This window comes from Geobacillus sp. G4 (genome assembly GCF_040327975.1).
Taxonomy (GTDB): Bacteria; Bacillota; Bacilli; order Bacillales; family Anoxybacillaceae; genus Geobacillus; species Geobacillus thermoleovorans.
In genome coordinates this window covers 230,687-288,357 of the sequence record NZ_JBEPJY010000001.1, presented here as the reverse complement: position 1 = coordinate 288,357, position 57,671 = coordinate 230,687, and the positions used below count along the sequence as shown (strand labels likewise).

Genomic DNA, 57,671 nt, shown 5'->3' with positions numbered 1-57,671 from the left:
CGTCTGCAAAGCATGCGGAACATACAAAGGAAGAGATGTCGTCAACAAATAATGGCCGACATCGAACGACAGGCTGTCCGAAAAGAGGACAGCCTTTTTGATTGTCTGCAAAAAATCAACGCTGTTCGTCTAGGCGGCAGTTTTTTTCGTCGTGAGGCAGGAAATTGAAGAGAACGCGCCCAATTCATTGATGTGATGAAGAAAGGAGAGACGTGCTGATGGAAGCAATGTTGGAGCATCATGACGGCATTGCACTGTTTACGATTTGCCGTCCAGAGAAACGGAATGCGATCAATTTTGCCGTGATGGGGGCGCTTGAGGAGGCGATGGAACAGACGGCGGCTGATCCACAGGTGAAAGTGTTCGCCATTACCGGCGCCGGCAGCGAGGCGTTTTGCTCCGGCGGCGATTTGAGCGAGTTTGGGCATTTGCGCGGCACGGAGGCAAGACAGATGCTCATGCGCATGGGAGAGCTGCTGTACAGGCTGCTGACGTTTCCGAAGCCGACGGCCGCCCTTGTCAACGGAACAGCGATGGGGGGCGGCTGCGAGCTGGCGACCGCTTGCGATTTTCGCTTTGCTAAAGAAGGAAGCCGGATCGGATTTGTGCAAGGCCGGCTTGGCATTACAACCGGCTGGGGAGGAGCGTCGATGCTGTTTGCCAAACTTCCGTACGGGCGGGCGCTTGACTTATTGCTGCGCGCCGAGCCGATGACGGCGGAGGCGATGGAAGCGTGCGGTTGGGTTGACGCCATCCTGCCAGCCGAACATTGGCGCGAACAATGGCGTGAACGGCTGGCGCCTTATGCGGAGCGATCGCTTTCCGTCTTGCAGGCATATAAGGCCGCAGCCGGCGAAAAATGGCGAACAGCTTGGTTTCGAGAGCGGTTTTTCGCCGAGATCGCCCGTTGCGCCGAGCTGTGGGGGTCGGCTGAACATGAACAGGCATTGCGTCCTTTTTTGTGTAAGAAGTAATTTTTTCCTTCTACCGTTTCTACTAGCCGCATACATATAATGACAAAGCGGCGATAAGGGGGGAAGGGGATGACGGGAGTACGTCAAGATGCATGGACGAAAGAAGAGGATGAGTTGTTGGCGAATGTTGTGCTTCAGTATATTCGCGAAGGCGGCACCCAGCTGGAGGCGTTTGCCGAAGTCGGGCGGCGCTTGTCGCGGACGGCGGCAGCGTGCGGATTTCGCTGGAATTCGTGCGTTCGCAAGCAGTACAAGGAGGAGATCGAGCAAGCCAAGCAAGAACGGAAGATGCGAAAAAAAGAAACCCCATCAACAAAGGAAAGCGAGGGGCAGGAGAAGGTGGAAGCGGCAGTCAAAAGCCATTTGTCATGGGCGGAAGTGCTGGCCTTTTTGCAAGCTGAGGAGCAAAAGGCGCGCGACGCTCGACGGACGGCCGATGAAAACCGGGCGCTCAAAAACGATATGGAGCAGCTGCAGCAAATGGTAACGAAGTTGCAAATGGAAAAAGAATCGCTGCAAAAACAACTAGCTGCGATCCAGGAGGAGTATAAAACGCTGCTTTCCATTATGGAGCGGGCGCGCAAAATGGTGACAGACAGCGGGAAACCGGCGCCGAATGCAGTGGCTGAAGGCGTCGACGAAGGGTAAAGGCTGGCTTTTCGCCGGCTTTTTTTCTTAACGGAAGAAGAAGATCTCTGCTAAAATAAGGCTAACGCCATGTTGCAAGAAAGCGGGGGAGAAGGATTGAACATTGGGATTGTCGGCGGCGGAGCAGTCGGATTGCTGCTCGCCGCTTATCTTGGGCGGCGCCATGGGGTGACGGTCTATACGAGGCGTCCGTCCCAAGCAAGGCAGCTTGCCGAGCATGGTGTGGCGCTAAAAAAAGATGGCGAGACATCGGTCGTGGCGGTGCGCGCGCAGCCGTTTGCTGGAGCGGAGCTGGACGAGCCGCTCGTGTTTGTGACCGTCAAACAGTACGATCTCGCTTCCGTCTGTGCGCAAATCGACGCGTTTCGCCGCGTTCGCACGCTCGTTTTTTTGCAAAACGGCATGGGGCATCTCGAGCAGTTGACGATGTTTGCCGACAAAAATGTCCTCGTCGGCGTTGTGGAGCATGGCGCAATGAAGCTAGATGACCGGACGGTGGCGCATACGGGCGCCGGAAAGCTGACACTTGCTTCCCGCTACGGTTCACTTGGCGACGCCCGGGAGCTTCGGGAAGGGGAGCGCGGCTTTCCGATCGAATGGGCCGATGATTGGGAGCGCATTCTTGTGGACAAGCTTGTCGTCAACGCCGTCATCAATCCGCTCACCGCTCTATTGCAAGTGAAAAACGGGGCGCTGCTAGAAACGGCTCCGTACCGCGATATGATGAGGCAGCTGTTTGATGAGGTGCGGAACGTGCTGCCTCTTGAAGACGCCAATCGGGCGTGGGAGCGCGTCGTCCGCATATGCCAAAAAACAGCGGACAACTATTCGTCGATGTATATGGACTTGGCGAACGGGCGCCGGACGGAGATTGACGCCATTTTGGGCTATGTGTTGAAACAAGGGGAGGCGCGCGGCGCTATGCTGCCGGTCGTCCGCTTTGTCTTTTGCGCGGTGAAAGGGAAGGAAGGGAGAGAGACGGATGGGTGATTGGCTCGCTTCAACGCTGGCGACGTTTGTGACCGCGCCGCTTCTGCTGTTTTTGCTCGTCTACTTCGGAGCACGCTTGGTCGGCAGGCGGAGGCGGGCAGCGTTTTACGCCGCGGTCAACGCTGCGACTGTTTTTTTCATCGCCGCTGTCTATTTTTTGCTGACAGTGCTGTTTGGGAAATCGTACTTCGTTCCTCTTCTTCTCTTTTTGTTTGGTCTGCACGCGGCGATCGCGCTTGGCTATTGGCGGAAAAAGGCGGACTTTCGGTTGCGGACGGTGTTCCGCGTCTTTTGGCGGGCGAGTTTTCTCATTTTTGCCTCCCTTTACGCCGGGCTGCTTGTATACGGAATGGCCATTCGCGTTGCGATGAGCCTTTAGTGTGGCCGAGCAAGCCTTTTTTCTCTTGGCAATAAACGTGCTATACTCATGAAAGAATACATAAGAAAGGGAGTTTTTAGCCATGGAAGTTCGCGAAATTCCGTTGCCAGCAGCGACGAAATTGGCGGCTGATTACATAACCGGCGCGTTTCCAGCAGAGAGCGGCTTCGCTTATGCCCAGGCGGACGATGAAGCGTTTTGTCGGCGGTTGGCCTATTTGCAAGGAAGAACCTATGACCGAGAAGGGCTTGCCGACTATTTGCGTGCTTATCACCGGCGCTTCTCGGCGAGTGTGGCTACGATGGCAAACATTGAGAAACTGCGCAATGAGCGAAGCGTCGTCATTGTCGGCGGGCAGCAAGCCGGGCTGTTGACTGGGCCGCTGTATACGATTTATAAGATCATCACCATCATCCAGCTTGCCAAAGAGCAGGAACGAAAATTGGGCGTGCCGGTCGTGCCGCTGTTTTGGATCGCCGGCGAAGATCATGACATCGCGGAAATCGATCATGTCTATGTCGTTGAGGAAGGAGAAGTAAAAAAAGCAGCGTACCCACACAAAACGAACGAAAAACGGATGGCCGCCGATGTGCTGCTGGACCGGATGGCTGCGAAAGAGTGGATCGAGCGCGTCGTCAAAACATATGGGGAAACGGACGTGACGAATGAGCTGCTCTTCTTTTTGTCATCGTGTCTTGATGAGGCGCGCACGTTTGTCGACTTTTTTGCCGCCATTGTGCTCCGGTTGTTCGCTGATCACGGTTTAGTTGTTTTGAACGCTGGCGATGCGGCGGTGCGGCCGCTTGAGCGCCGCTTTTTCGCTGCGCTCATTGAACGCCATCGCGATGTGACGGCCGCGGTGCTCGCTCAGCAAGAGGCGTTGCGCACGCTCGGATATGCGCCGCTGATTGAAATCGGTCGTGACGCGGCCAACTTGTTTTATTACGACGGCCGTGAACGTTCGCTTTTGCAGTATGATGAGGAACGCGGCCTGTTTCACAATAAAGCGGGAACTCTCGTTTGGACAAGAGAAGAGCTGCTTGAGCTTGCCGAAACGAATCCGGCCCGTTTAAGCAACAATGTCGTCACCCGTCCGCTCATGCAAGAGCATTTGCTGCCGACGCTCGCTTTCGTTGCCGGACCGGGGGAGATCGCTTATTGGGCGGAATTGAAAGAGGCGTTCCCGCTTTTCGACCTAGAAATGCCTCCAGTCGTGCCGCGTCTGCAGGCGACGATTGTCAGCCGTTCGCTGCAAACCGACCTGTCCGATATCGGTCTTGAGGTGGCTGATGTATTGACTGGGCGGCTCGATGAAGCAAAGCGGGAGTGGCGGGAGGCGACCGCTCAAGCGCCGCTTGCTTCGGCGTTTGCCAAAGCGAAGGCGGACATTGACGCGGCGCACCGGCCGCTTCGTGAGCTTGGGGTGGCGATTGACCGCGGATTGGAGGGATTGGTGGCGAAAAATGCCGCCATCCTTCAGGCGCAAATCGAGTTTCTTCAGCACGCGCTCGAGCGGGCGCTGTTGCGCAAACATGAGACGGAGTGGCGGAAATTTTGGCGCATCGAGACGTCGCTTCGGCCGAACGGCGCGCTCCAGGAGCGGGTTTGGAACGTGTTTTATTACATCAACCGCTACGGATTTGATTTTGTAGAAAAACTTTTGGCCATTCGCAGTCCTGGCAATGGAATGCATAAAATTGTATATATGTGAGGCTTTTTCAAAGAAAAAGTCGAAAAGAAACATCCTGCTTTGAGCAGGATTTTCTTTTTTGTGAAATGAATTGTAAAAAAACAACATTCATTAAATGGAAATAAAAGTAAAGGGGTGAAGCCGCCAGGATGGCTGTGATTGGCCCGTCCGACAAAAAGAAACAAAAAAGGACGTTTTTTTACAAAAAAAGCTAAAATTTTGTCCATCTCTGCGATATAATAAGGAGGCGGCCACTGGCCGATGTGAGTGTGGCTTTACGCAACGAAGGTGGTGGACATGTGTTTCAACATACAACAGTGTTGCTGAAAGAGGCAGTCGATGGGCTGAACATCCGCCCTGACGGCATTTACGTCGATTGTACGCTGGGCAGCGGCGGCCATAGCGAATATTTGCTCTCCCGTTTGTCGGAACATGGGAAGCTGTTTGCCTTTGACCAAGACGAAGCCGCCATCATGCATGCGCGCGAACGGCTCGCCCGCTACGGCCGGCAAGTGCAGTTTGTGCACCGGAACTTCCGGTTTTTGCAAGAGGAGCTTTCGGCGCTTGGCGTCAAGTCCGTCGACGGCGTCTTGTTTGATTTGGGTGTTTCTTCACCGCAGCTTGACGAACCCGAGCGCGGCTTCAGTTATCAGCACGATGCGCCGCTTGATATGCGGATGAACCGCAAGCAGCGGCTGACGGCGGCGGAGATTGTCAACTGCTGGCCATACGAGGAGCTCGTCCGCATCTTTTTCCGTTACGGCGAAGAGAGGTTTTCGAAGCAAGTGGCGCGCAAAATCGAGGAAGTGCGCCGCACGAGGCCGATTAAAACGACGGGGGAGCTCGTTGATGTGATCAAGGCGGCGATTCCCGCCCCGGCTCGCCGCAGCGGCGGACACCCGGCCAAACGCATTTTTCAGGCGCTCCGCATCGCGGTCAACGACGAACTTGAGGCGTTTCGCGAGGCGCTCGAGCAGGCGATCGAACTGCTTGCACCCGGTGGACGGGTGAGCGTCATTACGTTTCATTCGCTTGAAGATCGCATTTGCAAAGAAACGTTTAAAAAGGCGAGCGAAAGTCCGCCATTGCCTCCGGGGCTTCCGGTTCTCCCCGACGACTACCGCCCCGTGCTGAAAATCATTACAAAAAAACCGATCGTTCCTTCCGAGGAAGAGCTCGAACGAAACCACCGCGCCCGTTCGGCCAAACTCCGCATTGCCGAAAAGCTGTAGATGACGAAAATAGCGGGGAAACACAACCAATTTCAATGCGGGCGCCGCCCATTGCGGCGAAAAACGAATGCATGGAGAAACAGGAGGGGAAAAATGTGAACGATGCAGCAGTCAAAGTCGCGCGTGAACAACGACATCCGGCGGCACCGCCAAGCCCGAAGACGCGGCGGAAGCAGCGCTTTCGCCTGTCGCTGGCTGAAAAGATGCTATTTGTGTTGTTTTTCTTGTTTGTCTTCTATGCGGCGGTTCATATCGTCTCGAACCAAGTGCGCATTTACGAATTGAACAAAGGGGTGCAAAAGCTCGAGGCGTCGATTGACGAGCAGAAAAAGGAAAACAATGACCTATATGTCGAGGTGCAACGGCTGAGCGCGTACGAACGCATTTTGCAAAAGGCAAAAGAGCTCGGTTTGTCGCTCAACGAAAACCATGTGAAAGTTGTGCAGGAATGATCGGCGATGGAGGCAAGAAAGCATCGCAACACCCATCAGGGAGCGTTCATCCTGTTTTGCCTGTTCGGCTTTCTCTTTTCTCTGTTGTTCGCCCGCTTTGTGCAGCTTGAATGGACCGGCAAAGCGGACGGCCAAACGCTGGCTGTGATCGCGGAGCGGCAGCATCAACAAACGCGGACGATCAAGGCGAAGCGCGGAACGATTTTCGACCGCAACGGCGCCATTTTGGCTGAAGATGTACCGTCGTATACGGTTGTGGCCATTTTGGATCCGAAGATGACAACCGATCCAGATCATCCGCACCATGTGGTCGATCCGAAAAAAACAGCGGAACAACTCGCCCCGTTGCTTGGCATGGACGTCGAGGCGATGGAACGCATTTTGACCAAAAAAGCGAAGCAAGTCGAGTTTGGGGCCTACGGCCGCAACATCAGTTTTGAGCTGAAGCGAAAAATCGAAGCGCTCCATTTGCCAGGCATCGCTTTCATCCGCGACACGAGCCGGTTTTATCCGAACGGCATGTTTGCGTCGCACGTCATCGGCTATGCGCAAAAAAATGCAGCCAACGAAACGGTCGGCAAAATGGGAGTGGAAAAAGAGCTTGACCGGTATTTGCGTGAAGAAGACGGCTATGTGTCGTTTGCCGGCGACATAAACGGCTTCCGCCTCCCCGGGGGGAAAGAGCGCATTGTCAAGCCGGACAATGGGGCAAACGTCTATTTGACGATTGACGGAAAGATTCAATCGTTTTTGGAAGATGCGATGAACAGCGTCGAGAAGCAATACAAGCCGAAAAAAATGATCGCCATCGTCGCTGATCCAAAAACAGGGAAAATTTTGGCGATGGCGACGCGTCCGAGCTTTGACCCAAACAAGCGTGATATTACGAACTTTTTAAATGACGCCATTTCCTATCCGTATGAGCCGGGATCGACGATGAAAGTGTTCACGCTCGCGGCGGCCATCAACGAAGGAGTGTATAACGGCAACGAAACGTATCGCTCCGGTTCCTACAAAGTGGGGCCGAACACGATCCGCGACCATAACGATGTCGGCTGGGGGACGATCACGTTTAATGAAGGGGTGCAGCGCTCTTCAAACGTCGCCTTTTCGATTTTAGTGAAAGAAAAGCTTGGTGAAGATCGGTTTTTGCAATATTTGCACCGTTTCCATTTTGACCGGAAAACGGGCATCGATTTGCCGAACGAAGCGGTCGGACAAATCCGCTATCGCTACCCGATTGAACGAATTACGACCGGATTCGGCCAAGGGACATCGGTGACGCCAATCCAGCAAATCCAAGCGGCGACGGCGATCGCCAACGATGGGAAAATGATGAAGCCGTATGTCATCGAGAAAGTCGTCGACCCAGACAGCGGCAAAGTCGTGCTCGATCATGGGCCGACCGTGGTCGGCGAGCCGATTACGGCGGAAACCGCGCGCAAAGTGCGCGCCATTTTAGAGACGGTCGTCACGTCCGAGCACGGCACCGGCCGTCCGTACCAAATCAACGGCTACCGCGTCGCCGGCAAAACGGGGACGGCGCAAATTCCGTCGGCTTCCGGGGGCTATTTGACCGGACGGGAAAACTACATTTTTTCGTTTTTAGGCATGGCGCCGACGGATGATCCGAAGCTTCTCATGTATGTCGCGGTCCAACAGCCGCACCTCGATGTGACCGAAACCGGAGCGGCGCCGGTGTCGCAAATTTTTACGACGGTGATGAAAAGCAGTTTGCAATATTTGCATATTGAACCGAACGGGGAAAAACGAATGAAAGCAAAGACTGCCCAACCGCAGGCGCTTGATTCATGGATCGGCCAGCCGGCGGCTTCGGCAGCAGAGCAGCTGAAGGAAAAGGGATATGTGCCGGTCGTGATCGGCCGCGGCAAATATGTTGAGCAGCAGCTTCCGCAAGGCGGCGATCACGTTCTTTTGGGCGAACGGGTCGTGTTGAAAACGGACGGGGCGGCAACGATGCCGGATTTGCGCGGCTTCTCGCTGCGCGACGCTATGAAAGTGGCTCATATACTCGGCTTGCGGCCGAGCACGAAAGGGACCGGCTATGTCGTCAGCCAAAACATTCGTCCGGGATCGGAGGTGCGCAAAGGCGATTATTTAATTGTTGAATTGGCTCCGCCGCGCCAATGGGAGAAAGAGGCGGCGGAGAAGGAGAAAGAGGCGGCTTTACGGAAAGAAGCCGAGCCGCATGAATGATTTTTGCCGTTCTATAACGGGGCGTACAAGCATATAGTGGAACGAGCCCACCATGAAGGAGGTTCCGCCATATGCGCGTATCGTACGTTACCGTGCGCAAGCGGTTGACGATCGTGTTTTTGATCGGGATTTTGATCTTTGCCATTATCGATCTCCGTCTCGGCTACGTCCAATTTTGGCTCGGCGATCTATTAGCGGAACGGGCGAAAGGGCTATGGGGCCGGAACATTCCGTTTGAGCCGAAGCGAGGCGAAATTTTGGACCGCAACGGCGTCCCGCTGGCGACGAACATGAGCGCGCCGACGGTGTATGTCATTCCGCGGCAAGTCAAAAACCCGGCAGAGGCGGCGAAAAAGTTGGCCGGGGTGCTGGGCGGTTCGATCGAATCCATCTATAAACAAATCACGCAAAAAACGTCGATCGTCCGCCTGAAAGAAGGGCGGAAAATTTCCGATGAAAAAGCGGCGAATGTGCGCTCCCTCGACTTGGATGGGGTGTATATCGCGGAAGATACGAAGCGCTACTATCCGTTTGGCAGCTATTTGTCGCACGTGCTCGGCTTCACCGGCATTGACAACCAAGGGCTCACCGGGTTGGAGCTGTATTATGACAAGGAACTGAGGGGCGAGCGCGGCTCCGTTCAGTTTTATTCCGATGCGAAAGGGCGGCGCATGCCCGATATCGCTGATGACTATACGCCGCCGACTGACGGCTTGAATTTGGTGTTGACGATCGATTCGCGCATTCAGACGATCATTGAGCGCGAACTTGACATCGCGGAGGCGAAATACAATCCGGACGGCATCATCGCGATCGCCATGGACCCGAACACCGGTGAAATTTTGGCGATGGCGAGCCGGCCGACGTTCAATCCAGCGGATTACCGGAGCGTTCCTCCGGAAATTTACAACCGCAACTTGCCGATTTGGAGCACGTACGAACCGGGATCGACGTTTAAAATCATTACGCTGGCCGCAGCGCTTGAGGAACATAAGGTGAATTTGCTGAAAGACCATTTCTTTGACCCGGGCTACGCCAAAGTAGCCGGCGCTACGCTTCGCTGCTGGAAAAAAGGCGGCCACGGAGATCAGACGTTTTTGGAAGTCGTGCAAAACTCGTGCAACCCGGGGTTTGTCGAGCTTGGCGAGCGGCTTGGAAAGGAGACGTTGTTTCGTTACATTAAGCAATTCGGTTTTGGTGAGAAAACGGGCATCGACTTGCAAGGCGAAGGAACAGGCATTTTGTTTGATTTGAAACGGGTCGGGCCGGTGGAACTGGCAACGACGGCGTTTGGCCAAGGAGTGTCGGTGACGCCGATCCAGCAAGTCGCTGCCGTGTCGGCGGCAATCAATGGCGGCATTTTGTACACTCCGTACATTGCCAAGCAGTGGGTCGACCCGGAAACAGGAGAGATCGTCCGCCGCAACACGCCAAAAGCGAAACGGCGCGTCATTTCCGAGGAAACATCGAAACAAGTCCGCTACGCACTTGAGAGCGTCGTCGCTCAAGGAACAGGGAAAAAGGCGTATGTCGAAGGGTACCGCGTCGGCGGCAAAACGGGAACGGCGCAAAAGGCGCAAGGCGGCCGCTATTTGCAAAACAACCATATCGTTTCGTTCATCGGCTTCGCTCCGGCAGATGACCCGAAGCTTGTCGTGTACGTCGCCGTCGACAACCCGAAAGGAACGGTTCAGTTCGGCGGCACGGTCGCTGCCCCGATTGTAGGAAAAATTATGGAAGATAGTTTGCGCACGTTGGGCGTGAAGCCCCGCAAAGACCAGCTCGAGAAGGAGCGCGACTGGAACGAGCCGAAAGTCATTGAAGTGCCAAACTTGATCGGAATGACAAAAAATGATTTGCAAGAGCAGCTTTTTGACTTAAAATTAGATGTTAGTGGCGAGGGAGATGTCGTTGTGGAACAATCCCCGAAGCCAGGGGCGAAAGTGAAAGAAGGCTCAACGGTCCGCATTTATTTGGCGAAACGCGAAGCGGCGGAAGAACGGTAAGACACGGTAAGACGAACGTGCAAGGGGCGACCGATGCGATGACACATCGGGTTGGTTGTGCCCCTTTTTCCGCTGTCTGCCTAACGGAGCGGACGATTTCGAAGCGAAAGGGATGAACGAAATATGAAACTGCTGACGCTGCTGTCACACTTGCCCGGTTTTTGGGTGCACCATGGAGGCAATCCCGATATCGTGGCGCTCGAAATGGACTCGCGCCGCGTTGCCTCCGGTTCTCTCTTTTTTTGCCTTAAAGGGTTTACAGTAGACGGACACGACTTTGCCGAGGAAGCGGTGGCGCGCGGAGCGGCGGCGATCGTGGCCGAGCGGCCGCTTTCCGTTGATGTTCCCGTCGTTCTTGTGTCGGACAGCCGGCGGGCGATGGCGATTTTAGCGGACGCGTTTTACGGGCGGCCGACCCACCGCCTTCATTTAATCGGAGTGACAGGCACAAACGGCAAGACGACGACAACGTCGATCATCGAACAAATCGCGAGAAAAGCCGGCAAGAAAACAGGGCTCATTGGCACGGTTCACATCAAGGTCGGCGACCGCTCCTATCCGGCGGCCAATACGACGCCGGAGTCGCTCATTTTGCAGCGCACGTTTAAACAGATGGTCGATGAAGGAGTGGAGTTTGTCGCCATGGAAGTGTCGTCGCACGCGCTGCACCAAGGGCGGGTGCATGGCTGCGATTACGATGTGGCCGTCTTTACGAACTTAACGCAAGACCATTTGGATTATCACGGGACAATGGAAGAATATCGGAACGCCAAAGGGCTTTTGTTTGCCCAGCTCGGCAACCGCTACGACGAACGGCGGCCGAAATTTGCCGTTCTCAATCATGACGATCCGGTTTCGCAGTATTATAAACATATGACGGCCGCGCCGATCGTCACATACGGGATGAGGGAAAAAAGCGATGTGATGGCGGAACAGATCCGCATGACCGCAGGCGGCATGGCGTTTCGGCTTTGCACGCCGCACGGATCGGCGGCGGTCGAAACGAAACTTGTCGGCTCGTTCAATGTCTATAACATTCTCGCCGCTGCCGCTGCCTGCCTTGCCTCTGGCTTTTCGCTTGAAACGATCGCCGCGGCGCTTGCGGATGTCGAGCCGGTGCCGGGGCGGTTTGAAACGGTTGATGAAGGGCAAAACTTTACGATCATCGTCGATTACGCCCACACGCCGGACAGTTTAGAAAATGCCTTAAAAACGGTGCGCCAATTGGCGAAGCGAAACGTGTATGTCGTCATCGGCTGCGGCGGCGACCGCGACCGGTCGAAACGGCCGCTCATGGCGCAGGTGGCGGTGCGGTATGCGGATGTCGCTATTTTTACCTCCGACAATCCGCGTTCGGAAGACCCGAAGCAAATTTTGCGCGACATGGAAGCGGGAGTAAGCGCTGAGATCGGAAAGCATGTGACGATTCCTGACCGTGAAGAGGCGATCCGCTACGCCATTGGCCAGGCGCAGGAAGGCGATGTTGTGTTGATTGCCGGCAAAGGGCATGAAACGTATCAAATCATTGGCAACGATGTGATTGAGTTTGACGATCGCGCTGTTGCCCGAGCGGCAGTGAAGGAGAGAGGATGACCATGATCGCATACAGGACGGTGCAATCGATGGCGGTGGAGGCGCGCGGCATTGTTGATGAAACGATCCGCTTTCACGCCGTGTTCGTCAACCCAGCCAAACAAGTGAAAAAAGGGTTGTTCGTTCCGCTCGAAAACGGGGCGGAAACATTGAAAACGGCGATTGAACACGGAGCGATCGCTTCATTTTGGCGTCTGGGAGAGCCGTTGCCGCGCTACATTCCAAATCAATTTCCGATCTTTTTCGTTCCGTCGCCGCTCGAGGCGGCAGCGGCATTGTTCGAGCGATACTTGGAGCAAGACCGTGCAGAGGGTGTGCAGTTTTTCTTCGCTCTTCCTGAAGACAGCCCCCTTGCTGGCGAGGCTGTGCGCCGCCGACTGGCGGAATTGGAGAAGCGATGGCTGGACGCTCGGCCGTTTAAAGGATGTGACGATGCATGCCAGAACAAGCGATCGTGATTGCCATGGCGGTTTCCTTTCTCATCACTGTCGTTTTGTCGCCGCTGTTCATCCCGTTTTTGCGGCGGTTGAAATTCGGACAAAGCATCCGCGAGGAAGGGCCGAAGTCGCATCAAAAAAAATCAGGCACGCCGACGATGGGCGGCATCATGATTTTGTTGGCGATTGTGGCGACGACCTTATGGATCACACCAAAAATCGCCGGCTTGTCGACGAGGACGTATTTGCTGTTGTTGGTCACCGTCGGCTATGGGGTGCTCGGCTTCCTCGACGATATGATCAAAGTCGTGATGAAGCGAAATCTTGGCTTGACGAGCCGGCAAAAATTTATCGGCCAGCTCCTTATCGCAGCCATCTTTTTTGCCGTCTACCGCCAAAGCGGCTTTTCGACGGTGTTACATATTCCCGGCGCCGATTGGTCGGTCGACCTCGGATGGGCGTACGGCGTGCTCTTGTTGTTCATGCTTGTCGGCGGTTCGAACGCTGTCAACTTGACCGACGGGCTTGACGGGCTGCTTGCCGGAACGGCGGCGATCGCCTTTGGCGCTTATGCCGTCTTGGCTTGGAATCAAGGCCAGTACGATGTCGCTGTATTTTGCGTCGCTGTTGTTGGCGCCGTGCTTGGCTTTTTAGTGTTTAACGCCCACCCAGCGAAAGTGTTTATGGGCGACACCGGCTCGCTCGCACTTGGCGGGGCGATCGCCGCTGTCGCTGTCCTGACGAAGCTTGAGCTGTTGCTTGTCATCATCGGCGGTGTGTTTGTCATCGAGACGCTGTCGGTCATCATTCAAGTGGCTTCGTTCAAAACGACGGGACGGCGCGTGTTCCGCATGAGTCCGCTTCATCATCATTATGAGCTTGTCGGCTGGTCAGAATGGCGGATCGTTGTGACGTTTTGGGCCGTCGGCCTTTTATTTGCGATGCTAGGAATTTATATCGAGGTGTGGATGTAATTGAAACCGACTCGTTTTTATCAACATCGTCGTGTGCTTGTCATTGGATTGGCGAAAAGCGGAGCGGCGGCAGCTCGGCTTCTTGCGGAGTTAGGCGCTAAGGTCGTCGTCAATGATCAAAAGCCGCTTTCGGAAAACATGGAGGCCAAGCAGCTTGAACCGCTGGGCATTCGCGTCGTTTGCGGCGGTCATCCGCTTGAACTGCTTGATGAGCCGTTTGACCTTGTCGTGAAAAACCCGGGCATTCCGTACACGAACCCGATGGTGAAAAAGGCGCTTGAGAAGGGGCTTCCGGTTGTGACCGAAGTGGAGCTTGCTTATCACATTTCCGAAGGGCCGTTTATCGGCATCACCGGGTCCAACGGAAAAACGACGACGACGACGCTCATTTACGAAATGTTAAAAGCGGACGGCCAAGATCCGCTGCTTGCCGGCAACATCGGCCTTGTCGCCTGCGAGGTGGCGAGGGAAGCGAAGCCGGGGCAATGGCTTGTCACGGAACTGTCTTCGTTCCAGCTTGCCGGCATTGACAAGTTTCGCCCAGCCATTGCGGTTTTGCTCAATATTTTCGACACCCACTTGGACTACCACGGAACGAAAGAGGCGTATGCAGCGGCAAAGGCGAACATTTTCCGCAATCAAACGGAGCGCGATTATGCCGTCGTCAATGCCGACGATCCGCTCGTGATGAACATTGCCTCCTCGGTTCGATCGCAAAAAGTGCTGTTTTCGGCGACGAAGCTTCTTGGCGAAGGGGCGTACGTTCAAGATGGCGCCATCTATTGGAACGGTGATCCAGTTATCAGAATCGCTGACATCGTTCTTCCTGGACAGCACAATTTGGAAAACATTTTAGCGGCGGTGGCGGCCGCCAAGCTGGCCGGCGCCAGTGATGAGGCGATCCGCCAGGTGCTGGCGACGTTTTCCGGCGTGAAACATCGGCTTCAGTATGTGGCGGAAATTGACGGCCGGCGGTTTTACAACGACTCGAAAGCGACGAACATCTTAGCGACGCAAAAGGCGCTTTCAGCGTTTGCCGGCGAGCCGGTCATTTTGCTCGCTGGCGGGCTTGACCGCGGCAATGAGTTTGATGATCTTCTCCCGTATTTGCAACAGGTGAAGGCGGTCGTACTGTTCGGCCAGACGGCGGATAAAATCGGCCGCATCGCCCAAAAAGCGGGAATAGAAACGATCCGATATGTCGATAATGTGGAAAAAGCCGTCCCGGTTGCTTTCGAGCTTTCCGAGCCGGGCGACGTCATTTTGCTCTCTCCAGCATGCGCCAGCTGGGATCAATACAAAACTTTCGAGGAGAGAGGGGACATTTTTATCAATGCCGTGCATAAGTTGAAATAGAGGGAAAGGGACAGCCCTTCCCCTCTAGTTTACAAAAATAGAGGTGTTGGGCATTGCCGCGGAAAAAGTCTGCGCCGGATTTTTTGCTCATTCTTTTGACGTTTTCGCTCTTGGCCATCGGACTTATTATGGTGTACAGCGCGAGCGCCATTTGGGCGGAATACAAATTCAACGATTCGTTTTTCTTCGCCAAGCGCCAGCTATTGTTTGCGGGCGTCGGCATTATCGCTATGTTTTTTGTCATGAACATCGATTATTGGGTGTGGCGCGACTGGTCGAAAGTGCTGCTTGGCGTCTGTTTTGTGCTGCTCGTTCTTGTGCTCATTCCCGGCATCGGCATGGTTCGCAACGGGTCGCGCAGCTGGATCGGCGTCGGGGCGTTTTCGATCCAGCCGTCCGAGTTTATGAAGCTGGCTATGATCGCTTTTTTGGCCAAATATTTATCGGAAAACCAAAAAAAAATTACGTCATTTAAACAAGGATTGTTGCCGGCGCTTTTGCTTGTGTTTGCCGCGTTCGGCATGATTATGCTGCAGCCGGACTTAGGAACGGGCACCGTTATGGTTGGTACGTGCGTGACGATGATTTTCGTCGCCGGCGCCCGTCTCAGCCATTTTGCCGGGCTTGGCGTTTTGGGGCTCGCTGGGCTTGCCGCCCTCATCCTGTCGGCTCCATATCGAATCAAGCGGATTACATCGTTTTTAAACCCATGGGAAGATCCACTTGGAAGCGGATTTCAAATCATCCAGTCGCTGTACGCCATTGGGCCTGGCGGCTTGTTCGGCCTTGGGCTCGGGCAGAGCCGACAAAAGTTTTTTTATTTGCCGGAGCCGCAAACCGACTTTATTTTCGCCATTTTAGCTGAAGAGCTCGGCTTTATCGGTGGTTCACTCGTTCTCCTGCTCTTTGCTCTTCTTCTTTGGCGCGGTGTGCGCATTGCCCTTGGCGCCCCTGACTTGTACGGAAGTTTTTTGGCGCTTGGCATTATTTCGATGATCGCGATTCAAGTGATGATCAATATCGGCGTTGTGACGGGACTGATGCCCGTTACCGGCATCACGCTCCCGTTTTTAAGCTACGGTGGATCGTCGCTGACGTTGATGTTGATGGCCATCGGCGTGCTGCTTAATATCAGCAGGCATGCCCGGTATTAGGCAAGCGGCGGATGTCCGCCGTTTTTTTGGCGTCTCTCGAACGCAGCCCATCGTCGAACGGTGCCGGCAAATGCGATAAAAACAGGCTCTCTCTTGCATTCATTTGTGATATAATGAAAATAAGTGCAAAAACAAAGAAACGGCAGCGGATGCCGTTTGTTTTTATACCGGTCGTTTCAGCGCGGGCTTTGAAGAAGAAAGCGGGGAATGCGATGGAAAAGGGAAAAGTCGTCGTCTTGGAGGACCGCGTGCCGAAACTGAAGGAGCGGCGCCGCCAGAAAGCGAACCGCCGGCTCATTGCGTACTTATCTTTCTTTTTTCTATTTATTTTGTGCGTCCTTTACTTCCAGTCGCCGCTTGGCGCTGTCGGGCATGTGGAAGTGAGCGGCAACCGTCATCTCACAGCGGAGCGCATCATCAGCTTAAGCGGCATTACGAAGCGGACAAGCTTTTGGAAAGTGAATGAACAAAACGTGGAAAAAAAGCTCACTCGCCATCCAGAAATTAAGGAGGCCACAGTGGAAAAACAGCTGCCGAACACGATCGCCATCCACGTCCGCGAATGGCGGCGAATCGCTTATGTGTATGACCGGCAAACGTTTTTTCCATTGCTTGAAAACGGGCGGCTGTTAAAGCAAGAAGGGACGAAGACGGCGCCAAGCGATGCGCCGGTGCTTGTCGGCTGGAAAGACGGCGACGCCATTGCTGAAATGACGGGGCAGCTCGCCGAACTGCCCGCGGCCGTGCTGGGCGCCATGTCGGAAATTCACTACAAGCCGACGAGGGAATATGAAGACCGCGTCATCGTCTACATGAATGACGGTTATGAAGTAAGCGCGACAATCCGGCAATTTGCGGACAAGCTGTCGCATTATCCTGCGATTGCCGCCGCGCTTGACCGAAACGTCAAAGGAGTCATTCATTTGGAAGTCGGCAGCTATTTTGTTCCTTACTCCCCCCCGAAAAAGGAGGATGGCGATGAAACGACAAGCCCGTAGCCGCCTCCTGCTGACGTTGATCTGCTTGATCTTCGGCGCCATGCTCGGGTTCTCGTACCAACATGCGAAAAACGAAGCATCCCGCCGCGAATGGAGCGACAGCGAGTGGAAAAAAGAGTACGAATATCGCTCGGCGCTTCTTGCTTTGCAAAAAGAAAACCGGTCGCTCAAGCAGCAGCTTGTCAAAAAGCAGGAGGAGCTGGCTGCGTGGGAGAAGAAGCTGGCCGAGGAGCAGGAGAACGAGGCCGGATTGGCAAAAGAAGCGGAACAGCTGCGCATGCATGTCGGAAAAGCGAGGGTGAAAGGGAAAGGTGTAGCAGTCACCCTTTCCGATTCCTCTTATATCCCCTCTGAAGCGAGCGCTACCAATTATATCGTTCATGAACAGCACGTATGGAAAGTTGTTCACGAGTTGCTCATTTCCGGCGCCGAAGCGGTCGCTATTAATGGGCAGCGCATTTCCCACCGTTCATACATCGTCTGCAACGGCCCAGTCATTGAGGTCGATGGAACGCAGCATGCCGCTCCGTTTGTCATTTCGGCCATTGGCAATCCGGACGTGCTCATGTCCGCTCTAGAGCTTCCCGGCGGCATCGTCGACGAACTTGTCGAAGACCATATCGACGTAAAAGTGGAAAAGCAAGGAGCGATCGTGTTGGATCCGGTGTTTGCGCCCGAGCCGTAAAACGGGCGGAAAGGGGCGGTGAAGCGCATTGGAACGGAAAAATCGATTCTATTTTGCCGGCGTAGCTGCCATATTCGGTGTGATGCTGGCCGTCGGGCTTCGGACGACGCTGCATCCGGAAGGACGCGACACGCGCGACATTTGGGAGTTGCGCGCCGATTTGACAAAAGAGCAGAAGCTTGAACAACGGCTGCTTGAGGAGCTAGAGAGTTACGAGGAAACATTGCGCCGCTACCGGCGGGAACACGAGGCGGGCGGCGCGACAGAGCTTGAAGCGACAGTCGTGAAGCTGAGGGAAGAAGCCGGGCTGACAGAAGTGAGAGGAAGCGGTCTCGTGTTGACGATCGCGCCGCTTTCGGCGGCCGGCTACGTTGGTCCGGCCGTTGCCGCCGTATCGCCCGAGCTATTGCAACGGTTAGTGAATGAGTTGAACAAATACGGGGCGAAAGAAATCGCCATCGACGGTGAGCGACTGACGAACCGGACGGCCATTCGCGATGTCAATGGCGCAACGAAAGTCGGGAGCCGCTCAGTGAGGCTGCCAGTCGAAGTGAGAGCAATCGCCGATGATGCGGACAAGCTGTACAGCGGGCTCGCCGTTTCGCCGATCCGCGATGATTTCGCCGTGGAAAACTTGGAGCTGTCAATATCCAAGCCCCAGCCGCTCGTTGTCATTCCGCCCGCGGCTAGCCGCCCTGATGTGAAATACATGGAGACAGCGAACGGCGGCAAGGAGGAGAAATAGCATGTGGCTTCCGCTTCTCGGATTGCTTCTTGGGTTTGCCATCGGCGTTTTCGCCGGCTGGGAAGTTCCCGATGAATATTCCAATTATTTGTCGATTGCCATTTTGGCCGCCTTTGATACATTAATCGGAGGATGGCGCGCCCACCTGCAGCGGACGTACGACGAAACCGTATTTATAACCGGGTTTTTTTTCAACATTGTTCTGGCCGCAACTTTAACTTTTCTTGGGGTGCATCTTGGTGTAGACTTGTATTTAGCGGCTGTGTTCGCCTTCGGCGTCCGCTTGTTTCAAAACATTGCCATCATCCGCCGCCTTTGGCTTGCTGAGTGGGCCAAGCGGCGGTACAATCGCGAAAAAAGTTAGGCAAAAGACAGGGAAAGTGTTTTCGCGTGTTGAATTATATAGGGTAAAACAAAATATAGTGTTGTTGCGAAACTCGCAAACTAGACATAGACCAATAGACAAAGAGATGGGAAATTTCAGCCGAAAAAGGAGGTGTCGCTGCTTACTGAAACGCCGGCCGGCACCGGCGCGTTTTTAGTAGGCAGATGCCAAAAAATGAGCAGCAATGAGATCGTCGTTAGCCTGGATGTCGGAACATCGAGCGTGAAAGTCATCATCGGGGAAATGCTAGGCAGCTCCATCAATATTATCGGGGTGGGCAATGTCAAAGCGGAAGGGCTCAAAAAAGGGGCGATTGTTGATATAGATAAAACGGTGCAGTCGATCAGACGGGCCGTCGAGCAAGCGGAGCGGATGGTCGGTTTATCGATCCGCCGTGTGATCGTCGGGGTGGCCGGCAGCCATATCCAGCTCCATGACTGCCACGGCATTGTCGCCGTCGCGAGCGAAAACCGGGAAATCAGCGATGAAGATGTCGCCCGCGTCATCGATGCCGCGCAAGTCGTCTCTATTCCTCCCGATCGGGAAATCATCGGCGTCGTTCCGCGCCAGTTTATCGTCGACGGGTTGGACGGCATTCATGATCCGCGCGGCATGCTCGGCGTCCGCTTGGAAATGGAAGGCACTATGGTGACTGGTGCGAAGACGGTATTACATAATCTTCTTCGCTGTGTGGAGCGGGCAGGCTTGGAAATCAGCGATATTTGTCTTCAGCCGCTGGCGGCCGGTTCGCTCGTGCTGTCCGATGACGAACGGCATTTGGGGGCGGCGCTCGTTGACCTGGGAGGCGGCTCGACAACGGTCGCTGTCTTTGAGCAAGGGACGTTGCAAGCTGTCTCTTCGCTGCCGGTCGGCGGGGAGCACATTACGAAAGACTTGGCCATCGGATTGCGGACGACAACGGACGATGCCGAAAAAATCAAACTGAAGCACGGACATGCATTTTACGACTACGCTTCGGAGGAAGAAGTGTTCAGCGTGCCGATCATGGGCACCGATCAACAACAGCAGTTCAGCCAGCTGGAGATCGCCGATATTATTGAGGCGAGACTGGAAGAAATTTTGCAAATGGTTCAGCAGGAAGTGCGTCGTCTCGGGTTTCGCGATCTCCCCGGCGGCTATGTGCTGACCGGCGGCGTCGCCAATATGCCAGGGTTGCTTGAGCTGGCCCACGTCGTTTTAGGGACGAGCGTCCGCATTGCCATGCCGGATTATATCGGTGTGCGCGACCCGCAGTATACGATCGGCGTTGGCTTGCTCAAGTTCGCCTACCGGCAGGCGCAGCTGCAAGGGAAAACGGTCCCGGCTGCCGCTGCGGTGGAGCCGGTCGAGCGCTCCTCGCCAAAACAGCAGTCGAAACCGAAAAAGAAAGAAGACCATTTTGGGAAGAAGGTCAAGAGATTTTTTGGTTCTTTCTTTGAATAGAGATTGAAATTTTAGGAGGATTTGGCCATGTTGGAGTTTGAGACAACAGTCGATCAGTTGGCAACGATCAAGGTGATTGGAGTCGGGGGCGGCGGCAACAACGCCGTCAATCGGATGATTGAGCATGGGGTGCAAGGTGTAGAGTTTATTGCGGTCAATACGGATGCACAGGCGCTCAACTTGTCGAAGGCGCCGATCAAGCTGCAAATCGGGGCGAAGCTGACACGCGGCTTGGGCGCGGGGGCGAACCCAGAAGTTGGAAAAAAAGCAGCTGAGGAGAGCAAAGAGCAAATTGAAGAAGCGCTTCGCGGCGCCGATATGGTGTTTGTCACCGCTGGCATGGGCGGCGGCACGGGAACTGGCGCTGCCCCGGTCATCGCCCAAATTGCGCGCGAGTTAGGGGCGCTTACGGTCGGCGTTGTTACACGCCCGTTTACGTTTGAGGGGCGCAAGCGGGCGACGCAGGCCGCAAGCGGCATCGCCGCCATGAAAGAGGCGGTCGATACGCTCATCGTCATTCCGAACGACCGGTTGCTTGAGATTGTCGACAAAAATACGCCGATGCTTGAGGCGTTCCGCGAAGCGGACAATGTGCTGCGCCAAGGGGTGCAAGGCATTTCCGATTTGATCGCCGTGCCGGGGTTGATCAACCTTGACTTCGCTGATGTGAAGACGATCATGTCGAATAAAGGTTCGGCATTGATGGGGATTGGTATCGCCAGCGGCGAAAACCGAGCTGCTGAGGCAGCAAAAAAAGCCATTTCCAGCCCGCTGTTGGAGACGTCGATCGACGGCGCGCAAGGGGTGCTCATGAACATCACCGGCGGCATGAACTTAAGTTTGTACGAAGTGCAGGAGGCTGCCGATATCGTCGCTTCGGCGGCCGACCAAGAAGTGAACATGATCTTCGGCTCCGTTATTAATGAGAACTTAAAGGACGAGATCATCGTGACGGTCATTGCGACCGGATTCAACGAAAACGTCGCTTCGCAGCCGCGGCCGCCGCGCATTGGCATCGGCACTGTGCCGAAAGCGGCGCCGGCGCCAAAGCGGGAAAAGCGCGAAGAGCCGATACAAGACTATGCGGCGCTCCGCTCGGGGCAAGCAGAAGATCCGCTTGACATTCCCGCTTTCTTGCGCAACCGCAACCGCCGCCGCTAGATGGCGAAACGAGGGTGTCCCAAAAGCAACGGGACACCCTTTCTTCATCACAAGATGCATGCACGAACGTGCACGAAGCACTTTGGTGAAACAATATATTGTATCTCTCTTAAAGAAAGACGATCTTTTGAGACAGCCTCGCTTTTCCGATTAGGACCAAAAACTTCTCGCGTTGGCCGCCCGCTCTCTCGCAACGAAAGGGCGAAAAAGAGAAGGCGGGCTAGGCTTTCGTGCCGGCCGATTTGATCCGCCGTGGTTCCCCCTGTTTTGACAAAACATCTCCTTTTTCACCGCCACCGATTGACAGACTTTCCCTCGCAAGGTGCTATATACTTGTTTCAGACAAAGCCGATATGGGCGGGGGAGGGGCTTGACGGTTGGTCGTCTATCTCGATGTGATTTGGCTGTTGAACGTCTGTTTTGACGCGTTGCTTCTTTGGCTGACGGCGCTCATGCTCAAGCGGCCGATCGTCTGGTGGCGTCTGTTGGCTGGGGCGTTGATCGGTTCGCTGCTTGTCATATTGCTGTTTACCCCGTTTTCCGCCATCGCCCAGCACCCGTTGGTAAAAGTAGCTGTTTCCGTGTTGATCGTGTGGGCCGCCTTCGGGTTTAAGCGCCCGCGCTATTTGCTTGAGAATATGCTGGCGTTTTACTTTGCCACGTTCGCCGTCGGCGGCGGCATGCTGGCGGTTCATTATGTTTTCGCGCACCAACTGTCCGTCCGCCAAGGAATGCTTCTCATGCATCATCCCGGAGCGGGCGATCCGGTCAGTTGGCTGTTTGTTGTCATCGGGTTTCCGGTTTTATGGCTTTTTTCTCGCCGAAGGGTGGAGGCGATTCGCGAAAAAAAACTGCGGTTTGAATATATCATTGAGGTCAAGATCGTATGGGACGGGCGGCCGCTTATGCTGCGCGGCTTGATTGACAGCGGCAACCAGCTCGTCGATCCGTTGACAAAAACGCCGGTGATGGTAGTCGAACAGGAAAAAGCAAAGGCCGTGCTTCCTGAGGAGCTACTGGGTTGTCTCAGCTCTCCCATGATGCTGGCTTCCCCGCCGGAGCGGTGGGTCCATCGCCTCCGTCTCATTCCGTACCGTGCGGTCGGCAGCGGTCCACAAATGATGGCGGCGGTTAAGCCAGACCGCATTATGCTGCGGTACGAAAACGAATGGTTGGAAGTAGCGCAAGGGCTTGTGGCGCTAAGCGCTGATCCGCTGTCGACGGATGGGGAGTACGACTGCATCGTCCATCCGAAAATGGTGCAGGCGGGAAGAAAGCTGACCGCTTCGTAGGTTTTGTTAGTATATCATACTCACTTTTGATCCGTTTAGAAGGGGGATTTTCATGAGAAAATGGAAACTTCGCTTCATGAACTGGCTGTATAAGCTTTTGGCCAAGCTTGGCCTGAAGGCGGATGAAATTTATTATATCGGAGGCAGCGAAGCCCTCCCGCCGCCGCTGACAAAAGAAGAAGAGGAGCAGCTGATTGCCAGGCTCGCCGCCGGTGATGACACGGCAAGATCGCTTTTGATCGAACGCAATTTGCGTCTTGTCGTCTACATTGCGCGCAAGTTTGAAAACACCGGCATTCACATTGAAGATTTGATCAGCATTGGAACGATCGGCCTCATTAAGGCGGTCAACACGTTCAACCCAGAGAAGAAGATCAAGCTGGCGACATACGCGTCGCGCTGCATTGAAAACGAAATTTTAATGTATTTGCGCCGCAACAACAAAGTGCGGGCGGAAGTGTCGTTTGATGAACCGCTCAATATCGACTGGGATGGCAACGAGCTGTTGCTTTCCGACGTGTTGGGAACGGATGACGACGTGATTACGAAAGATTTGGAAGCGGATGTCGACCGGCGCTTGCTCTTAAACGCCTTGCGCCAGCTGAGCGACCGCGAGAAGCAAATTATGGAATTGCGTTTTGGCCTCTCCGGCGGCGAAGAAAAGACGCAAAAAGACGTCGCTGATTTGCTCGGTATTTCGCAATCGTACATATCGCGGCTCGAGAAGCGGATCATTAAACGGTTGCGCAAAGAATTCAATAAAATGATGTAGCGGGCGGCGGGAGCGAAATTCCGCCGCTTTTTCCGCGTCGGACAGGCTGTGCATATTTTTCCCTTCCAAGGAGATACTGAAAACTGACGACTTAGCATCTCCTGATGGGAGGGAACAACTTGACGAGGAACAAAGTCGAGATTTGCGGCGTAGACACTTCGAAGCTTCCCGTCCTCAAAAATGAGGAAATGCGTGAACTGTTTCGACGGATGCATGAGGGGGATTTGGAGGCAAGAGAAAAATTAGTAAACGGCAACTTGCGCCTCGTGTTGAGCGTCATTCAGCGCTTCAACAACCGAGGCGAATTTGTCGATGATTTGTTTCAAGTCGGCTGCATCGGACTTATGAAATCGATTGATAATTTTGACCTCAATCAAAACGTGAAGTTTTCCACTTACGCCGTGCCGATGATCATCGGCGAAATCCGCCGCTATTTGCGCGACAACAACCCGATCCGCGTTTCGCGCTCGCTGCGCGACATCGCCTACAAAGCGTTGCAAGTGCGAGAGCGGCTCATGAGCGAGACGGCGAAAGAACCGTCAACCGAGGAAATTGCCAAAGAACTCGGCGTCGCCCATGAGGAAGTGGTTTTTGCCCTCGATGCCATTCAAGATCCTGTTTCGTTGTTTGAGCCGATTTACAACGACGGCGGCGACCCGATTTATGTGATGGACCAGCTGAGCGATGAGCGCAACCGCGACAGCCAATGGATCGAAGAAATCGCCTTGAAGGAAGGGCTTCGGCGGTTGAATGAGCGGGAAAAAATGATCATCCGCAAACGCTTTTTCCAAGGAAAGACGCAAATGGAAGTGGCCGAGGAAATCGGCATTTCCCAAGCGCAAGTGTCGAGGCTCGAAAAAGCGGCGATCCGGCAAATGAATAAAAACATCCAAGTGTGACAGGCTGCAGGTGCAGCCTTTTTCTTTGGCACATAACTGCACATTTGGCTTCATATAGATGAAAAAGAGGGAGAGAGGAAAGGCGGGGAGAAAAACCGTGATGAGAATTTCCGAATTTCAGACGAAAGATGTCGTCAATGTAGCCAATGGGAAGAAGCTTGGCAATATTGGGGACATTGATATTGATTTAGATACTGGAAAAATCCGCTCACTCATTATTTTAGGCGCCGGAAAGATGCTCGGGCTGTTCGGCCGCGAAGAGGCGGTCGTCATTCCATGGCAGAACATCGTCAAAATCGGAGCCGATGTTATTTTAGTCCGCCTTCATGATTCCGATTAAACGGCTGGTGCAACGATTGGCCCCGTCGCTTGCAACGCGGCAGGACGATGTTGCAGACCTTTCCGCTTTTCGTGGGCAGATCGGCTATGCCGCCAGCGCGGTTTTCGGGCGGCAATAAGGGTTGGACAATTTCTGCGGCAATGTTTCGACAAAATCATAAATAAAGGTTATCATGGACAAACAAACTATGATAAAATAGGAAAAAAAGTGATAAAAAACTACAAAAAACAGCGTGAGGTTGACGCGAATGCCGGACATTTTTCAACAAGAAGCCCGCGGCTGGCTCCGCTGCGGTGCGCCTCCGTTTGCTGGAGCCGTCGCTGGATTGACGACGAAACATGGCGGGGAGAGCAAAGGGCCGTTCGCTTCGCTGAATATGGGGCTGCACGTCGGCGACGATCGCACGGTTGTTGTCGCCAACCGCGGGCGTTTGGCGCAATGGCTCTCATTCCCGCTTGAGCGATGGGTATGTTGTGAACAAGTGCATGGCGCCGACATTCGGAAGGTGACGAAAAACGAACGGGGGAACGGAGCGCAAGATTTCGCCACGGCGGTTCCAGGGGTCGACGGGTTGTATACAGACGAAGCGGAGGTGTTGCTCGCGCTTTGTTTTGCCGATTGTGTGCCCATTTATTTTGTGGCGCCATCTGCTGGGTTAGTCGGCCTTGCTCATGCCGGGTGGCGGGGAACGGCGGGCGGCATCGCTGGTCACATGGTGCGGCTTTGGCAAACGCGCGAACACATCGCGCCGAGCGACATCTATGTTGCCATCGGACCTGCCATCGGTCCGTGCTGTTATACGGTTGACGACCGTGTCGTGGACAGTCTGCGCCCGACGCTTCCTCCGGAAAGCCCGTTGCCATGGCGGGAAACAAGCCCAGGGCAATATGCGCTCGACTTAAAGGAAGCCAATCGGCTTCAGTTGATCGCGGCTGGCGTTCCGAACAGCCATATTTATGTGTCAGAACGCTGTACAAGCTGTGAGGAAGCGTTGTTTTTTTCCCACCGCCGCGACCGCGGAACGACTGGAAGGATGTTGGCGTTCATTGGCCGAAGGGAGGAGACGGCATGACGGTGCGCGACAACTTGGCGGCCATTCGCCGAGAAATCGAGGCGGCCTGCGCTCGCGTCGGCCGCGATCCGGCCGGCGTGCGCATCGTGGCGGTCACTAAATATGTCGATGCCGAGCGGGCGATGGAGGTGCTTGACGCCGGCATTGCCGACCTCGGCGAAAACCGCTCCGACCAATTGATTGAAAAGCATGCACGGATCGGAAATCAAGCGACGTGGCATTTCATTGGGACGCTTCAGTCGCGCAAAGTCAAAGACATTATTGATAAAGTCGATTACATTCATTCACTCGACCGCTTGTCGCTCGCGAAAGAAATTGAAAAACGGGCGGTGCGGCCAGTAAAATGTTTTGTGCAAGTGAACGTGTCGGGGGAAGTGACCAAACACGGGCTCGCCCCCGAAGAAACGATTCCGTTTATTGAACAACTTCGCGCCTTTTCGCGCATCGAAGTCGTCGGATTGATGACGATGGCGCCGCACACGGACGACGAAGCGGTATTGCGCGCTTGCTTTCGCCAATTGCGGATGCTGAAGGAACGCGTTCAGGCGTTGGGAATGGCCCATGCCCCATGCACCGAACTGTCAATGGGCATGTCAAACGATTACACGATCGCCATCGAGGAAGGAGCGACGTTTGTGCGCATAGGCAGCGCGCTTGTTGGATCATTGTAGGAGGTGAAACCGGATGGGATTGATGAAAAAATTCCGTGATTATTTTTTAGAAGAAGACTACGAAGACTATGAAGAAGAATATGAGGCGCCACAGCCGGAAGAAGAGGCGCTGCCGAAGACGGCAGGCAAGGCGAACGTCGTCAGCCTGCAAAGCGTGCAAAAATCGGCGAAAGTCGTGCTTGCTGAGCCGAGGGTGTATGCGGAGGCGCAGGAGATCGCCGACCATTTGAAAAGCCGGCGCGCGGTCATCGTCAACTTGCAGCGCATCCAGCATGAGCAGGCGAAGCGGATCGTCGACTTTTTAAGCGGCACGGTGTACGCCATTGGCGGCGACATTCAGCAAGTCGGCACAAAAATTTTTTTATGCACCCCGGAAAACGTCGACGTCAGCGGCTCGATTTCGCTCGACGGCGAGGATGACAGACCGATGAAGAGGTGGTAGCTGTTGGATTATGTACTCACGTTTTTGACGACAGTGATTCAAGTGTACTCGTATGCGCTGATCATTTATATTTTAATGTCATGGTTTCCCAATGCGCGCGAAACGCGGTTCGGACAGATGTTGGCCGCTATTTGCGAGCCGTATTTGGAGCCGTTTCGGCGGGTCATTCCGCCGCTTGGCATCATTGACGTCTCCCCAATCGTCGCGTTTATCGTTCTTGAATTCGCGACGAGAGGGCTTCACGCCCTGTTCGACATTCTTCAGTCGCAGTTTTAACTTCGTTTTGCGCGCACGGCGCCGCCGCTCTCCGTCCGGCAGGCAAAAAGGCGGAAGGGCGAAACTCGCAGAGAGGAATCCGTTGTGGGTTCCTTTCTTCCATGAAAGCAAGGTGACGTCGAGTGGAGCTGTATCAGCATTTTCGCAAAGAGGAACATCCGTTCATTGATCAAGTGCTCGAGTGGAAGGAGATGGTGAGCCGTCAGTACGCTCCGAAGCTGACCGATTTTCTCGATCCGCGCGAGCAGCAAATCGTGCAAAGCATCGCCGGCGGTGCGGAAGATGTGCGCGCGTTCTTTTTCGGCGGCGCCCCGTTTGTCGAGCGGAAGCGGGTGTTTCTCGCTCCGCCGTATATCGACCCTGAGGAAGAGGATTATGGCATTGTACTGTTTGCCGTCCGCTATCCGGCGAAATTCGTTTCCCTTGAACATCGCGACGTGTTGGGGGCGCTGATGTCGCTTGGCTTGCGGCGCGGCAAGTTTGGCGATATTCTCATTCGGGATGGGGAAATTCAGTTTTTTGTTGCTGCTGAAGTCGCCGACTACGTCCGCTTGCATGTCGAAACGATCGGCAAAGCTCCGGTTGCGCTTGAGCCGCTTCCGTTGTCGGCAGCCATGCCGCTTGCCGAAACGTGGGAGGAAGGAACGGTCACGGTGTCTTCTCTAAGGCTCGATGCTGTGCTCGCTCAGGTGTTTCGCCTTGCGCGCGAGAAAGCGCGTGCGCTTGTTGAAAGCGGGCTTGTCAAAGTCAACTGGAAGGTGGTGGACAAGCCGGATTTCCTCTGCGGACCGGGCGATGTCCTGTCGGCGCGCGGTTTTGGCCGCTGCAAGCTGTTTTCGGTGGAAGGGCCGACGAAAAAAGAGCGCTGGCTCGTTCAGATTGGCCGACAAAAATAAGCAAATGACGGCAGGAAATCGGCAAACCATGTCGAATGAAAGTGAAGAAAAGGAATGATGGAGACGGAGGTGGCCGTTGTGCCGTTGACGCCATTGGATATTCACAACAAGGAATTCAGCCGCGGGTTTCGTGGGTACGATGAAGACGAAGTGAACGAGTTTCTCGATCAAGTCATTAAAGACTATGAAATGCTCATCCGTGAAAAAAAGCAGCTGGAAGAAAAAGTGGCCGAACTGACGGAAAAGCTGAACTACTTTGCGAACATTGAAGAGACGCTCAATAAGTCGATTCTTGTTGCACAGGAAGCAGCGGAAGAAGTGAAGCGGAATGCGCAAAAAGAGGCGAAGCTGATCATTAAAGAGGCGGAAAAAAACGCCGAGCGCATCATCAGCGATGCATTAGCGAAATCGCGGAAAATCGCCCTCGAGATCGAGGAGCTGAAGCGGCAGTCGAAAGTGTTCCGCGCCCGTTTCCGCATGCTTGTCGAGGCCCAGCTCGATATGATCAACAGCCGCGATTGGGACGAGTTGATGGAGTATGAGGCGCCGGATTTGGAAGAAGGGGCGAGAGAACCGCTGTCACAGCCTTGACGAACCGAAGACGTTTCGGTTATAATAATTGGCAAAAATCGCCGCATCAGCCGCCGTGGGAGGCGGTTGGCTTTTTTCAGGATGAATAGCGAAATAGCCATCGACGATGAAAGGGACAGTAGCTCTTGTACGACCGGTCGCAGCGAGCCGGGGATGGTGGAAGCCTGGCATCGGCGCAAGAGTGAACATCACCCTGGAGTTCCATGCCGAACATCAAGTAGGCCATGGCGCGTCATTCCCGTTACGAATGAAAAGAGGGCTGTGCGTCGTTTGCATGGCCAAGAAGGGTGGTACCGCGAGACCGTTCTCGTCCCTTGCCGGGGGGAGAACGGTTTTTTATTTGGAATCTATCGTTCGAAGGAGGAGCAAGGATGGATTACAAAGAAACGCTGCTCATGCCGAAGACCGACTTCCCGATGCGCGGCAACTTGCCGAAGCGGGAGCCGGAAATGCAAAAAAAATGGGAGGAAATGGACATTTACCGGAAAGTGCAGGAGTGGACGAAAGGACGGCCGCTGTTTGTTCTGCATGACGGCCCGCCGTATGCCAACGGCGACATTCATATGGGTCATGCGCTGAACAAAATTTTAAAAGATATCATCGTCCGCTACAAATCCATGAGCGGCTATTGCGCCCCATACGTGCCGGGCTGGGATACGCACGGCTTGCCGATCGAAACGGCCCTTGCCAAGCAAGGAGTTGACCGCAAATCGATGAGCGTCGCCGAGTTTCGCAAGTTGTGCGAGCAATACGCGTACGAGCAAATCGACAACCAGCGCCGGCAGTTTAAGCGGCTCGGCGTGCGCGGCGACTGGGACAACCCGTACATTACGCTCAAGCCGGAGTACGAAGCCCAGCAAATTAAAGTGTTCGGCGAAATGGCGAAAAAAGGGCTCATTTACAAAGGGTTGAAGCCGGTCTATTGGTCCCCGTCAAGCGAATCAGCGCTCGCTGAAGCGGAAATCGAATATAAAGACAAGCGTTCGCCGTCGATTTATGTCGCCTTCCCGGTGAAAGACGGCAAAGGCGTGCTTGAGGGCGATGAGCGAATCGTCATTTGGACGACGACGCCGTGGACGATTCCGGCGAACTTGGCGATCGCGGTTCATCCGGAACTGGACTACCATGTCGTGGAAACAAACGGGCAAAAATACGTCGTCGCTGCTGCCCTGGTCGAATCGGTGGCGAACGAAGTCGGTTGGGACGCATGGTCGGTCGTCAAAACGGTCAAAGGAAAAGAGCTTGAATACGTCGTGGCGAGACATCCGTTTTATGAGCGCGACTCGCTTGTTGTGTGCGGCGAACACGTCACGACCGACGCCGGTACGGGCTGCGTCCATACGGCGCCGGGCCACGGGGAAGACGACTTTCTCGTTGGGCAAAAATATGGGCTTCCGGTCCTTTGTCCGGTTGATGAACGCGGCTACATGACCGAGGAAGCGCCGGGATTTGCCGGGATGTTTTACGAAGACGCCAACAAGGCGATTACACAGAAGCTTGAGGAAGTCGGCGCTTTGTTGAAGCTTGGGTTTATCACCCACTCGTATCCGCACGACTGGCGGACAAAGCAGCCGACGATTTTCCGGGCGACAACGCAATGGTTTGCGTCGATCGATAAAATCCGCAACGAGCTGCTTCAAGCGATTAAGGAAACGAAATGGATTCCGGAGTGGGGGGAAATCCGCATCCACAACATGGTGCGCGACCGCGGCGACTGGTGCATTTCCCGCCAACGCGCCTGGGGGGTGCCGATTCCGGTCTTTTACGGCGAAAACGGTGAACCGATCATCACCGATGAGACGATTGAGCATGTGTCGAACCTGTTCCGCCAATACGGGTCGAACGTCTGGTTTGAACGCGAGGCGAAAGACTTGCTGCCGGAAGGATTCACCCATCCGTCGAGCCCGAACGGCATCTTTACGAAAGAAACGGACATTATGGATGTCTGGTTTGACTCCGGTTCGTCGCACCAAGCCGTGTTGGTCGAACGCGACGATCTCGTGCGTCCGGCTGATTTGTACTTGGAAGGCTCCGACCAATACCGCGGCTGGTTCAACTCATCGCTGTCCACCGCCGTTGCCGTCACCGGCAAAGCGCCGTATAAAGGCGTGTTGAGCCACGGCTTTGTCTTGGACGGCGAAGGGCGGAAAATGAGCAAGTCGCTCGGCAACGTCGTCGTGCCGGCGAAAGTGATGGAACAGTTTGGCGCCGACATTTTGCGCCTTTGGGTCGCTTCGGTTGACTACCAAGCGGACGTGCGCATCTCCGACCATATTTTAAAACAAGTGTCGGAAGTGTACCGGAAAATCCGCAACACGTTCCGGTTTATGCTCGGCAACTTGTTCGATTTCGATCCGAACCAAAACGCCGTGCCGATTGGGGAGCTTGGCGAAGTCGACCGCTATATGCTGGCGAAGTTGAACAAGCTGATCGCCAAAGTGAAAAAGGCCTATGACAGCTACGATTTCGCCGCGGTTTACCATGAGATGAACCATTTCTGCACCGTCGAGCTGAGCGCGTTTTACTTGGATATGGCGAAAGACATTTTGTACATCGAAGCGGCCGACTCGCGCGCCCGCCGCGCCGTGCAGACGGTGCTCTATGAAACGGTCGTCGCGTTGGCGAAGCTCATCGCGCCGATTTTGCCGCATACCGCCGATGAAGTGTGGGAGCATATCCCGAATCGAAGAGAAAACGTCGAAAGCGTCCAGCTCACCGATATGCCGGAGCCGATCGCGATCGACGGCGAAGAAGCGCTGCTGGCGAAATGGGATGCGTTTATGGACGTGCGCGATGACATGTTAAAAGCGCTCGAGAACGCACGCAATGAAAAAGTGATCGGCAAATCGCTGACGGCCAGCGTCATCGTCTACCCGAAAGACGAGGCGCGGAAGCTATTGGCGTCGCTTGATGCCGACTTGCGCCAGCTTCTCATCGTTTCCGCCTTTTCGATCGCCGATGAGCCGTATGACGCCGCGCCGGCCGAAGCCGAGCGGCTCGACCACGTGGCCGTCATCGTCCGCCCGGCGGAAGGCGAGACGTGCGAGCGGTGCTGGACGGTGACTCCAGCTGTCGGACAAGATCCGTCCCACCCGACGCTTTGCCCGCGCTGCGCGCACATTGTGAACGAACATTATTCCGCATAACGAAAAGCGGCAGGCTGCCTTGGGGCGGCCTTGTCGCTTGCTTTTGGTGGAGGAAAGAAAAAACCCAAAACGATGGTGTAAAAAACGCAAAGGCATCAGGGTGGTTGTTTTTGTCAAGAAAAAGTGCAGAATGTTGCAGTGTATAAATTCAATTCTGTAGTTGAATCAATTCTATAGTTGAACCAATTCTGTCAAACTCCGTGTCTCATGAGCCTCCGTCGCATTTACTCCATCATCTTCGACCACACGTTTGCTTAAAATCATGATGTTTATAGCGCAATTTTCCTATTATTTGTGAATATACTGTGAATTTCCATGTAAAAGGTTGACATCTTCTTTTTTTTTTTTTTATAATGCCATTGAATTTTACAAACATTTCAAATTCATGATTAGAGAGGGCATTCCATATGAAATGGGTGTTCATTTCAAGAATGGCGTCCCGCTTAAAAGCAGAAGCTAGTTTCATATTCGTATTTTCTGGGGTTTTGATGTTTGTTTGCCTCAATCCCCATACCATCAATCCAGCGGAGTGGATCTTATATACGAAATACTTGGTTCCGATTGGAATGGCCGTCTGGCTGCTCTTCAGCTTCCGCTTGCATGTTTCGTTGTTCACTTCGACTCCAATTCACTGGATCGCGATGAATGACATCATGCCAAACCCGCAAAAGATCGTCTTCTGCCAAGCTTTGATCGCATTTATTTGTTTTTTCGCTTGGCAACTGGCCTTGGCCGGGATCATCGCCGGTGCGGTGGTGATCAACTATTCAGCGGGTTGGGATCTTTTCACTTTTCTGTTTCCATTGTATTTGATTCATTTTCTTCTACCATTTCTATGGGCGTGGATGATCGGATTGTCCACAGGCGCTGTTTACGCCTATCATTCTTCGAAAAAAGCGATGTTGCTCGTTGGTGTGTTTGTTTTGTGGATCATCGTGCTGTTTTCTTTGGAATATCGCAATCCATCCTTCTCCTTGTGGGGAAACCATCGTTGGCCTTACATTGACCCGTTATTCAGCCTAACCTTCCAAAAAGAACGCGTGCTGATCAAATTGGCGTATATTCTTTCTTCTATCGCCGTTTATGGCGTTTTTCGAAGCATGCGGCGATCCTTCGCGGGGCTTGCGGCTAGTGTGACTCTCGTTATTTTCGTAACATTTTTCCTTCAACATGCACAATCAAAATTCCAGTTGGATGACATTCTGTTGGCAAACGACGTCAAACTCTATCAACAAATCAAACATCAGGCTCAGCCCAAGAACATCCCGTTGCATGGATATTGGAAAATCAAGGAGATCGAGGTGAATCCGAAATCCACGTATCCGATCAAAGCCACACTCTCTCTGCATCCGAAAGAACACACCGTTCGTTTTTCGATCAACGAGCAATTTCAAATCGATCACATCCAAGGCGGAGGGAAGCGTTTCCCCTTTCAACAACAAGGAAACGTTGTTCAGGTGCAGACCAACGGTGCCCCATCCATGACGATCTATTATCGGCATACGTTCGGCTCAACCTTTTATCCGTTGACATCGGGCGTCACGTTGTTGCCATTTGAAGCCAACTGGTATCCGCAGTCCATGGATTCAACGCTTTACGATATCGACTCATCCGGAACGCTTCATTCCAATGTGGAAACGAAAACATGTACACGAGTCAACATGATTGTCGGAAAGGAAAAGTACCGTTGGCATGGGGACCATCTCCCTTGTCTCTCCGTGATCAATGGTCCTTACAAACAAATTCAAGTGCAACATACTCGTTTCCTTGTTTATAAACCATTTCTCACTACAACAAGAAATTATATGGAATTGAAGCATCAACTCGTTTCCATCCGCAATGAGCTATGCCACTTGTTTCCGAATCTTGCAAATACAGATTATTGCACAAAAGAAGTCAAGAGCGTCTCAATCATCCCAAAAAGCATCAACACCACAAACCTTTCGCTGTACGACAGCACGGTGGCTGACGGAAACTACACGTTTTATGTTGATCCGTTCTTGGACGTCAATGGCACTCCGGCAACCAAACATATTCAGGAGTTGGCTGCGTTTTTCATCCCATACCGATTGTTCGAAAACGAACAGATCAGTCTCTTTGTCGGCTTGTATTTAATGGAAAAACTACATATTCCATCTATCGGATATGGAAACAGGATAGCGGAAAAATCCTCCATCGACTCAACAACGTGGGAGCACTACATGGCACTATCCATAAAAGAAAAAGAAAACATATTGATTCAACTAGCGCAAGAAAGGGGGGAAGGAGACAAATGATGGAATTAAAAAATGTGACCCTCAAGCACCATCGCCAACTTATTTTGCATCATTGTTCCGTCAATCTTCCTTCCCAATCCATCATTCTAGCCAAAAATCACATTCGCACAGATATTGTCGCCAAAGCGCTTGCCGGCTTTCATCCTATCGATGAAGGGGAAATCCATTTCAATGAACAGGCAGCAAAAGGAAAACCGAATAAAACCGTATTTTTCGTGATTCCTGAGAACTACCACCAACTGTGGAGAAACTATCGTTTGCAAGATATTTCGATATGGCTGAATCGTCCTTTTCAGCAATCGGCACTATGGAAAAAATATCGCCTCCCTTCCCATGCATCCATCGATTCATTGACGATGTTTCAACGGCTGATTTATCTTGTTTCTCTTGGACAGTCGCTAAATCGCACAGTATTCATTTTCGATCAGCCGACGAAACACTTTGACTTCGAAGACTTAGAACACTTTTACCATTTTTTACGTCATGATTTTGTGGATGCTAACTATATGATCTTGAGCAACCGAATCGAGAGTGGATTTACTGATCTTTCAATTTATCAAATTCATAATGCAAAATTAGTTGCCTTTGAAAGGAGGTGAAAAAGAGTGTTAGGAAACAACAATGAAAAATGGAAAAGCTCATCGTTATTGGTTCCATAGCCTCTTACGAAATGAAGCTGGAACCGCAGTAAAGACGAGAACAAGCGATATAATATTTGGAGAGGAGAAGGGATAACATGATCGTGAACCGAAAAAAGAAATGGAAATCAAAATGGGCATCTTTATCGCTTGCAGCAGCAGTAATAGCCACTGCCGGTGCAGCGGGAGCAGAATCCGCAACAGCCTTTTTAGATGGGTCAAGTACTTACAGCAATACAAAAACTATTAGAGCAAATACAAATGGTACAGGGAATATTCATGCTGTAAATAATGGTGCCAATACCCAAACGAGAGGCTATGCTTACAAATCGATTGATTGGTGGCCCGACAGCGTCGTCGCCTCCACCAACTGGCTCAATCCTAGGCAAGAAGAAACGCGCAATTTTCCACAACAAGAAGGCGATAAATATTATGGCCAAATTGTTGGTCAAACGGTTGGTTCAAGAGGATACGTGACCATTACGGTCAAATAACGATGCCGAATCCGGATGATAAAGGAGTCAGGGATACGCCTAAAAAAATAAAGCGATCCCTGACCGCATTTTTCATTTGTCAACTTCTCAGAAAGAAAGCGGTTGATCGGCGATGAGGTGGAAATGGCTGTTTGTTTTTTATTGGAAACGATTGTTGAAAAGCAAGTTATACATTGGTGCTAGTTTCTCGTTTTTTCTTTTGCTGGCCGTACGGTTTACACTATTTTTTACCGATCCGTACAATATGGAGAGTTATGGGGATATCCCTCATGAAGTGTTCATGCTTGTTCAAATCGTTTCGCTCTTTTACATCGTGTGGTTCTACCTTCTCTACTCCAACGAACTTCGTTACGGCGTTTCGTCATGGTTCGCCGACGGCTACCGGATTCTGCTGGAGAAAATGAGCGCCTTGCTTGCGGTTCATGCGCTGTGCCAAGGGATCATGCTGATGATGAGCTGCGGCGTTTTTTCACTCGTGTATCTCTTCGTTGGGGTGGAGCCTTCGGATCTGTATTTGTCGCTGCTTCGGTTTCTCGCCGTCTATCAGTTTGGACCGCTCGTGCTCACCGTCCTGTACGGCGTCATCATCGCACTGCTGTTGGAAACGAAAAAGGTCAGTTTTTTCGCTATTTTGCTTGTGTGGATCCTGACCGGACCGATGACGACGGAGCTGTTCATCGATCTGTCCGAAACTGTTCATGCCCGCGACTGGGCGTCGCTGCTGTTTATCGGAAAACACGCGATTCAACGAGCGTATGATTCCTACATCGGGTTTGAGGTCGACCGCGGCGGGGAATGGAAATGGGCCGCGTGGTTTCTCTCCCTTGTCGGGTTGGCGTTGTTGTCGTCGATCCGCTTTACGCAGACGAGAAAGGAGCGAAACGCCGTCTTGAAAGCATTTCTCGTCTTCCCGTTTCTGATCGTCCTAACCGCCTACCACTCCTTGCAAACGAACACCAAGGCGTTCACTCGGGCCGATCAGACGACCGAACTCGAGGAATACCGCCATATGAAACAAGAGACGAAAGCCGATTTGCGCTACCGTATCCAGTCGTATGACCTTTCCTTGCATGGATCGCGTGCGGTCGTGCGCGTGGCCTTGTCCCAGTTGGAAACAAACCGGCCCACGTTTCAACTGTACCATTTGTATCCGCTCCACTCGATTGAAGCGGACCATCAGCCCGTCAAGTTTACGAGAAACGGCGATCTCGTGACCGTGTGGCTGCCGAAACGCACCTCGACGCTCACCTTTTCCTATGAGATCGTCGATACGGCGCTCATTCCGTACACCAACGGCCGCATCGTCCTGTTGGCGGATCGGGCGTGGTATCCGAAAAGGAGGGCTTCGCACATGTATCGGACTCATGAATATCGGGTGGCGGGGATGACAGTTTGGGATGGGGCGTTCACCGATCAATTCTTTCCGAATGAAACGTACACCTTTACCTTAAACGTGGACGGCGATGTGCTGTTTTGCAATGTGCCAAAGCGTGGAAAGGGTTACCAAGGGAAAGCGCAAGCGGTCACCTTGATCAAAGGGCAAGGGCATCAACTCGTCGATCAAGGATATGAGATCACCTACCCGGCCGATTGGCCGCATATGGCGGAACGGGCGCCGACGGTCATCCGCCAGATGGAAAAAACATTCCGTCATGTACAACAAATCGCATCAACGGCGGTTTCATCGTTGCCGAACAAGATTGTCTTCTCTAGTTTCGGACTGTCCTCGTTTCTCGCAAACGATCATCTTGTATATAACACAGATGACTTATATGGGATCGATCAATATATTATGGAACAAAATTTTTACGAAAAAATACTTCGGCTTTCCGTACCGCCGAAAGGATCGCGGATCATGTACAACGAGTGGATTTCGCTGGCCACCCGCTGGCTGATGCAAAAACAAGGCCTTTTGGTGATCGACTGGAGCTCCAAAAGCGAGTGGTTCGAGTCGCAGCCGTCATCCGTCAAGAAGCAAATTGAAGCCATTTATCAAGCGTTTCAGCCGCTGGATGTCGACCAAAAACAACAATGTTTGCGGACATGGTATGCGAACATGGACGACGGTTGGACATGGGACCGCATCTTTGAGATGATGCAGGAGGTGAACGGCGTTGGCGGTCGTCATTGAAGGATTGACGAAAATCGTGAAAAAGAAGCCGATTTTATCCGATGTCTCTCTCTCCCTCTCCGGCGTGTACGGCTTGCTGGGGCCAAACGGCGCCGGCAAGACGACGTTGATGCGCATTGTGGCCGGACTGTTGGAGTTCAATGCCGGACGGGTGTCGCTCGGAGACGAGCCGATCAGCACCGGCACGAGGGTGAAGCGGGTGAACGAGATCGGCTATTTGCCGCAAGAGTTTATGATGTACCCGGAGCTGACGATGTATGAAGTGCTTGAGCATCTCGCCGTCTTGCAAGGTGAACATCCCGCTGCCTGCCGATCCAAAATCGAGAAGGTCATCGAACAAGTCAACTTGTCTTCGCACATCAACAAAAAAATGCGCGAGCTGTCCGGCGGCATGCGGCGGCGGGTGGGCATTGCCATGCTGCTGCTTCGGGAGCCGTCCATCCTCCTGTTTGATGAGCCGACGGCCGGGCTTGACATCCGCGAGCGCGTGCGGTTTCGCAATTTGTTGAAGCGGCTGGGGCACGATCATACGATCGTCATCTCTTCGCACCTTGTCGAGGACATTGAATTTTTGTGCACGAAAATCGGGGTGTTGGACCGCGGCATGGTGCTGTTTGAAGGCAGCCCGGACGAGCTCAAGCAAAAAGCGGCTCCTTATACGTATGAGTTGGACGTGCCATTTGAGGAGCTTGACTCGGTCATGGCCGCCAACGAAGTCGTCCAAATGAGCGAAGAGCCTTCCCACGTCGTCGTGCGCGTCTTGTCCGAAGAACCCATCGGCCGGCCTGTCGCCCCGCGGCTGATGGACGGATATTTGGCGTTGTTGAAAGAGGCGGAAGCGCATGGATAAAAAAACGATCGCCCATCATTTTTCTTTTGACCGCCGCTTGCTCGGCCGATTGTACTGGTTTCCGTTTCTTGTCTACGGGCTGTGCGTCGGGTTGATGGGGATCTTGTCCGCCCGCTCCGACGAACCGTTTTTGCCGTACACCGTCATCCAAGGCATGGCCGTGCCGATCGCCGGATGGCATCTCGTCTTTTTGTACCGCCATTTGTACGACGAAGGGGCAAAAGAAGCGCTGTTATGGCATTACCGGAAAGCGGTCGTCTTCGACTTGGTTCGCTATGCTGTTTTGCATGGGGGATGCATCGTTCTTCTTGTCGCGGCGGTCATATGGATTCATGGAACGATGTTTCTCACCGCACCCGTGTTGGTGCACCTGTTTCTGCTGTTTTCGTTTTACCAGTTGATTGGGCTTGCCTTGTTAGGCGTCTTTGGCAGCCTGGATGTCGCCTTGTCGGTCATCTCGGTCTATACCTTTATGGAAGTCGCGACGCAAGGAACGTTCATGCCGTGGCCGCATCTGTTTTTGTTTCAAGCGCCGGCCGATTCGCTGTCCCTCCTTCTCCCCATGATGTGGCTGGGGGCGGGCATTGTGATCGCCGCCATTTTGATTGGACGGGAGTTTTGGTAAACGAATTGGAAGCCATCGGCTGAATGTGGGAATGGGGAGCTTCTATGGAACGATGTCCGTTCGTTTAGTGCACCCGGCCGCACACTCCTCTTGCCGCTTCCATGGTCAGGAAGTGGGAAGTCGTTTCTCCTTTTTATCATGGTTAATTGAGATGGCCGCCGTAAATCGAAAAATCGAAAAAAGCTCTCCATAAAGTCTTGACTGACTCCTTTTTGCCACTTCATTTGTTTGCCATGGCGAATTATGCTACAATGCAAAAAGAATGAATGAGAAGGACAGGGGGACTTGGCACGGTGGCATACTATTGGATTGCGGCGGCGGTCGTCATCCTCGATCAATGGACGAAATGGCTTGTCGTCCGCTATATGCGGCTTGGGGAAAGCATCCCGGTCATTGACAATGTACTCTATATTACGTCGCACCGCAATCGCGGCGCGGCGTGGGGCATGCTGGAAGGGCAGTTTTGGCTCTTTTATTTGATTACGGTTATTGTCGTGGCGGCGATCGTGATCTACATCCGCCGCCTGAAGCCTTCTGAACGCCTGGCGGGCGTAGGGCTTGGGCTGATGCTCGGTGGGGCGATTGGCAATTTTCTCGACCGCGTCTTTCGCAAGGAAGTGGTCGATTTCATCCACGCGTACATCGGCACGTACAGTTTTCCGGTGTTCAACGTGGCTGACTCGGCGCTGACGGTCGGCGTCATCTTGCTGTTTGTCCATATGTTTTTTTTCGCGACACCAGAGAAAGGGAATGAGTAGATGGACACGATCACATTTCACATTGAAGACGAATATGACGGCGAACGAATTGATAAAGTGATCGCGGCGTTAAATGAGGAATGGTCGCGTTCACAAGTGCAGCAATGGATCAAAAACGGGCTTGTGACCGTGAACGGCCAAACGGTGAAGGCGAACTACAAATGCGAGGCGGGCGACTCGGTCGCCGTCTCACCGCCGGAGCCGGAGCCGCTTCATGTCGAGCCGGAGCCGATTCCGCTGGACATTTATTATGAGGATGAGGATGTCCTTGTCGTCAACAAACCGCGCGGCATGGTCGTCCATCCGGCGCCCGGGCATATGCGCGGCACGCTTGTCAACGCGCTTCTCGCCCATTGCCGCGACCTGTCTGGGATCAACGGCGTGCTTCGCCCCGGCATCGTCCATCGGATTGACAAAGACACATCAGGACTATTGATGGTGGCGAAAAACGACGCCGCCCACCGCTCGCTCGTCGAGCAGCTTGTGAACAAAACGGTGACGCGCCGCTACAAGGCGATCGTCCACGGCGTCATTCCACACGATTACGGGACGATCGACGCGCCGATCGGCCGCGACAAGCGCGATCGAAAGAAAATGGCCGTCACCGAGGAAAACGGCAAGGAAGCCGTCACCCATTTCCGCGTGCTCGAGCGGTTTCGCCATTATACGTATGTGGAGTGCCAGCTGGAAACGGGGCGGACGCACCAAATTCGCGTCCATATGAAATACATCGGCTATCCGCTCGCTGGCGACCCGCAATACGGGCCGAAAAAAACGCTCGCCATCGACGGCCAGGCGCTTCACGCCGGGGTGCTCGGCTTCCGTCATCCGAGAAGCGGCGAGTATTTGGAATTCGAAGCGCCGTTGCCGCCGGAGTTTGCCGAGCTGCTTGACTGGCTGCGAAAAAACGATTGACAAACGAACACGCCCCCTTTACAATGAAAACAGGTGAACAGGAACCTTTAAGTTCAGTCCTGTGAGGCTGAAAAGGGGTCGGAATGACAAAGAAGGGCGATGTATGCCCATCTTGTTTGGTGATAAGCGCGCCATCCCCCGCTTCACAGGCGGGGGATTTTTTGTGCAAACGGAGGTGGCTTGGATGCAAAAGGCGGTCGTGATGGACGAACAGGCGATTCGCCGCGCTTTGACGCGCATCGCCCACGAAATCATCGAACGAAACAAAGGCATTGACGGCTGCGTGCTTGTCGGAATTAAAACGCGCGGCATTTACTTGGCGCGCCGCTTGGCGGAGCGGATCGAGCAAATTGAAGGGGCGTCCGTTCCCGTCGGTGAGCTTGACATCACCTTGTACCGCGACGATTTGACCGTGAAGACGGACGACCATGAACCGCTTGTGAAAGGAACGAATGTGCCGTTTCCGGTGACCGAGCGGAATGTCATTTTAGTTGATGACGTGCTCTTCACCGGCCGGACGGTGCGGGCGGCGATGGATGCGGTCATGGATTTGGGCCGCCCGGCGCGCATCCAGCTCGCCGTGCTTGTTGACCGCGGCCACAGGGAACTCCCGATCCGCGCTGATTTCGTCGGCAAAAACGTGCCGACCTCTCGTTCGGAACTGATCGTCGTGGAGCTTTCGGAAGTGGACGGCATCGATCAAGTCTCCATTCATGAAAAATAGCGAAGCACCCTTTTAAGCGCAGTCCCGTGAGGCTGCAAAAGGGGCGGAATCGTTTCGGCTGTTTCTGCACCCTCTTTGCGTCTTCGCGGGCAAAGAGGGATTTTTTTGTGCACACTAGAAAGCAAGCCTCGCTCATTTGATCAAAGGAGTGACGAAAGATGAACAAACCGGTGTTGGACATTCAAGACCGCCCGACTGTTGGGCAATGGATCACCTTAAGCCTTCAGCATTTATTCGCCATGTTCGGGGCGACGATTTTAGTGCCGTACTTAGTCGGCTTAGATCCGTCGATCGCCTTGCTGACAAGCGGGCTCGGAACATTGGCGTTTTTGCTCATTACGAAATGGCAAGTGCCGGCGTATCTTGGCTCGTCGTTCGCCTACATTGCGCCGATCATCGCGGCGAAAACGGCTGGCGGCCCGGGAGCGGCCATGATCGGCAGCTTCCTCGCCGGATTGGTGTACGGGGTTGTCGCCCTCATCATTAAAAAAGCCGGCTACCGCTGGGTGATGAAACTGTTGCCGCCGGTTGTGGTCGGCCCAGTTATCATCGTCATCGGCCTCGGCTTGGCCGGGACGGCGGTCGGGATGGCGATGAACGGCCCGGACGGCAAATACAGCTTGCTCCATTTCTCGGTGGCGCTCGTGACGCTCGCGGCCACGATCGTCTGCTCCGTGCTCGCGCGCGGCATGTTGAGCTTGATTCCGGTGCTTGTCGGCATTGTCGTCGGCTATCTCTACGCGTTGGCGGTCGGGCTCGTCGATTTGTCGAAAGTGGCGGCGGCGAAATGGTTCGAATGGCCGGATTTCTTGATCCCGTTTGCCGATTATCCGGTGCGCGTCACATGGGAGATCGTGATGCTCATGGTGCCGGTGGCGATCGTCACCTTGTCCGAGCATATCGGCCACCAGCTCGTCTTAAGCAAAGTCGTCGGCCGCGACCTCATTCAAAAACCGGGGCTGCACCGCTCGATTTTAGGGGACGGAACGGCGACGATGATCTCCGCCTTGCTTGGCGGTCCGCCGAAAACGACGTACGGGGAAAACATCGGTGTGCTGGCGATCACCCGCGTCTACAGTGTCTACGTGCTGGCCGGCGCGGCGGTCATCGCGATCGCTTTCGGCTTCGTCGGCAAAATCACGGCGCTGATCAGCTCGATTCCGACGCCGGTCATGGGCGGTGTGTCGATCTTGCTGTTTGGCATCATCGCCTCGTCCGGACTGCGCATGTTGATCGACAGCCGCGTCGATTTCGGCCAGACGCGCAATTTAGTCATCGCCTCGGTCATCTTGGTCATCGGCATCGGCGGAGCGGTGCTGAAAATCAGCGACAGCTTCCAAATTACCGGGATGGCGCTCTCGGCCATTGTCGGCGTCCTCCTCAACTTGATTTTGCCGGGGCGTCCGCAAGCCGCGGAAAACCTATTTGAAGAAAACCAGAGCGACCATGTCGCCTAATAGGAGAAAGCACCTTTTAATTAAGTCCCGCGAGGCTTAAAAAGGTGTGAAAACAGGCGCATCCAGGGCCGGAGTGCACCTTCTTCGGCTCTGCCATGCGCCGATCGTCACACCTTGCCCAGCCGGCAAGGTGTTTTTTTTCGCGAAAAAACGAAAAGGAGCGAGACCGATGACCCATCTTTTCGCATTAAGTGAACTGCCGCTTGATGAAATCCACCGTTTGCTCGATGAAGCGGAAGCGTTCCGCAGCGGGCGCATCTGGCGCCCGGCGGCGCCGATGTACGTCGCCAACTTGTTTTTCGAACCGAGCACGCGCACGAAATGCAGCTTCGAGATGGCGGAACGGAAGCTTGGGCTTCATGTCATTCCATTTGACCCGGAACGCTCGAGCGTGCAAAAAGGGGAGACGCTGTACGATACCGTACGGACGCTTGAGGCGATCGGCGTCGATGCGGTTGTCATCCGCCATCACGAAGATGCGTATTTCGAAGCGCTCCGCCATGCGGTCGGCATTCCGATCATCAACGCCGGCGACGGCTGCGGGCACCATCCGACCCAGTCGCTCTTGGATTTATTGACGATCCGCCAAGAGTTTGGCGCCTTCACTGGCTTGACGGTGGCGATCATCGGCGACATCCGTCATAGCCGCGTCGCCCGCTCCAATGCGGAAGTGTTGACAAGGCTGGGGGCAAACGTCCTGTTTTCCGGACCGGCGGAGTGGAAAGATGAAACGAATCCGTACGGGACGTACGTCGAAGTCGACGAGGCCATCGCCCGCGCCGATGTCGTGATGCTTTTGCGCATCCAACATGAACGCCATGCGGAAACGATGGGGCTGACAAAAGAAGAGTACCATGCGCGGTACGGGCTGACGCTTGAGCGGGCGCGGCGGATGAAATCGGGCGCCATCATCTTGCACCCGGCGCCGGTCAACCGCGGGGTCGAAATCGCAAGCGAACTTGTCGAAGCGAAGGCATCGCGCATTTTTAAACAAATGGAAAACGGCGTCTACGTCCGGATGGCTGTCTTAAAACGGGCAATGGAAGGGAGAATGGAGCATGGGCGTATGGCTGAAAAATGGCATGTCGTTCAATAAAGATGGGGAATTGATGCGGACACATATCAAAATCGAACACGGAACCATTGCAGCGATCCTCTATGAACAGCCGCTGGAAGCGAATGAGGAGGACGTTATCGACGTTGGCGGCCGTCTCATCGTTCCTGGCCTGATCGACTTGCACGTTCATTTGCGCGAACCGGGCGGCGAAGCGAAAGAAACGATTGAAACGGGCACGCTCGCCGCGGCGAAAGGCGGATTTACGACGGTTGCTGCCATGCCGAACACGAACCCAGCGCCGGATCGGAAAGAGCAGATGGAATGGCTGCAAGCCCGCATCCGCGAAACGGCGCGCGTCAACGTGCTTCCGTACGCGGCGATCACGATTGGGCAAAAAGGGGAGGAGCTGACCGATTTTGCGGCGCTAAAAGAAGCAGGGGCGTTCGCCTTTACCGATGACGGCGTCGGCGTCCAGTCGGCCGGGATGATGTTTGAAGCGATGAAACAGGCGGCGGCGCTCGATATGGCGATCGTTGCCCATTGCGAGGACGACACGCTGACAAACGGCGGAGCGGTGCATGACGGCGAGTTCGCCCGGCGCTATGGACTTCGCGGCATTCCATCCGTCTGCGAGGCGGTGCACATCGCCCGCGACGTCTTGCTTGCCGAGGCAGCCGGATGCCATTATCACGTCTGCCATATCAGCACGAAAGAATCGGTGCGCGTCGTCCGCGACGCGAAGCGGGCCGGCATCCGCGTCACCGCCGAAGTGACGCCGCACCATCTGCTCTTGTGCGATGAGGATATTCCAGGGCTTGATGCGAACTACAAAATGAACCCACCGCTGCGCAGCCGCGCGGACCGTGAAGCGCTCATGGAAGGGCTGCTCGACGGCACGATCGATTTTATCGCCACGGACCACGCGCCGCATACGGCTGCGGAAAAAGCGAAAGGCATCGAGGCGGCGCCGTTTGGCATCGTTGGGCTCGAAACGGCGTTTCCGCTCTTATATACCCATTTCGTCAAAACAGGCGTGTTTACATTAAAGCAGCTTGTCGATTGGCTGACGATCAAGCCGGCGCAATGTTTCGGCCTCAAGGCCGGGCGGCTTGCCGTCGGGGCGCCGGCGGATATTGCGGTCATTGATTTGGAAACAGAAGAAGCGATTGATCCCGAGACGTTTGCGTCCAAAGGGAAAAATACGCCGTTTGCCGGCTGGGTGTGCCAAGGCTGGCCGGTGATGACGTTTGTCGGCGGTACACTCGTATGGGAGAAAGGAAGGGCGTAAAGATGAAACGGCAGCTGATTTTAGAAGATGGTTCGTTTTTTGTCGGCGAAGCGTTTGGCAGCTTGAAAGAGACGACCGGGGAAGTCGTCTTTAACACCGGCATGACCGGATACCAAGAAATTTTGACCGATCCATCGTATTGCGGGCAAATCGTGACGATGACATATCCATTGATCGGCAACTACGGCATCAACCGCGACGACTTTGAAGCGATCCGCCCGCATGTGCACGGGTTCATCGTCAAAGAAGCGTGCGTGAAGCCGTCCAACTGGCGCGGAGAACTGACGTTGGACGAGTATTTGAAAGAAAAAGGCATCCCTGGCCTTTCCGGCATCGACACGCGCAAACTGACGCGCCTTATCCGCCAATACGGAACGTTAAAAGGGATGATCTGTGGGCTAGATGTCGATCCGGTGGAAGCAGCAGCCAAGCTGCGGGCGATGGAGTGGCCGCGCGACCAAGTGCGGCGCGTCTCAACGAAAAGCGCCTACCCGAGCCCGGGGCGCGGTGAGCGCATCGTCTTGATTGATTTCGGGATGAAACACGGCATTTTGCGCGAACTGAACAAGCGAAATTGCGATGTGATCGTCTTGCCGTACAACGCCACCGCCGAAGACGTGCTCAGCTGGCATCCGGACGGAGTCATGCTCTCAAATGGACCCGGCGACCCGAAAGACGTGCCGGAAGCGATCGAGATGATCCGGGGAATCCTTGGCAAAGTGCCGCTCTTTGGCATCTGCCTCGGCCATCAGCTGTTCGCCTTGGCGTGCGGCGCGAATACGGAGAAAATGAAATTCGGCCATCGCGGCTCGAACCATCCGGTGAAAGATTTGCGCACCGGCAAAGTCGCCATTACGTCGCAAAACCACGGCTATACGGTCACCCATGAATCGCTTTCCGGCACCCGCCTTGAGGTGACGCATGTCGCTTTGAATGACGGCACCGTGGAAGGGCTTCGCCATCGCGATGTCCCAGCGTTTACGGTGCAATACCATCCGGAAGCCTCACCGGGGCCGGAAGATGCGAATCCGCTGTTTGACGAGTTTTTGACGCTCATCCGCGAGTTCAACAAGAAAGGGGAAGTCATCCATGCCTAAACGCCGCGACATTGAAACGATTTTAGTCATCGGCTCGGGGCCGATCGTCATCGGCCAGGCGGCCGAGTTCGACTACGCGGGGACGCAAGCGTGCCTCGCTCTAAAAGAAGAAGGATACAAAGTCATTCTTGTGAACTCGAATCCGGCGACGATCATGACCGATACGGAAATCGCCGATAAAGTGTATATGGAGCCGCTGACGCTCGACTTTGTCGCCCGCATTATCCGCAAAGAGCGGCCGGACGCGATTTTGCCGACGCTTGGCGGCCAGACCGGCCTCAACTTGGCGGTGGAACTGGCGAAAGCGGGCGTGTTGGACGAGTGCGGCGTCGAAATTCTCGGCACGAAGCTTGAAGCGATCGAAAAAGCGGAAGACCGCGAACAGTTCCGCGCTCTCATGAACGAGCTTGGCGAGCCGGTGCCGGAAAGCGCGATTATTCACAGCTTGGAAGAGGCATACGCATTTGTCGAACAAATCGGCTATCCGGTCATCGTCCGCCCGGCGTTCACGCTCGGCGGCACGGGCGGCGGCATTTGCACGAACGAAGAAGAATTGATTGAAATCGTCTCGACCGGCTTGAAGATGAGCCCGGTGCACCAATGCCTGCTTGAGCGGAGCATCGCCGGCTACAAGGAGATTGAATACGAAGTGATGCGCGACGCCAACGACAACGCCATCGTCGTCTGCAACATGGAAAACATCGACCCGGTTGGCATTCATACGGGTGACTCGATCGTCGTCGCCCCGAGCCAGACGTTAAGCGACCGCGAATACCAGCTGTTGCGCAACGCATCCTTGAAAATCATCCGCGCCCTTGGCATCGAAGGCGGCTGCAACGTCCAGCTCGCGCTTGACCCGGACAGCTTCCGCTATTACGTCATTGAAGTGAACCCGCGCGTCAGCCGCTCATCGGCGCTGGCGTCAAAAGCGACGGGGTATCCGATCGCGAAACTGGCGGCGAAAATCGCCGTCGGGCTGACGCTTGACGAAATGATCAACCCGGTCACCGGGAAAACGTACGCCTGCTTCGAGCCGGCGCTCGATTATGTCGTGACGAAAATTCCGCGCTTTCCGTTTGACAAATTTGAATCGGCGAACCGCCGCCTTGGCACGCAAATGAAAGCGACCGGCGAAGTGATGGCGATCGGCCGGACGTTCGAAGAATCGGTGTTAAAAGCCGTTCGTTCGCTCGAAATTGGCCTCCACCATCTCGAATTGAAAGAAGCGAGCGCCGCCGACGACAACGTGATGGAAAAACGGATCCGCAAGGCGGGCGACGAGCGTCTCTTTTACATCGCCGAGGCGCTCCGCCGCGGGGTGACGGTTGAGACGCTGCATGAATGGAGCCAAATCGACCGCTTTTTCCTGCATAAGATTCAAAACATTATTGAGATGGAAACGGTGTTGAAAAACCACCCGGGCGACCTTGACGTGTTAACGAAAGCGAAAGCGCTTGGGTTCTCGGATGCGGCCGTGGCGGCGCTATGGGGGCAAACGGAGCGCGATATTTACGCGCTGCGCCGCCAACAAGGCATCATGCCGGTGTACAAAATGGTCGATACGTGTGCGGCCGAATTCACGTCGGAAACGCCATACTACTATAGCACGTACGAAGAAGAAAACGAATCAATCGTCACGAAGAAACCGAGCGTGGTCGTTCTTGGCTCCGGCCCGATCCGCATCGGCCAAGGGATCGAATTTGACTATGCGACCGTCCATTGCGTCTGGGCCATTAAGCAGGCCGGCTATGAGGCGATCATCATCAACAACAATCCGGAAACGGTCTCGACCGACTTCAGCACGTCGGACAAACTGTATTTCGAGCCGCTCACGGCCGAAGACGTGATGCATGTCATCGACCTCGAGCAGCCGGTCGGCGTCATCGTCCAATTCGGAGGTCAGACGGCCATCAACTTGGCGGCGGAACTCGAGGCGCGCGGCGTCCGCTTGCTTGGGACGACGCTTGAGGATTTGGACCGCGCCGAAGACCGCGACAAATTTGAACAGGCGCTCTCGGAACTCGGCATTCCGAAGCCAGCCGGCAAAACGGCCGTTTCGGTCGAAGAATCGGTCGCCATCGCTGAGGAGATCGGCTATCCGGTGCTCGTCCGCCCTTCGTACGTGCTCGGCGGCCGGGCGATGGAAATTGTGTACAATCGCGGCGAGCTGCTTCATTACATGGAACACGCCGTGCGCGTCAATCCGCAGCACCCGGTGCTTGTCGACCGCTACATCACCGGCAAGGAAGTCGAAGTCGACGCCATCGCTGACGGCGAGACGGTCGTCATCCCCGGAATCATGGAACATATCGAACGGGCCGGCGTCCATTCCGGCGACTCGATCGCCGTCTACCCGCCCCAGACATTAAGCGCGGAAGTGATCGACAAGATCGCGGATTACACGATCCGGGTGGCGCGCGGGCTGCGCATCGTCGGACTGTTGAACATTCAGTTTGTCGTCTCGGGAAGCGACGTCTACGTCTTGGAAGTGAACCCGCGCTCAAGCCGCACGGTGCCGTTTTTAAGCAAAATCACCGGCGTGCCGATGGCGAATCTCGCCACGAAAGCCATTTTAGGGACGAAGCTCGCCGAGATGGGCTATGAGACGGGCGTCTGCCCGGTGCGCCCTGGCGTGTACGTGAAAGTGCCGGTGTTCTCGTTTGCGAAATTGCGCAACGTCGACATTTCGCTCGGCCCGGAAATGAAGTCGACCGGCGAAGTGATCGGCAAGGACCTGACGTTTGAAAAAGCGCTCTATAAGGGGCTTGTCGCCTCGGGCATCCATATCCAGCCGCATGGGGCGGTGCTGTTGACGGTGGCCGACAAAGACAAAGAAGAAGCGGTCGAGCTGGCGCGCCGCTTTGCCGACATCGGCTACCAGCTGTTGGCGACGAACGGCACGGCGGAAACGTTGAAAGCGGCCGGCATTCCGGTGACGGTCGTCAATAAAATCCACTCGGCGTCACCGAACATTTTGGATGTCATCCGCCAAGGGAAGGCGCAAGTCGTCATCAACACGCTGACGAAAGGAAAGCAGCCGGAAAGCGACGGCTTCCGCATCCGCCGCGAAGCGGTCGAAAACGGCATCCCGTGCTTGACGTCGCTCGATACGGCCCGGGCGATGCTGCAAGTGCTCGAATCGATGACGTTTTCAACGACGGCGATGACGGAAGGGCTGGTGCGGTCATGATCGGCCGCGAACGAATGACGGTCGCAAGCCAGCGGTTGATCGCCGAGCGGACGTATGAATTGACGCTTTCAGGCCGCCTCGTGCAAGAGATGCGCCAACCGGGCCAGTTCGTTCATGTGAAAGTGGCCGCATCCGCCGATCCGCTCCTGCGCCGCCCGCTCAGCCTTTGCCATATCGACCACAAGCAGGGGCAATGCACGATCATTTACCGCCAGGAAGGGAAAGGCACGGCGCTGTTGGCGCAAAAACAGCCGGGCGACACGGTCGATGTGCTCGGCCCGCTCGGCAACGGCTTTCCGCTCGAGGCCGCGCCGGCGGGCAGCCGGGCGCTGCTAGTCGGCGGCGGCATCGGCGTCCCGCCGCTCTATGAACTGGCGAAACAGCTCACAAAGCGCGGCGTCAAAGTGGTGAGCGTGCTCGGGTTTCAAACGAAAGCGGCGGTCTTTTACGAAGAGGAATTTGCCGCGTTCGGCGAGACGCATGTCGCGACCGATGACGGCTCGCACGGAACGGCCGGGCGCGTCACCGATGTGATCGAAGCGCGCTCGCTCGAGTTTGACGTCTTGTACGCCTGCGGTCCGAAGCCGATGCTTCGGGCGCTTGCGGAACGGTTTCCGAACCGGCCGGTGTACTTGTCGCTCGAGGAGCGGATGGGCTGCGGCGTCGGGGCGTGTTTCGCCTGCGTCTGCCATGTGCCAGGGAGCGAGACGGCGTATAAAAAAGTATGCAGCGACGGCCCGGTGTTTCGGGCCGGGGAGGTGGTGCTATGAACCGGCTTGCGGTCGAACTGCCGGGTCTTTCGCTCAAAAACCCGATCATGCCGGCGTCCGGCTGTTTTGGATTTGGCCGCGAGTACGCCCGGTTTTACGATTTAAGCGTGTTAGGCGCCATTATGATCAAGGCGACGACAAAAGAGCCGCGCTTTGGCAACCCGACACCAAGGGTGGCAGAAACGCCGGGCGGGATGTTAAACGCCATCGGCCTGCAAAACCCCGGCCTTGACAAAGTGCTCGAAGAAGAACTGCCGTGGCTTGAACAGTTTGACGTACCGATCATCGCCAACATCGCTGGCTCGACGGTGGAAGAGTACGTCGAGGTAGCCGAAGCGATTTCCAAAGCGCCCAATGTCCATGCGTTAGAGCTCAACATTTCCTGCCCAAACGTGAAAAAAGGCGGGATTGCGTTCGGCACCGTGCCGGACGTGGCCGCGGAACTGACGCGGCTTGTCAAAGAAGTGGCGGCTGTCCCCGTGTATGTGAAGCTGTCGCCTAACGTTACGGACATCGTCGCGATGGCGAAAGCCATTGAACAAGCGGGTGCTGACGGCCTGACGATGATCAACACGCTCGTTGGCATGCGCATCGACGTGAAAACAGGCCGGCCGATTTTGGCCAACGGCACCGGCGGCTTATCTGGCCCGGCGGTCAAGCCAATCGCCATTCGCATGATTTATGAAGTGAGCCAAGCGGTGTCGATTCCGATCATCGGCATGGGCGGCGTGCAAACGGCGGAAGACGTGCTCGAGTTTTTCTACGCCGGCGCGAGCGCGGTTGCGGTCGGCACGGCCAACTTCGTCGATCCGTTCGTCTGCCCGACGATCATCAACGACCTGCCGGCGCTGTTGGACGACCTCGGGATCGGCCACATTTCCGAATGCATAGGAAGGAGCTGGAAGACCGGTGCACACGCCGTTCATTGTCGCGCTTGATTTCCCATCAAAACAAGAGGTGGAGCGGTTTTTGCGGCCGTTTGCCGGAACGCCGCTGTTCGTCAAAGTCGGCATGGAGCTGTACTATCAGGAAGGTCCATCCATCGTCGCGTTTCTCAAAGAACAAGGACATGCCGTCTTTTTAGACTTAAAACTGCATGACATCCCAAATACGGTGAAACAGGCGATGAAAGGGCTCGCCCGTGTCGGCGCCGATTTGGTGAACGTCCACGCCGCCGGCGGCCGGCGCATGATGGAAGCGGCGATCGAGGGGCTTGACGCCGGCACGCCAAGCGGAAGAATGCGGCCGCGCTGCATCGCTGTCACCCAGCTGACAAGCACGGACGAGCGAATGCTTCATGAGGAGCTGTGGATTTCCCGCCCGCTTGCGGAAACAGTCGCCCATTACGCCGCCTTGGCGAAAGAGAGCGGGCTTGACGGCGTCGTCTGCTCAGCGAAAGAAGCGGCGTTCATCAAAGAACGGTGCGGCGCCTCGTTCCTTGCCGTCACCCCGGGCATCCGCTTTGCTGATGATGCGGCGCACGATCAAGTGCGCGTCGTCACGCCAAAGCGCGCCCGCGAGCTCGGCGCCGACTACATCGTCGTCGGCCGCAGCCTCACCCGCGCCGCCGATCCGCTCAGGACGTATGCCCGCCTGCAGCACGAATGGAACGGAGGAGAGAGAGAATGAAACACGACATCGCCGCCAAATTGCTTGAAATCGGGGCGGTCGCCCTGCAGCCGAATGAACCGTTTACCTGGTCCTCGGGCTTGAAATCGCCGATTTATTGCGACAACCGCCTGACGCTCGCTTACCCCGACGTGCGCCGCACGATCGCCGACGGCCTCGCCGAACTCATCCGCACCCAGTTCCCTGAGGCAGATCTCATCGCCGGCACGGCGACCGCCGGCATCCCGCACGCCGCCTGGGTGAGCGAGCGGCTTGAGCTGCCGATGTGCTACGTCCGCAGCCAGGCGAAAGCACACGGCAAAGGAAAACAAATCGAAGGCCAAGCCGAACCGGGCCAGCGCGTGGTCGTCATCGAAGACTTGATCTCGACGGGCGGCAGCTCGCTTGCGGCCGTCCGCGCCTTGAAAGAGGCAGGCTGCGAGGTGCTGGGCGTCGCCGCCATTTTCACATACGGGCTCGAAAAAGCGAAACAGGCGTTTGCCGCAGAGAATTTGCCTGCCTACACGCTTACGGACTACAACACCCTCATCGAAACGGCCGTCCGCCTTGGCGCCGTCAGCGAACACGATCTGGCGACATTGCGAAAATGGCGGGAGAATCCGGAGGAGTGGGGGAGCTAAAAGAGGAAAAGAGGAGCGCGGACCAAAGGATGGTTCGCGCTTTTGTCATGGACGAAGCGGGGAGATGACTCACTCGCCATCGGCGTCATTCCATGGGGAAAAACGGAGTGCGACAGCGTCTAATGTCGTCAATATTTCGTGGGTTTTCTGAACATGAGCAAGTTTCGCTCACCACCAAGCATGAACATAACCATTCGTGGATGGTTATGTTCACAGAAAAAACGGGTGGCTTGGCATTCAAATAAAATGATCATTTACAGCATTTCGCTTAGTGGTCACGATCATCATCACAAGCAACCATTCGCATTCTCCATTTCACCTACAAATATTTTACTCACACCTGCGGATTTCCCTGCTGGCAATCAAGATTGGAACCGTGCCGCCGTTTCGATTCAACCTTCCAAGCCAATTGATAAAATCGATATATCCGCTGTCTTCCGCGGCAATTACACGGGAACGGTATGGTTTGACGCGATCCGGCTCATGGAAGGAAACGTGGTGACGAAAAACAAATACGATGCCAGCGGAAATGATGTCACGGAAGAAGTGGATGAAGAAGGCTATGTGGCGAAAAAGAATTATGATGCCGTAGGAAACTTGTTAAGCGAGTACGATAAGAAAGGAAACAAGAAAGAGTACACGTATGATTTATCGAATCGCTTAAAACAGCTGTTGTTAGCAAATGGTACGTCCGTCAACTATGGGTATGACGCGAATGACAATATGACTTCAAAAGTCATTCGAACCAGCGACGGCCAGTCTCAAACATTTACCTATTCTTATGATGCGACCGGTAAACTCGTGAAAACCGTCGGTCCGTTGAATGATGTGACAACGAATGAATATGATGCCAACGGAAATAAAATCAAAATGGTTTTGCCGAAAGGAAACACGATTCAATGGACGTATGACGGGACCGAAAGAGTCAAAACGGTTTCCTACAACAACGTCCCGTATTACGAATTTAGTTATGATAAAAATGGGAACGAACTTTCCGTCAAATATTTAAAAGACGGCACCACCAAAACGAGAACATTTGATAAAGCGAATCGGCTGGTGGAACTGTCGGACCGCGGCGGGCTGCAAAAATGGCTGTACCCAACCACATCGGATAAATTGCAGCAGTTCATGTTCTCTCATGGGGCCTTTAGTCAAACGATCCATTACCAATACAATGCATTGGATCAAAATACAGTCGTCCAAGATGGAAGATACGTACCGCTTTGACTATGACGAGAGAGGAAACATTCGCACCTTCACGACAGGAAATGGGGCCGGTTCAACCTTTACGTATGATGACCGCGGCTTAGTGGAAAGCGTTTCGGTCGGTACGGCGGATGGAAAAGAAATTGTATCGGAAACGTACCGTTACGATGAAAACGGCAACCGGACGGAAATCGCCACCCCGACCGGCGCGAAGACGCTCTATCGTTATGACGCCTTGGATCAACTAGTCGAAGAGCAATGGCCGGATGGAACGACGATCGCGTATACGTACGATGGATTCGGCAATCGCAAGCAAATCGTGAAAACGAAAGATGGGCAGTCGACGACAACCACGGCTGATTATAATGCGGCGAATCAGTTGATCCGTTTCGGCGATGAAACGATCATGTATGATGCGAACGGCAACCGTGTCGAAGACGGCCAGTGCCGGTATGAATGGAACGAGGCGGATCAATTAGTTTCGATTACAAGAAAAGGCGAAAGCACGCCGTTTGTGACGTACCAATATGATGAAGACGGCCGACGCATCCAGAAGACCGTGAATGGCGTGGTGACGAACTACCATTACCAAGGCGACAGCCTAAACGTTCTGTATGAAACCGATGCAAGCGGAAATGTGGTAAGATCGTATATATACGGAGAAAATGGGCAACTCCTTGCCATGAAAAAAGGCAATGCGACGTACTTCTACCACTATAACGCCCATGGCGACGTGATCGCCCTAACGGATGCGCAAGGAAACATTGTGGCCCGTTATCAATATGATGCATGGGGGAATATTCTCTCTCAATCCGGCTCCTTGGCGGAGGAAAACCCATATCGATATGCGGGATACCAATATGACCAAGAAACGGGTCTCTATTACTTAATTGCCCGATACTATCATCCAACGCATGGCGTGTTCCTTTCTTTAGACCCAGACCCAGGGGATGCGGATGACCTCTTGACGCAAAATGGGTATGTGTATGCGAACAACAATCCGGTGATGTTCGTGGATCCGGATGGGAAGTACAGAGTTGTTGTATCGCTTTTAGTCAAATTAGTAAACAGGTTAAAAACATTATTTAAAGGGAAATGCAAGTCCTGTAAATACAAAAATGTGACTAAAAGCGGCAGCCGCTATATTAACATACAGACGGATGTTTCTAAAGCAGAGTTCGAAAAAAATCTGCTTAGAAATGGATGGAGAAAATCGAAATCAAAAGATGGAAAAACAACGATATTTACAAAGGACGGAGCTAAATACGTTCTTCGTGATGAAGCGAAATCTACAGGTGGGCCAACCGCTGACTATTATCCAAAGGGAAGTAAAAAAATGACTTTAAAAATCAGGTTTAAAACAATAGGTGATCTTCGTGAATTTAGAAACATTGTTTGTGAGAGAAAAAAGAGAATTTTATCAGTTATACCGCACGGTGAACGATGTGTTTTTCTTAGAAAATCGATTGCCCAAACAGGTATTTCGTGAACCATTTCGTTATTTTTGGTTTGAAGAATTCGACTGGACAATGGATGGGGATTTTTGGACCGTAATTCAGCAATTGTCGAAAAAAATGAAAGATGAGTATATTCTTACTGCTGTACTAGATCCTCATCCTGTAGAATACTTTTATGAAGAATTTGGTTACTATAATTGGGTGAAACTCCCTGTTCATTTAACATCTGATCAATATGTAAATGTCCTGGAATTGGGGCCTGAGGAAAGTCCAGCTGATGCGATGCTATACAATTCGTATACAGTTATTTGGTTGCCTTCTTCCATGAAGTGGGCCATATGGGGGGATAGAAATTACGGCATTTGCATTTTAGGACTTCGAGATGCAAACTATCGTGTGGATGCATGGCCGATTTTAAAAACTTGGCGTCCAATGGATCAAACGGTTCTATCATGGGTGGCGCTTAATTTTGCCAATCAACAGCTTCCGCAAGAGGTTGTGGATTCTCTTTTCTTGTATTATTCTAACGACGCTAAGTAAAGAAGCCTTATCCCGAACGCTAAGACAGAACAATAAAGAGCCTTGATTGGCAGCAGGCCTTTCAAGGTTTCTTTTTTCATGACCAAACAAAGGTTTATTAGATGGAAAGAAAAAACAGTTAATGACTTGATAAAAGCTGCGAAACCTAGATCGTAAAGTGAATTTTCATCTCATGATGTACAATGAACGGGTATAATATGTTTAAAAGGATCCATCTTCCTTGAAAGGAGTGAAAACGTTATGGATTTTGTAAGAGTAATCAAAAACAGCAATGACTTAGAAAAGATCATCGATTTGCCTCAATCATTAAAAAATAGAAAAGTGGAAGTCATTATTCTTCCTTATGCGGATAAAGAAGATTTGGAACAGCCAAAAAAAAGGAATCTAAGAGGGGCTCTGTCCAAATATAAAAATGAGACTTTGCAAGCCCGAGAAAGCGATGCTTGGTCTAAAGCTGTGGTGGATCAATATGAAAATCATTGATGCGAATATTATTTTAAGATATCTGCTTAATGACCATGATGAGTTGTCGGGCAAAGCCGCAACGATTATTGAAGATAACAAAGTATTGTTGCTAAGAGAAGTAATCGTTGAAGTTGTTTATGTTCTTGAAAAAGTGTACAACGTAAAAAATGACGAGATCAGCGATATTCTTTTAGAATTGCTCAAATACGATAATATCGAGGTGGATGATATCGAGGTCGTAGAGGAGGCGCTTGCTCTGTTTGGCAAAAGGCGCTTGGACTTTGTCGATACCCTTTTATACGCCTATAACAAAGTGAAGGGATATCAAGTGTATACTTTTGATAAGAAGCTGGATAAGATGCTTGAGGAATAGCCGGCCATTACGGCTGTTGCGTTCTTCTTTTGGGGAATATGTAAGCGACAAAGGAGAAGATGCCGATGTCCTTGCCTCGGTTTTCCAATGTGTCGTACGAGCAATATTGGGCGTTGCGGGAACAAAGCGATGAGTGGCTTGAATATATTGATGGCGCTGTGTATATGGCTCCGTCGCCAAGCATCAAGCATCAGCTTGTTTCGAGCAACCTTCATACCGAATTGGGCCTTTATTTTCGTGGGAAGCCGTGCAACGTGTTTGCGGCGCCGACCGATATCGAACTGGCTAGCGACAAGTTTCCCGATCGCAAAGTCGTCATTCCGGATTTAAGCGTTATTTGCGATTCAAAAGGGTTTACGGAAACGAAGTATGTCGGCGTGCCTACTCTTATCGTTGAGATCTTGAGCCCTTCCAACCAGGCGCACGATTTAGTGACCAAATTCAATTTGTATATGGCGTACGATGTGAAAGAGTATTGGATCGTCAATCCGATGAAAGAGGCGATTACCGTCTATACGCTGAACGAGGAAGGACTGTATGAGCAGGCGGATGTGAAAGCGGGAACGGGTGTGGTGCAGTCGGCATGCTTTCCTGGGCTTCAAGTGGCTCTTGAGGATGTGTTTCGTTGAGACGGATGGCAGACGTGCATGGAGTTGCATTCGTGATGGCGGCTTGTGGTTGACTCGACAAGTTTGCAAAGCGGGCTGTCCGTAAGGCCAATGCAGCTGGTCTTACAGACAGCCCGCTGTCTTTTATGCGGCACTAGACCGTTTCGGTTTGCGGGAGTTCGCGCGGATCGCCCGATGCCGTGTTGGGCGGCCATTGGGGCGCGTTTACGATGGTTTCGCCGCTTGTTCTTTTTGCCTCTGTTTCATGGTGCGGACGAGTTCTTCATCCGGTGTGACGTAGAGCGTTTGCTCGTTTTCGTAAATGACAAATCCCGGCTTGGCGCCGCTCGGTTTTTTTACATAGCGGATGCGCGTGTAGTCGACAGGCACGGAGCCGGAATGGCGCGCTTTGCTGAAGTAGGCGGCAAGATTCGCCGCTTCCAAGAGCGTCTCGTCAGACGGCTGCTTGTTCCGGATGACGACGTGCGAGCCGGGAATGTTTTTCACATGCAGCCAAACATCGTCCTTATGGGCCAGCTTTGTTGTGAGATAATCGTTTTGTTTGTTGTTTTTGCCAACGAGTATTT

General features: G+C 53.8%; 56 protein-coding genes, 1 pseudogene and 1 other annotated feature (2 of these 58 running past the window's edge). Of the genes and pseudogenes, 56 read left to right on the top strand and 1 reads right to left on the bottom strand.

Annotation, left to right across the window (positions count from 1 at the left end; translation table 11 throughout):
- The 56 genes and pseudogenes from rpmF to ABS784_RS01130 form a co-directional block, all read left to right on the top strand.
- Positions 1 to 52: the end of a 50S ribosomal protein L32 gene (rpmF, locus tag ABS784_RS01400; RefSeq protein ID WP_011230605.1), read on the top strand. It extends 122 nt beyond the left edge of the window; the window shows 52 of its 174 coding nt (coding positions 123–174); the start codon falls outside the window, past its left edge; the stop codon is at positions 50 to 52.
- Between the two features lie 166 nt (positions 53 to 218).
- The gene (locus ABS784_RS01395; RefSeq protein WP_352511196.1) at positions 219 to 974 is read left to right on the top strand and encodes an enoyl-CoA hydratase/isomerase family protein; all 756 of its coding nucleotides are present in this window, start codon (positions 219 to 221) and stop codon (positions 972 to 974) included.
- A gap of 69 nt (positions 975 to 1,043) precedes the next feature.
- Entirely contained in the window at positions 1,044 to 1,622 is a 579-nt protein-coding gene (locus ABS784_RS01390; RefSeq protein ID WP_011230607.1) for an RsfA family transcriptional regulator, read from the top strand.
- Positions 1,623 to 1,691: 69 nt separating this feature from the next.
- The gene (locus ABS784_RS01385) at positions 1,692 to 2,612 is read left to right on the top strand and encodes a 2-dehydropantoate 2-reductase (protein ID WP_014195370.1); all 921 of its coding nucleotides are present in this window, start codon (positions 1,692 to 1,694) and stop codon (positions 2,610 to 2,612) included.
- Positions 2,605 to 2,991 (top strand): DUF3397 domain-containing protein, encoded by a 387-nt coding sequence (locus ABS784_RS01380; protein ID WP_011230609.1) that lies wholly within the window; start codon positions 2,605 to 2,607, stop codon positions 2,989 to 2,991. The genes ABS784_RS01385 and ABS784_RS01380 overlap by 8 nt, the downstream gene beginning before the upstream one ends.
- 82 nt (positions 2,992 to 3,073) lie before the next feature.
- Positions 3,074 to 4,702, top strand: coding sequence for a bacillithiol biosynthesis cysteine-adding enzyme BshC (gene bshC, locus ABS784_RS01375; RefSeq protein ID WP_011230610.1), 1,629 nt, complete (start codon positions 3,074 to 3,076; stop codon positions 4,700 to 4,702).
- A 278-nt stretch (positions 4,703 to 4,980) separates the two neighbouring features.
- Positions 4,981 to 5,913 (top strand): 16S rRNA (cytosine(1402)-N(4))-methyltransferase RsmH, encoded by a 933-nt coding sequence (rsmH, locus tag ABS784_RS01370; RefSeq protein ID WP_011230611.1) that lies wholly within the window; start codon positions 4,981 to 4,983, stop codon positions 5,911 to 5,913.
- A gap of 95 nt (positions 5,914 to 6,008) precedes the next feature.
- Positions 6,009 to 6,365, top strand: a complete 357-nt coding sequence (ftsL, locus tag ABS784_RS01365) for a cell division protein FtsL (RefSeq protein ID WP_011230612.1) — start codon at positions 6,009 to 6,011, stop codon at positions 6,363 to 6,365.
- A gap of 6 nt (positions 6,366 to 6,371) precedes the next feature.
- Positions 6,372 to 8,582, top strand: a complete 2,211-nt coding sequence (locus ABS784_RS01360) for a penicillin-binding protein (protein WP_062898513.1) — start codon at positions 6,372 to 6,374, stop codon at positions 8,580 to 8,582.
- Positions 8,583 to 8,653: 71 nt separating this feature from the next.
- Complete coding sequence (locus ABS784_RS01355; RefSeq protein ID WP_015374355.1) at positions 8,654 to 10,588, top strand: stage V sporulation protein D; 1,935 nt, start codon at positions 8,654 to 8,656, stop codon at positions 10,586 to 10,588.
- A gap of 123 nt (positions 10,589 to 10,711) precedes the next feature.
- Positions 10,712 to 12,181, top strand: coding sequence for a UDP-N-acetylmuramoyl-L-alanyl-D-glutamate--2,6-diaminopimelate ligase (locus tag ABS784_RS01350; protein ID WP_352511191.1), 1,470 nt, complete (start codon positions 10,712 to 10,714; stop codon positions 12,179 to 12,181).
- The gene (locus ABS784_RS01345) at positions 12,178 to 12,639 is read left to right on the top strand and encodes a hypothetical protein (RefSeq protein ID WP_011230616.1); all 462 of its coding nucleotides are present in this window, start codon (positions 12,178 to 12,180) and stop codon (positions 12,637 to 12,639) included. Before ABS784_RS01350 ends, ABS784_RS01345 begins: the two co-directional genes overlap by 4 nt.
- Entirely contained in the window at positions 12,618 to 13,592 is a 975-nt protein-coding gene (mraY, locus tag ABS784_RS01340) for a phospho-N-acetylmuramoyl-pentapeptide-transferase (RefSeq protein ID WP_011230617.1), read from the top strand. Before ABS784_RS01345 ends, mraY begins: the two co-directional genes overlap by 22 nt.
- Entirely contained in the window at positions 13,593 to 14,948 is a 1,356-nt protein-coding gene (gene murD, locus ABS784_RS01335; protein WP_352511189.1) for a UDP-N-acetylmuramoyl-L-alanine--D-glutamate ligase, read from the top strand.
- 53 nt (positions 14,949 to 15,001) lie between these two features.
- Positions 15,002 to 16,102 (top strand): stage V sporulation protein E, encoded by a 1,101-nt coding sequence (gene spoVE / locus ABS784_RS01330; protein WP_011230619.1) that lies wholly within the window; start codon positions 15,002 to 15,004, stop codon positions 16,100 to 16,102.
- A gap of 212 nt (positions 16,103 to 16,314) precedes the next feature.
- Positions 16,315 to 17,100 (top strand): cell division protein DivIB, encoded by a 786-nt coding sequence (gene divIB / locus ABS784_RS01325; RefSeq protein WP_011230620.1) that lies wholly within the window; start codon positions 16,315 to 16,317, stop codon positions 17,098 to 17,100.
- A complete protein-coding gene (locus ABS784_RS01320; RefSeq protein ID WP_011230621.1) occupies positions 17,081 to 17,785 on the top strand; it encodes a DUF881 domain-containing protein in 705 nt (234 codons plus the stop codon). Before divIB ends, ABS784_RS01320 begins: the two co-directional genes overlap by 20 nt.
- A 28-nt stretch (positions 17,786 to 17,813) precedes the next feature.
- Positions 17,814 to 18,530: a DUF881 domain-containing protein gene (locus ABS784_RS01315; protein ID WP_318538718.1), complete on the top strand. Its 717-nt coding sequence runs from the start codon at positions 17,814 to 17,816 to the stop codon at positions 18,528 to 18,530.
- 1 nt (position 18,531) lies between these two features.
- Positions 18,532 to 18,894: a small basic family protein gene (locus tag ABS784_RS01310; protein WP_011230623.1), complete on the top strand. Its 363-nt coding sequence runs from the start codon at positions 18,532 to 18,534 to the stop codon at positions 18,892 to 18,894.
- Positions 18,895 to 19,089: 195 nt separating this feature from the next.
- Complete coding sequence (gene ftsA / locus ABS784_RS01305; RefSeq protein ID WP_352511185.1) at positions 19,090 to 20,358, top strand: cell division protein FtsA; 1,269 nt, start codon at positions 19,090 to 19,092, stop codon at positions 20,356 to 20,358.
- Between the two features lie 27 nt (positions 20,359 to 20,385).
- Positions 20,386 to 21,519 (top strand): cell division protein FtsZ, encoded by a 1,134-nt coding sequence (gene ftsZ / locus ABS784_RS01300; RefSeq protein WP_011230625.1) that lies wholly within the window; start codon positions 20,386 to 20,388, stop codon positions 21,517 to 21,519.
- A gap of 377 nt (positions 21,520 to 21,896) precedes the next feature.
- Complete coding sequence (spoIIGA, locus tag ABS784_RS01295; protein ID WP_014195377.1) at positions 21,897 to 22,811, top strand: sigma-E processing peptidase SpoIIGA; 915 nt, start codon at positions 21,897 to 21,899, stop codon at positions 22,809 to 22,811.
- A 52-nt stretch (positions 22,812 to 22,863) separates the two neighbouring features.
- Positions 22,864 to 23,583, top strand: a complete 720-nt coding sequence (gene sigE, locus ABS784_RS01290) for an RNA polymerase sporulation sigma factor SigE (RefSeq protein ID WP_011230627.1) — start codon at positions 22,864 to 22,866, stop codon at positions 23,581 to 23,583.
- 119 nt (positions 23,584 to 23,702) lie between these two features.
- Complete coding sequence (sigG, locus tag ABS784_RS01285; protein ID WP_011230628.1) at positions 23,703 to 24,482, top strand: RNA polymerase sporulation sigma factor SigG; 780 nt, start codon at positions 23,703 to 23,705, stop codon at positions 24,480 to 24,482.
- Between the two features lie 97 nt (positions 24,483 to 24,579).
- Positions 24,580 to 24,822 (top strand): YlmC/YmxH family sporulation protein, encoded by a 243-nt coding sequence (locus ABS784_RS01280; RefSeq protein WP_025039063.1) that lies wholly within the window; start codon positions 24,580 to 24,582, stop codon positions 24,820 to 24,822.
- Positions 24,823 to 25,069: 247 nt separating this feature from the next.
- The gene (gene pgeF, locus ABS784_RS01275) at positions 25,070 to 25,894 is read left to right on the top strand and encodes a peptidoglycan editing factor PgeF (protein ID WP_011230630.1); all 825 of its coding nucleotides are present in this window, start codon (positions 25,070 to 25,072) and stop codon (positions 25,892 to 25,894) included.
- A complete protein-coding gene (locus tag ABS784_RS01270; protein WP_015374366.1) occupies positions 25,891 to 26,565 on the top strand; it encodes a YggS family pyridoxal phosphate-dependent enzyme in 675 nt (224 codons plus the stop codon). Before pgeF ends, ABS784_RS01270 begins: the two co-directional genes overlap by 4 nt.
- 13 nt (positions 26,566 to 26,578) lie before the next feature.
- Positions 26,579 to 27,007: a cell division protein SepF gene (locus tag ABS784_RS01265; protein WP_011230632.1), complete on the top strand. Its 429-nt coding sequence runs from the start codon at positions 26,579 to 26,581 to the stop codon at positions 27,005 to 27,007.
- A 3-nt stretch (positions 27,008 to 27,010) separates the two neighbouring features.
- A complete protein-coding gene (locus ABS784_RS01260; protein ID WP_011230633.1) occupies positions 27,011 to 27,283 on the top strand; it encodes a YggT family protein in 273 nt (90 codons plus the stop codon).
- A gap of 122 nt (positions 27,284 to 27,405) precedes the next feature.
- Positions 27,406 to 28,179, top strand: coding sequence for a YlmH family RNA-binding protein (locus tag ABS784_RS01255; protein ID WP_033025037.1), 774 nt, complete (start codon positions 27,406 to 27,408; stop codon positions 28,177 to 28,179).
- A gap of 78 nt (positions 28,180 to 28,257) precedes the next feature.
- The gene (locus ABS784_RS01250; protein WP_011230635.1) at positions 28,258 to 28,770 is read left to right on the top strand and encodes a DivIVA domain-containing protein; all 513 of its coding nucleotides are present in this window, start codon (positions 28,258 to 28,260) and stop codon (positions 28,768 to 28,770) included.
- Between the two features lie 97 nt (positions 28,771 to 28,867).
- Positions 28,868 to 29,088: a binding site (T-box leader), on the top strand.
- A gap of 53 nt (positions 29,089 to 29,141) precedes the next feature.
- On the top strand, positions 29,142 to 31,916 hold the full coding sequence (ileS, locus tag ABS784_RS01245) for an isoleucine--tRNA ligase (protein WP_352511179.1): 2,775 nt from the start codon (positions 29,142 to 29,144) through the stop codon (positions 31,914 to 31,916).
- A gap of 407 nt (positions 31,917 to 32,323) precedes the next feature.
- Positions 32,324 to 34,192: a hypothetical protein gene (locus ABS784_RS01240; protein ID WP_352511177.1), complete on the top strand. Its 1,869-nt coding sequence runs from the start codon at positions 32,324 to 32,326 to the stop codon at positions 34,190 to 34,192.
- The gene (locus tag ABS784_RS01235) at positions 34,192 to 34,791 is read left to right on the top strand and encodes a P-loop NTPase family protein (RefSeq protein ID WP_352511175.1); all 600 of its coding nucleotides are present in this window, start codon (positions 34,192 to 34,194) and stop codon (positions 34,789 to 34,791) included. Before ABS784_RS01240 ends, ABS784_RS01235 begins: the two co-directional genes overlap by 1 nt.
- A 137-nt stretch (positions 34,792 to 34,928) precedes the next feature.
- Positions 34,929 to 35,324 carry a hypothetical protein gene (locus ABS784_RS01230; protein ID WP_352511173.1) on the top strand — a complete coding sequence of 132 codons (396 nt, stop codon included), beginning with the start codon at positions 34,929 to 34,931 and terminating at the stop codon, positions 35,322 to 35,324.
- A gap of 112 nt (positions 35,325 to 35,436) precedes the next feature.
- Positions 35,437 to 37,455: an ABC transporter permease gene (locus tag ABS784_RS01225; protein ID WP_352511171.1), complete on the top strand. Its 2,019-nt coding sequence runs from the start codon at positions 35,437 to 35,439 to the stop codon at positions 37,453 to 37,455.
- Complete coding sequence (locus ABS784_RS01220; RefSeq protein WP_044736168.1) at positions 37,439 to 38,305, top strand: ATP-binding cassette domain-containing protein; 867 nt, start codon at positions 37,439 to 37,441, stop codon at positions 38,303 to 38,305. Before ABS784_RS01225 ends, ABS784_RS01220 begins: the two co-directional genes overlap by 17 nt.
- Positions 38,298 to 38,930, top strand: a complete 633-nt coding sequence (locus ABS784_RS01215; protein WP_066232836.1) for a hypothetical protein — start codon at positions 38,298 to 38,300, stop codon at positions 38,928 to 38,930. Before ABS784_RS01220 ends, ABS784_RS01215 begins: the two co-directional genes overlap by 8 nt.
- A gap of 266 nt (positions 38,931 to 39,196) precedes the next feature.
- Positions 39,197 to 39,688 (top strand): signal peptidase II, encoded by a 492-nt coding sequence (gene lspA / locus ABS784_RS01210; RefSeq protein WP_081712604.1) that lies wholly within the window; start codon positions 39,197 to 39,199, stop codon positions 39,686 to 39,688.
- A complete protein-coding gene (locus ABS784_RS01205) occupies positions 39,689 to 40,603 on the top strand; it encodes an RluA family pseudouridine synthase (protein ID WP_011230646.1) in 915 nt (304 codons plus the stop codon). It begins immediately after the preceding gene.
- A 184-nt stretch (positions 40,604 to 40,787) separates the two neighbouring features.
- The gene (pyrR, locus tag ABS784_RS01200) at positions 40,788 to 41,327 is read left to right on the top strand and encodes a bifunctional pyr operon transcriptional regulator/uracil phosphoribosyltransferase PyrR (protein ID WP_011230647.1); all 540 of its coding nucleotides are present in this window, start codon (positions 40,788 to 40,790) and stop codon (positions 41,325 to 41,327) included.
- A 158-nt stretch (positions 41,328 to 41,485) separates the two neighbouring features.
- Entirely contained in the window at positions 41,486 to 42,784 is a 1,299-nt protein-coding gene (locus tag ABS784_RS01195; protein ID WP_011230648.1) for a solute carrier family 23 protein, read from the top strand.
- 169 nt (positions 42,785 to 42,953) lie between these two features.
- Positions 42,954 to 43,880 carry an aspartate carbamoyltransferase catalytic subunit gene (locus ABS784_RS01190; RefSeq protein WP_011230649.1) on the top strand — a complete coding sequence of 309 codons (927 nt, stop codon included), beginning with the start codon at positions 42,954 to 42,956 and terminating at the stop codon, positions 43,878 to 43,880.
- Positions 43,843 to 45,129, top strand: coding sequence for a dihydroorotase (locus tag ABS784_RS01185; protein WP_033025049.1), 1,287 nt, complete (start codon positions 43,843 to 43,845; stop codon positions 45,127 to 45,129). The genes ABS784_RS01190 and ABS784_RS01185 overlap by 38 nt, the downstream gene beginning before the upstream one ends.
- A 2-nt stretch (positions 45,130 to 45,131) precedes the next feature.
- Entirely contained in the window at positions 45,132 to 46,226 is a 1,095-nt protein-coding gene (locus ABS784_RS01180; protein WP_352511166.1) for a carbamoyl phosphate synthase small subunit, read from the top strand.
- On the top strand, positions 46,219 to 49,416 hold the full coding sequence (carB, locus tag ABS784_RS01175; protein WP_352511164.1) for a carbamoyl-phosphate synthase large subunit: 3,198 nt from the start codon (positions 46,219 to 46,221) through the stop codon (positions 49,414 to 49,416). The genes ABS784_RS01180 and carB overlap by 8 nt, the downstream gene beginning before the upstream one ends.
- The gene (locus tag ABS784_RS01170) at positions 49,413 to 50,186 is read left to right on the top strand and encodes a dihydroorotate dehydrogenase electron transfer subunit (protein ID WP_014195402.1); all 774 of its coding nucleotides are present in this window, start codon (positions 49,413 to 49,415) and stop codon (positions 50,184 to 50,186) included. Before carB ends, ABS784_RS01170 begins: the two co-directional genes overlap by 4 nt.
- Positions 50,183 to 51,124, top strand: a complete 942-nt coding sequence (locus ABS784_RS01165) for a dihydroorotate dehydrogenase (protein ID WP_023633997.1) — start codon at positions 50,183 to 50,185, stop codon at positions 51,122 to 51,124. The genes ABS784_RS01170 and ABS784_RS01165 overlap by 4 nt, the downstream gene beginning before the upstream one ends.
- Positions 51,096 to 51,815, top strand: coding sequence for an orotidine-5'-phosphate decarboxylase (pyrF, locus tag ABS784_RS01160; RefSeq protein ID WP_023633998.1), 720 nt, complete (start codon positions 51,096 to 51,098; stop codon positions 51,813 to 51,815). The genes ABS784_RS01165 and pyrF overlap by 29 nt, the downstream gene beginning before the upstream one ends.
- Positions 51,812 to 52,435, top strand: coding sequence for an orotate phosphoribosyltransferase (pyrE, locus tag ABS784_RS01155; RefSeq protein WP_352511161.1), 624 nt, complete (start codon positions 51,812 to 51,814; stop codon positions 52,433 to 52,435). Before pyrF ends, pyrE begins: the two co-directional genes overlap by 4 nt.
- Positions 52,436 to 52,588: 153 nt before the next feature.
- The gene (locus ABS784_RS17385) at positions 52,589 to 53,662 is read left to right on the top strand and encodes a hypothetical protein (protein WP_238980503.1); all 1,074 of its coding nucleotides are present in this window, start codon (positions 52,589 to 52,591) and stop codon (positions 53,660 to 53,662) included.
- 169 nt (positions 53,663 to 53,831) lie between these two features.
- Positions 53,832 to 55,130: pseudogene (locus ABS784_RS17380) on the top strand (RHS repeat domain-containing protein); the annotation flags it as partial.
- Positions 55,108 to 55,638, top strand: coding sequence for a hypothetical protein (locus tag ABS784_RS01145; protein ID WP_483867420.1), 531 nt, complete (start codon positions 55,108 to 55,110; stop codon positions 55,636 to 55,638). The pseudogene ABS784_RS17380 and the gene ABS784_RS01145, both read left to right, overlap by 23 nt.
- A gap of 240 nt (positions 55,639 to 55,878) precedes the next feature.
- Complete coding sequence (locus ABS784_RS01140) at positions 55,879 to 56,121, top strand: hypothetical protein (protein WP_011230660.1); 243 nt, start codon at positions 55,879 to 55,881, stop codon at positions 56,119 to 56,121.
- A complete protein-coding gene (locus tag ABS784_RS01135) occupies positions 56,108 to 56,476 on the top strand; it encodes a type II toxin-antitoxin system VapC family toxin (RefSeq protein WP_033012322.1) in 369 nt (122 codons plus the stop codon). The genes ABS784_RS01140 and ABS784_RS01135 overlap by 14 nt, the downstream gene beginning before the upstream one ends.
- A 65-nt stretch (positions 56,477 to 56,541) precedes the next feature.
- Positions 56,542 to 57,105: a Uma2 family endonuclease gene (locus ABS784_RS01130; RefSeq protein ID WP_352511158.1), complete on the top strand. Its 564-nt coding sequence runs from the start codon at positions 56,542 to 56,544 to the stop codon at positions 57,103 to 57,105.
- Between the two features lie 204 nt (positions 57,106 to 57,309).
- Here the strand turns inward: ABS784_RS01130 and ABS784_RS01125 are convergent, their stop codons facing one another.
- On the bottom strand, positions 57,310 to 57,671 hold the final stretch of the coding sequence (locus tag ABS784_RS01125) for an Rqc2 family fibronectin-binding protein (RefSeq protein WP_021321690.1). The gene runs 1,378 nt beyond the window's last position; only the last 362 of its 1,740 coding nucleotides appear in the window; its start codon lies off the right edge, out of view; it ends in the stop codon at positions 57,310 to 57,312.

Excerpts from the sequence above, each read along its gene's own strand:
- ABS784_RS01395 (WP_352511196.1), top strand. The coding sequence starts at position 219 with ATGGAAGCAATGTTGGAGCATCATGACGGCATTGCACTGTTTACGATT.
- ABS784_RS01390 (WP_011230607.1), top strand. The coding sequence starts at position 1,044 with ATGACGGGAGTACGTCAAGATGCATGGACGAAAGAAGAGGATGAGTTG.
- ABS784_RS01385 (WP_014195370.1), top strand. The coding sequence starts at position 1,692 with ATGTTGCAAGAAAGCGGGGGAGAAGGATTGAACATTGGGATTGTCGGC.
- ABS784_RS01380 (WP_011230609.1), top strand. The coding sequence starts at position 2,605 with ATGGGTGATTGGCTCGCTTCAACGCTGGCGACGTTTGTGACCGCGCCG.
- bshC (WP_011230610.1), top strand. The coding sequence starts at position 3,074 with ATGGAAGTTCGCGAAATTCCGTTGCCAGCAGCGACGAAATTGGCGGCT.
- ABS784_RS01360 (WP_062898513.1), top strand. The coding sequence starts at position 6,372 with ATGGAGGCAAGAAAGCATCGCAACACCCATCAGGGAGCGTTCATCCTG.
- ABS784_RS01355 (WP_015374355.1), top strand. The coding sequence starts at position 8,654 with ATGCGCGTATCGTACGTTACCGTGCGCAAGCGGTTGACGATCGTGTTT.
- ABS784_RS01350 (WP_352511191.1), top strand. The coding sequence starts at position 10,712 with ATGAAACTGCTGACGCTGCTGTCACACTTGCCCGGTTTTTGGGTGCAC.
- ABS784_RS01345 (WP_011230616.1), top strand. The coding sequence starts at position 12,178 with ATGACCATGATCGCATACAGGACGGTGCAATCGATGGCGGTGGAGGCG.
- mraY (WP_011230617.1), top strand. The coding sequence starts at position 12,618 with ATGCCAGAACAAGCGATCGTGATTGCCATGGCGGTTTCCTTTCTCATC.
- divIB (WP_011230620.1), top strand. The coding sequence starts at position 16,315 with ATGGAAAAGGGAAAAGTCGTCGTCTTGGAGGACCGCGTGCCGAAACTG.
- ABS784_RS01320 (WP_011230621.1), top strand. The coding sequence starts at position 17,081 with ATGAAACGACAAGCCCGTAGCCGCCTCCTGCTGACGTTGATCTGCTTG.
- ABS784_RS01310 (WP_011230623.1), top strand. The coding sequence starts at position 18,532 with ATGTGGCTTCCGCTTCTCGGATTGCTTCTTGGGTTTGCCATCGGCGTT.
- ftsA (WP_352511185.1), top strand. The coding sequence starts at position 19,090 with ATGAGCAGCAATGAGATCGTCGTTAGCCTGGATGTCGGAACATCGAGC.
- ftsZ (WP_011230625.1), top strand. The coding sequence starts at position 20,386 with ATGTTGGAGTTTGAGACAACAGTCGATCAGTTGGCAACGATCAAGGTG.
- sigE (WP_011230627.1), top strand. The coding sequence starts at position 22,864 with ATGAGAAAATGGAAACTTCGCTTCATGAACTGGCTGTATAAGCTTTTG.
- pgeF (WP_011230630.1), top strand. The coding sequence starts at position 25,070 with ATGCCGGACATTTTTCAACAAGAAGCCCGCGGCTGGCTCCGCTGCGGT.
- ABS784_RS01270 (WP_015374366.1), top strand. The coding sequence starts at position 25,891 with ATGACGGTGCGCGACAACTTGGCGGCCATTCGCCGAGAAATCGAGGCG.
- ABS784_RS01265 (WP_011230632.1), top strand. The coding sequence starts at position 26,579 with ATGGGATTGATGAAAAAATTCCGTGATTATTTTTTAGAAGAAGACTAC.
- ileS (WP_352511179.1), top strand. The coding sequence starts at position 29,142 with ATGGATTACAAAGAAACGCTGCTCATGCCGAAGACCGACTTCCCGATG.
- ABS784_RS01240 (WP_352511177.1), top strand. The coding sequence starts at position 32,324 with ATGAAATGGGTGTTCATTTCAAGAATGGCGTCCCGCTTAAAAGCAGAA.
- ABS784_RS01235 (WP_352511175.1), top strand. The coding sequence starts at position 34,192 with ATGGAATTAAAAAATGTGACCCTCAAGCACCATCGCCAACTTATTTTG.
- ABS784_RS01230 (WP_352511173.1), top strand. The coding sequence starts at position 34,929 with ATGATCGTGAACCGAAAAAAGAAATGGAAATCAAAATGGGCATCTTTA.
- ABS784_RS01225 (WP_352511171.1), top strand. The coding sequence starts at position 35,437 with ATGAGGTGGAAATGGCTGTTTGTTTTTTATTGGAAACGATTGTTGAAA.
- ABS784_RS01215 (WP_066232836.1), top strand. The coding sequence starts at position 38,298 with ATGGATAAAAAAACGATCGCCCATCATTTTTCTTTTGACCGCCGCTTG.
- lspA (WP_081712604.1), top strand. The coding sequence starts at position 39,197 with ATGAGAAGGACAGGGGGACTTGGCACGGTGGCATACTATTGGATTGCG.
- ABS784_RS01205 (WP_011230646.1), top strand. The coding sequence starts at position 39,689 with ATGGACACGATCACATTTCACATTGAAGACGAATATGACGGCGAACGA.
- pyrR (WP_011230647.1), top strand. The coding sequence starts at position 40,788 with ATGCAAAAGGCGGTCGTGATGGACGAACAGGCGATTCGCCGCGCTTTG.
- ABS784_RS01195 (WP_011230648.1), top strand. The coding sequence starts at position 41,486 with ATGAACAAACCGGTGTTGGACATTCAAGACCGCCCGACTGTTGGGCAA.
- ABS784_RS01190 (WP_011230649.1), top strand. The coding sequence starts at position 42,954 with ATGACCCATCTTTTCGCATTAAGTGAACTGCCGCTTGATGAAATCCAC.
- ABS784_RS01185 (WP_033025049.1), top strand. The coding sequence starts at position 43,843 with ATGGGCGTATGGCTGAAAAATGGCATGTCGTTCAATAAAGATGGGGAA.
- ABS784_RS01180 (WP_352511166.1), top strand. The coding sequence starts at position 45,132 with ATGAAACGGCAGCTGATTTTAGAAGATGGTTCGTTTTTTGTCGGCGAA.
- carB (WP_352511164.1), top strand. The coding sequence starts at position 46,219 with ATGCCTAAACGCCGCGACATTGAAACGATTTTAGTCATCGGCTCGGGG.
- ABS784_RS01170 (WP_014195402.1), top strand. The coding sequence starts at position 49,413 with ATGATCGGCCGCGAACGAATGACGGTCGCAAGCCAGCGGTTGATCGCC.
- ABS784_RS01165 (WP_023633997.1), top strand. The coding sequence starts at position 50,183 with ATGAACCGGCTTGCGGTCGAACTGCCGGGTCTTTCGCTCAAAAACCCG.
- pyrE (WP_352511161.1), top strand. The coding sequence starts at position 51,812 with ATGAAACACGACATCGCCGCCAAATTGCTTGAAATCGGGGCGGTCGCC.
- ABS784_RS17385 (WP_238980503.1), top strand. The coding sequence starts at position 52,589 with ATGAGCAAGTTTCGCTCACCACCAAGCATGAACATAACCATTCGTGGA.
- ABS784_RS01140 (WP_011230660.1), top strand. The coding sequence starts at position 55,879 with ATGGATTTTGTAAGAGTAATCAAAAACAGCAATGACTTAGAAAAGATC.
- ABS784_RS01135 (WP_033012322.1), top strand. The coding sequence starts at position 56,108 with ATGAAAATCATTGATGCGAATATTATTTTAAGATATCTGCTTAATGAC.
- ABS784_RS01130 (WP_352511158.1), top strand. The coding sequence starts at position 56,542 with ATGTCCTTGCCTCGGTTTTCCAATGTGTCGTACGAGCAATATTGGGCG.